43 protein-coding genes (2 of these 43 cut by a window edge) are annotated in these 57,671 nt (G+C 65.5%); 23 read left to right on the forward strand and 20 right to left on the reverse strand.

Translation table 11 applies throughout. From position 1 onward, the window contains the following. Positions 1–913: the 3' portion of a right-handed parallel beta-helix repeat-containing protein gene (locus VN634_10940; protein HXC51391.1), read on the forward strand. The gene continues 380 nt to the left of window position 1, outside the view; 913 of the gene's 1,293 nt are visible here — the last part of the coding sequence; the start codon falls outside the window, past its left edge; it ends in the stop codon at positions 911–913. Positions 914–967: 54 nt separating this feature from the next. Here the strand turns inward: VN634_10940 and VN634_10945 are convergent, their stop codons facing one another. Continuing rightward, a complete protein-coding gene (locus tag VN634_10945) occupies positions 968–1,684 on the reverse strand; it encodes a protein-L-isoaspartate(D-aspartate) O-methyltransferase (protein HXC51392.1) in 717 nt (238 codons plus the stop codon). 214 nt (positions 1,685–1,898) lie between these two features. On the opposite strand from VN634_10945, the gene VN634_10950 reads away from it, so the two are divergent. Next, complete coding sequence (locus VN634_10950) at positions 1,899–2,813, forward strand: DNA-formamidopyrimidine glycosylase family protein (GenBank protein ID HXC51393.1); 915 nt, start codon at positions 1,899–1,901, stop codon at positions 2,811–2,813. Between the two features lies 1 nt (position 2,814). Here VN634_10950 and VN634_10955 read toward each other — a convergent pair whose 3' ends face one another. The 5 genes from VN634_10955 to VN634_10975 form a co-directional block, all read right to left on the reverse strand. Continuing rightward, complete coding sequence (locus VN634_10955) at positions 2,815–4,011, reverse strand: ABC transporter permease (GenBank protein HXC51394.1); 1,197 nt, start codon at positions 4,009–4,011, stop codon at positions 2,815–2,817. Positions 4,012–4,022: 11 nt separating this feature from the next. Further along, positions 4,023–5,186 carry an ABC transporter permease gene (locus VN634_10960; GenBank protein HXC51395.1) on the reverse strand — a complete coding sequence of 388 codons (1,164 nt, stop codon included), beginning with the start codon at positions 5,184–5,186 and terminating at the stop codon, positions 4,023–4,025. Beyond that, a complete protein-coding gene (locus VN634_10965; protein HXC51396.1) occupies positions 5,183–5,920 on the reverse strand; it encodes an ABC transporter ATP-binding protein in 738 nt (245 codons plus the stop codon). The genes VN634_10960 and VN634_10965 overlap by 4 nt, the downstream gene beginning before the upstream one ends. Further along, positions 5,920–7,128, reverse strand: coding sequence for an efflux RND transporter periplasmic adaptor subunit (locus tag VN634_10970; protein HXC51397.1), 1,209 nt, complete (start codon positions 7,126–7,128; stop codon positions 5,920–5,922). The genes VN634_10965 and VN634_10970 overlap by 1 nt, the downstream gene beginning before the upstream one ends. Before the next feature lie 611 nt (positions 7,129–7,739). Further along, positions 7,740–8,474, reverse strand: a complete 735-nt coding sequence (locus VN634_10975) for a hypothetical protein (protein HXC51398.1) — start codon at positions 8,472–8,474, stop codon at positions 7,740–7,742. A 34-nt stretch (positions 8,475–8,508) separates the two neighbouring features. On the opposite strand from VN634_10975, the gene VN634_10980 reads away from it, so the two are divergent. From VN634_10980 to VN634_10990, 3 genes are all read left to right on the forward strand, one after another. Then, on the forward strand, positions 8,509–9,279 hold the full coding sequence (locus tag VN634_10980) for a glutathione S-transferase family protein (GenBank protein ID HXC51399.1): 771 nt from the start codon (positions 8,509–8,511) through the stop codon (positions 9,277–9,279). 223 nt (positions 9,280–9,502) lie between these two features. Then, positions 9,503–10,129 (forward strand): outer membrane beta-barrel protein, encoded by a 627-nt coding sequence (locus VN634_10985; GenBank protein ID HXC51400.1) that lies wholly within the window; start codon positions 9,503–9,505, stop codon positions 10,127–10,129. Between the two features lie 334 nt (positions 10,130–10,463). Next, the gene (locus tag VN634_10990) at positions 10,464–12,800 is read left to right on the forward strand and encodes a hypothetical protein (GenBank protein ID HXC51401.1); all 2,337 of its coding nucleotides are present in this window, start codon (positions 10,464–10,466) and stop codon (positions 12,798–12,800) included. An 80-nt stretch (positions 12,801–12,880) separates the two neighbouring features. On the opposite strand, the gene VN634_10995 is transcribed toward VN634_10990, so the two are convergent. Together VN634_10995 and VN634_11000 are read right to left on the reverse strand one after the other, a co-directional pair. Continuing rightward, entirely contained in the window at positions 12,881–16,048 is a 3,168-nt protein-coding gene (locus tag VN634_10995) for a multidrug efflux RND transporter permease subunit (protein ID HXC51402.1), read from the reverse strand. Continuing rightward, complete coding sequence (locus tag VN634_11000) at positions 16,045–17,250, reverse strand: efflux RND transporter periplasmic adaptor subunit (GenBank protein ID HXC51403.1); 1,206 nt, start codon at positions 17,248–17,250, stop codon at positions 16,045–16,047. Before VN634_11000 ends, VN634_10995 begins: the two co-directional genes overlap by 4 nt. A gap of 188 nt (positions 17,251–17,438) precedes the next feature. On the opposite strand from VN634_11000, the gene pap reads away from it, so the two are divergent. The 4 genes from pap (at position 17,439) to VN634_11020 (ending at position 21,867) form a co-directional block, all read left to right on the forward strand. After that, positions 17,439–18,917, forward strand: a complete 1,479-nt coding sequence (gene pap / locus VN634_11005; protein HXC51404.1) for a polyphosphate:AMP phosphotransferase — start codon at positions 17,439–17,441, stop codon at positions 18,915–18,917. A gap of 129 nt (positions 18,918–19,046) precedes the next feature. Beyond that, positions 19,047–19,778 carry an SDR family oxidoreductase gene (locus VN634_11010; GenBank protein ID HXC51405.1) on the forward strand — a complete coding sequence of 244 codons (732 nt, stop codon included), beginning with the start codon at positions 19,047–19,049 and terminating at the stop codon, positions 19,776–19,778. 94 nt (positions 19,779–19,872) lie between these two features. After that, entirely contained in the window at positions 19,873–20,469 is a 597-nt protein-coding gene (locus VN634_11015) for a 2-hydroxychromene-2-carboxylate isomerase (protein ID HXC51406.1), read from the forward strand. 372 nt (positions 20,470–20,841) lie between these two features. Beyond that, complete coding sequence (locus VN634_11020; protein HXC51407.1) at positions 20,842–21,867, forward strand: hypothetical protein; 1,026 nt, start codon at positions 20,842–20,844, stop codon at positions 21,865–21,867. Positions 21,868–21,880: 13 nt separating this feature from the next. Here the strand turns inward: VN634_11020 and VN634_11025 are convergent, their stop codons facing one another. Together VN634_11025 and VN634_11030 are read right to left on the reverse strand one after the other, a co-directional pair. After that, positions 21,881–22,723: an anti-sigma factor gene (locus tag VN634_11025; GenBank protein HXC51408.1), complete on the reverse strand. Its 843-nt coding sequence runs from the start codon at positions 22,721–22,723 to the stop codon at positions 21,881–21,883. Further along, positions 22,720–23,268, reverse strand: a complete 549-nt coding sequence (locus VN634_11030; protein ID HXC51409.1) for a sigma-70 family RNA polymerase sigma factor — start codon at positions 23,266–23,268, stop codon at positions 22,720–22,722. Before VN634_11030 ends, VN634_11025 begins: the two co-directional genes overlap by 4 nt. A gap of 360 nt (positions 23,269–23,628) precedes the next feature. Here VN634_11030 and VN634_11035 point away from each other — a divergent pair, with 360 nt between their 5' ends. Next, complete coding sequence (locus tag VN634_11035; protein ID HXC51410.1) at positions 23,629–25,728, forward strand: M12 family metallo-peptidase; 2,100 nt, start codon at positions 23,629–23,631, stop codon at positions 25,726–25,728. A 121-nt stretch (positions 25,729–25,849) separates the two neighbouring features. Here the strand turns inward: VN634_11035 and VN634_11040 are convergent, their stop codons facing one another. Together VN634_11040 and VN634_11045 are read right to left on the reverse strand one after the other, a co-directional pair. Continuing rightward, the gene (locus VN634_11040; GenBank protein HXC51411.1) at positions 25,850–27,409 is read right to left on the reverse strand and encodes a hypothetical protein; all 1,560 of its coding nucleotides are present in this window, start codon (positions 27,407–27,409) and stop codon (positions 25,850–25,852) included. 273 nt (positions 27,410–27,682) lie between these two features. After that, a complete protein-coding gene (locus VN634_11045; GenBank protein HXC51412.1) occupies positions 27,683–29,524 on the reverse strand; it encodes an NAD(P)/FAD-dependent oxidoreductase in 1,842 nt (613 codons plus the stop codon). A gap of 161 nt (positions 29,525–29,685) precedes the next feature. Between VN634_11045 and VN634_11050 the strand changes: the two genes are divergently transcribed. Beyond that, positions 29,686–31,317: an amidohydrolase family protein gene (locus tag VN634_11050; protein HXC51413.1), complete on the forward strand. Its 1,632-nt coding sequence runs from the start codon at positions 29,686–29,688 to the stop codon at positions 31,315–31,317. A gap of 79 nt (positions 31,318–31,396) precedes the next feature. On the opposite strand, the gene VN634_11055 is transcribed toward VN634_11050, so the two are convergent. The 5 genes from VN634_11055 to VN634_11075 all read right to left on the reverse strand — a co-directional run bounded on the left by VN634_11055 (position 31,397) and on the right by VN634_11075 (position 39,078). After that, positions 31,397–32,125 (reverse strand): hypothetical protein, encoded by a 729-nt coding sequence (locus tag VN634_11055; protein ID HXC51414.1) that lies wholly within the window; start codon positions 32,123–32,125, stop codon positions 31,397–31,399. A gap of 73 nt (positions 32,126–32,198) precedes the next feature. Continuing rightward, positions 32,199–35,027, reverse strand: coding sequence for a PxKF domain-containing protein (locus tag VN634_11060; GenBank protein ID HXC51415.1), 2,829 nt, complete (start codon positions 35,025–35,027; stop codon positions 32,199–32,201). 399 nt (positions 35,028–35,426) lie between these two features. Then, positions 35,427–36,278: a hypothetical protein gene (locus tag VN634_11065; GenBank protein HXC51416.1), complete on the reverse strand. Its 852-nt coding sequence runs from the start codon at positions 36,276–36,278 to the stop codon at positions 35,427–35,429. A 154-nt stretch (positions 36,279–36,432) separates the two neighbouring features. After that, positions 36,433–37,110 carry a hypothetical protein gene (locus tag VN634_11070; protein HXC51417.1) on the reverse strand — a complete coding sequence of 226 codons (678 nt, stop codon included), beginning with the start codon at positions 37,108–37,110 and terminating at the stop codon, positions 36,433–36,435. 114 nt (positions 37,111–37,224) lie between these two features. Then, positions 37,225–39,078: a PKD domain-containing protein gene (locus VN634_11075; protein HXC51418.1), complete on the reverse strand. Its 1,854-nt coding sequence runs from the start codon at positions 39,076–39,078 to the stop codon at positions 37,225–37,227. A 362-nt stretch (positions 39,079–39,440) separates the two neighbouring features. On the opposite strand from VN634_11075, the gene VN634_11080 reads away from it, so the two are divergent. From VN634_11080 to VN634_11135, 12 genes are all read left to right on the forward strand, one after another. Then, on the forward strand, positions 39,441–39,641 hold the full coding sequence (locus tag VN634_11080) for a hypothetical protein (protein ID HXC51419.1): 201 nt from the start codon (positions 39,441–39,443) through the stop codon (positions 39,639–39,641). A gap of 244 nt (positions 39,642–39,885) precedes the next feature. After that, positions 39,886–40,491: a hypothetical protein gene (locus VN634_11085; protein HXC51420.1), complete on the forward strand. Its 606-nt coding sequence runs from the start codon at positions 39,886–39,888 to the stop codon at positions 40,489–40,491. 210 nt (positions 40,492–40,701) lie between these two features. Further along, positions 40,702–41,925: an efflux RND transporter periplasmic adaptor subunit gene (locus tag VN634_11090; protein ID HXC51421.1), complete on the forward strand. Its 1,224-nt coding sequence runs from the start codon at positions 40,702–40,704 to the stop codon at positions 41,923–41,925. Between the two features lie 4 nt (positions 41,926–41,929). After that, positions 41,930–45,103 (forward strand): multidrug efflux RND transporter permease subunit, encoded by a 3,174-nt coding sequence (locus tag VN634_11095; GenBank protein HXC51422.1) that lies wholly within the window; start codon positions 41,930–41,932, stop codon positions 45,101–45,103. 42 nt (positions 45,104–45,145) lie between these two features. Continuing rightward, the gene (locus VN634_11100) at positions 45,146–46,672 is read left to right on the forward strand and encodes an efflux transporter outer membrane subunit (GenBank protein ID HXC51423.1); all 1,527 of its coding nucleotides are present in this window, start codon (positions 45,146–45,148) and stop codon (positions 46,670–46,672) included. A gap of 10 nt (positions 46,673–46,682) precedes the next feature. Next, positions 46,683–47,294 (forward strand): hypothetical protein, encoded by a 612-nt coding sequence (locus tag VN634_11105; GenBank protein HXC51424.1) that lies wholly within the window; start codon positions 46,683–46,685, stop codon positions 47,292–47,294. Positions 47,295–47,306: 12 nt separating this feature from the next. Then, a complete protein-coding gene (locus VN634_11110; protein HXC51425.1) occupies positions 47,307–49,040 on the forward strand; it encodes a DUF389 domain-containing protein in 1,734 nt (577 codons plus the stop codon). A gap of 30 nt (positions 49,041–49,070) precedes the next feature. Then, positions 49,071–49,895, forward strand: a complete 825-nt coding sequence (locus VN634_11115; GenBank protein HXC51426.1) for an SDR family oxidoreductase — start codon at positions 49,071–49,073, stop codon at positions 49,893–49,895. A 181-nt stretch (positions 49,896–50,076) separates the two neighbouring features. Further along, the gene (locus VN634_11120; protein ID HXC51427.1) at positions 50,077–52,359 is read left to right on the forward strand and encodes a nitrite/sulfite reductase; all 2,283 of its coding nucleotides are present in this window, start codon (positions 50,077–50,079) and stop codon (positions 52,357–52,359) included. After that, entirely contained in the window at positions 52,356–52,961 is a 606-nt protein-coding gene (locus VN634_11125; GenBank protein ID HXC51428.1) for a hypothetical protein, read from the forward strand. Before VN634_11120 ends, VN634_11125 begins: the two co-directional genes overlap by 4 nt. A 54-nt stretch (positions 52,962–53,015) precedes the next feature. Then, positions 53,016–54,029 (forward strand): TIGR03617 family F420-dependent LLM class oxidoreductase, encoded by a 1,014-nt coding sequence (locus VN634_11130; protein ID HXC51429.1) that lies wholly within the window; start codon positions 53,016–53,018, stop codon positions 54,027–54,029. A gap of 89 nt (positions 54,030–54,118) precedes the next feature. Further along, the gene (locus VN634_11135; protein HXC51430.1) at positions 54,119–55,687 is read left to right on the forward strand and encodes a long-chain-fatty-acid--CoA ligase; all 1,569 of its coding nucleotides are present in this window, start codon (positions 54,119–54,121) and stop codon (positions 55,685–55,687) included. Positions 55,688–55,719: 32 nt separating this feature from the next. Here the strand turns inward: VN634_11135 and VN634_11140 are convergent, their stop codons facing one another. The 3 genes from VN634_11140 to VN634_11150 all read right to left on the reverse strand — a co-directional run. Further along, entirely contained in the window at positions 55,720–56,556 is an 837-nt protein-coding gene (locus VN634_11140; GenBank protein HXC51431.1) for an alpha/beta hydrolase, read from the reverse strand. 105 nt (positions 56,557–56,661) lie between these two features. Then, the gene (locus VN634_11145) at positions 56,662–57,495 is read right to left on the reverse strand and encodes a hypothetical protein (protein ID HXC51432.1); all 834 of its coding nucleotides are present in this window, start codon (positions 57,493–57,495) and stop codon (positions 56,662–56,664) included. A gap of 56 nt (positions 57,496–57,551) precedes the next feature. Next, positions 57,552–57,671, reverse strand: the end of a protein-coding gene (locus VN634_11150; protein HXC51433.1) for a hypothetical protein. The gene runs 1,461 nt beyond the window's last position; only the last 120 of its 1,581 coding nucleotides appear in the window; the start codon falls outside the window, past its right edge; it ends in the stop codon at positions 57,552–57,554.

Consider the following 57,671-nt stretch of genomic DNA (forward strand, 5'->3'; position numbering starts at 1 on the left):
CCGAAGCGTCTCCGCGACGGCCGCCGGCGTGAGCATCAGCGGTACGGGCACGGCGATGTATTCGCCGCCGAATGACGAGCTCACGACGAGCATCATCCATGTTTCCGACAGCACGATCACGAACAACGGCAGCGGAGTAACGGCCGCCGTCGTCCGGGTCGTGAACAGCACGATCAGCAACAATGCCTCGACGGCAGTGTCGAACACTCGCGTGACGATCATCGGCAGTCACATCGACGGCAACGGACAAGGCGTCGATGCCGAGCTGATTTCCGTGCAATCGAGCAGCGTCGACTTCAATGGCGGCGGCCTCCACGCGTACGGTTACCATCCGAGAATCAAGGTTTCGGACTCGACGGTTTCCGACAACGCAGCCGCGGGCATTTACGCCTGGGATTCCTGGTCGCCGGAGTTTCGCGATGTCGGAAGCGTGACCGTGTCGAACAGCGAGGTTTCCAGAAACGGAGGCGCTGGTATTTTCACCGCATCGGCGTCCATTCGCGACGGCTGTGACGTGAGCGACAACGCGTCAACCGGAGTGATTGCACAGAAGGTGGCGGTACAGGACTCGAAGATTACCGGCAACGCCGGGTTCGGGATCGCCGCGAACGGCGACCAGGGAACCTTCCACTACTACTCCGGGAAATGCCACGTTCGCGCGTCGACGATCACCGGCAACGCAATTGGCGGAATCGTCTCGGCGGACGGCGGCGGGATCCGCCTCGATCACGGCCCCATCGTCGCCGACAGCACTGTCATCGGCAATGACGTCGATCCGGACTGCGGGGTGACGATCATTTGCCCGGATTTCTACACGGTGCAGAAGCCGCGCCTCAATGGCACGACGTGCGAGACCAGCTACGATCCGCAGACAGATACGGACTGGGACGTCTGCTCTCTCGATCCCATGTAGCAAGCCGCGGCGGCTTTTTCGATTGCGCCTGCAGCACGCGATCCCGGATGACCGTCAGCGTCGTGTACCCGGAGGGGACTCAGCGTGATCGAGCCCGGACAGGATTTTTTTCTTGTGCTCCTCCGACTCCCAGCCCTGTGAACCGATCAGCGGCACGAAGCAGACCTCATCGAGCTCCTCTTCGTTGAAGTGGTCGGGCGAAACGCGCGTGATGCGGCGAAGACGCTGATAGTCGACGTCCTCGTGAACCGGAATGACCAGGCGACCACCGATCGCGAGCTGATCCCGCAGCGCCGGCGGCACGAGCAGGCCGCCGGCGGAGACGATGATCGCGTCGAACGGCGCGTGCTCGCGAAGTCCGAGCGAGCCGTCGCCGCATGTGACATGGACGTTGCGAATGCCGAGCTGTGCAAGGCGTCGCCGCGCGGTCACGACGAGCGTGTCGTGGCGTTCGATCGTGTGCACCTCTCGTGCGAGGTGCGAAAGGATTGCCGCGGCGTAACCGGAGCCGGTGCCGACCTCGAGAGCTTTCTCGGTGCCTTCGAGGCGCAGCATGTCGAGCATCAGCGCGACGACATATGGCTGGGAGATCGTCTGTCCGGCTTCGATCGGCAGCGGCCGGTCTTCGTAAGCCGACGCCGCGAATCGTGCCGGTACGAAGAGCTCGCGCGGGACCGCAAGGAAAGCATCGAGGATGGCCTGGTTGTGAAGTCCGCGACGAACCAGGCTGGTCGCGACCATTTCGCGGCGCTCGGCGCTGCGATCCTTCATGGGCGATACTCAAGCACGGAGCGCGCGGGAGATCAGCCGTGTGTGGACGCCGGGCGGCGCAGACGGGCGATCCGGGCGCGACAGGTGAGGACGAAACTGCAGATCGGGCGAAGATGCGCTCTGCCGAGCCTCCGCCAGCGTCTCGAGCACACGCGCCGGCGCATGCGCGGCATACAGCTTTTCTTCTGCGCCGGGCTTCAGTACGCAGCATCGGTTGCCAGAGCTGCCCGACATCACGCTCTATCGTGAAGCCCTCGAGCGGCGGCTCGCGGGCGTGACGCTCGAATCACTCGCGATTCGCGGACCATCACTGCTGAAGACCGTCGATCCGCCGCCGTCGGCATGCGAAGGCCGGCGCGTCGCTCACATCGAGCGGATCGGCAAGCGCATCGTTTTTGCGCTCGAAGGCGAGCTGTTCATCGTGCTCCACCTGATGATCGCCGGCCGTCTTCACTGGAAGAATCCGGGCGCGCGGCTGAATGCGCGCGGCCTGCTCGCCACGTGGACGTTTCCGACCGGTGTCCTGACGCTGTCGGAAGCCTCGTCGAAGAAACGGGCGTCGCTGTGGATCCTCTGCGGACGCGAGGCGCTCGCGAACCACGATCCGGGCGGTCTCGATGTTCTTGACGCAAGCGCCGAGGATTTCCGCGACAGGCTGCTGCTCGAAAACCATACGCTCAAACGTGCGCTCACCGACCCGCGCCTGTTCAGCGGGATAGGCAACGCGTACTCCGACGAAATCCTGCATCGTGCACGGCTTTCGCCGCTGCTTCTGACGCAGCGCCTCGGTGCCGACCAGGTGGCCGGCCTTCATGCCGCCACGCGCGAAGTTCTCGAGGAATGGATCGAGCGGCTTCGCTCCCAGACCGGAGACGCATTTCCCGAGAAGGTCACTGCGTTCCGCCCGGAGATGGCTGTGCACGGCCGTTACGGAAAGCCCTGCCCGGTGTGCGCGAATCCGGTGCAGCGCATCGCGTATGCGGACAGCGAGACCAACTACTGCGCGGTCTGCCAGAACGAGGGCCGCCTGCTGTCCGATCGTGCGCTCGCACGGCTGATGCACGACGACTGGCCGCGAACGCTCGCCGAGCTCGAGGAAAAGCGGCAGCGGAGCCGGCTGACGCCGTAGCTCAGGACGCGCGCAGCGCCTGCACGACCGGCGCGCGCGCCGCGCGGATCGCCGGAAACAGACCGCCGACGAGCCCGATCGCGAGCGCCCATGCGAGGCCTTCGGCGATCAGCCCGGGACTCACGCGGAAATCGAATGCGACCTGCGAGAACGTGTTGAAGTTGAGCGTCGACAGCGACGCTCCGTTGCAATAGACCCACGCTGCGGCGGCGCCGATCACGCCGCCGAGCATCGCGAGCAGCAGCGCTTCGATCATGATCGAGACGACCACCGGCGTGCTGCCGAATCCGATCGCACGCAGCGTTGCGATCTCGACCTGGCGGCTGGCGACCGCGGAATACATGCAGTTGAGTGCGCCGAACGTCGCACCGACCGCCATGAACGACGAGACGATGTACCCGAGCACGTCGATCAGCGACGACAGCAGCTCCGACTGCTTCGCGTAGTACTGCGGCTCGCGCAGGACCTTGATCGAGAATCGAGGATCGGCGCCGATCGCGCGCACGAGATCGTCGAACGCAGACTCCGATTCGAGCCTTGCAGTCAGCGACTGGTAGCTCTGGCGCCGGAAGTTCGACATCGCGGTGGCCGCGTCGGCCCAGATCTCGGTCTCGTGCACGTCTCCGCCCGTGCGGAAGATTCCCGTCACGGTCCACTCGCTGTCGCGCAGCTTGAGGCGGCTTCCGACCTCGAGTCCGGCGAACTCGCCGGCGGCTTTCTGTCCGGCGATCACCTCGCGGCGCCCCGGCTCGAAGCGCCGGCCTTCGACGATCTCGATCTCGCTGCGGATCTCGAACGCCGTTCCCTCGACGCCGCGCACCGGAACGTTGTTGGGATCGGACTGGCCCTTGCGCGGAAGGTCGACCATCAGGACCAACTCGGCCGACGACAGCGGGCGGCCGCTCGCGGTCTGGCGGATTCCCGGCATTGCCGACAGCAGCACGGCCTGTTCGCGGGTGATGTCGCTCGACATCTCGGCGTCCGAGCCGGCGCGCAGCATGATCACGCGGTCGCTGCGTCCGGTGGATGCGAGCGTGTGCTGGAAGCCGCGCGACATCGCGAGCACCGAGACCAGCACGCCGACCACTCCGGCAATGCCGACGACGATCACGAGCGAGCTTCCGAGCCGCTGCGGGATCGTCCACAGGTTGACGAGCGTGATCTGCGCGATCTGCCGCAAAAGTGCGATGCCCGCCATCGTTGCCATCTTCATCTGCCCGCGAGCGCGTCGACGATCTTCAGGCGCCGCGCGCGAAGCGCCGGAGGAAGCCCGATGGCGACCGACAGCACGCTCGCGATGGCGATTGCGGCGAGCCACGTGGACGCCGAGACGAACAGCGGCGGGAAGCGACCGCCGGTCGAGCTGTTGAGCGCCGGCATGATCCCGACCGCGAAGCTCATGCCGATCGAGCATCCGAGAAGCATCAGCAGCCCGGCTTCGGCCAGCACCAGCGCGGTCACGCGCGCGTCCGAGAACCCGAGCGTCTTCAGTACTGCCATCTCCGGAATCCGCTCGCGCAGCGACTGCGCCATCGTGTTGCCGGTCAGCAGCAGGATCGTGAAGAACACGGCCGCAAGGATGCGTCGCACGAGCACGCCGATGTCGCCGATCTGCTTGGCGAAGCCGAGCGCGAATTCCTTTTCGGGCTGCGTGCGCGTCTCGTGCGGCGAATTCTGGAACATCCGGTCGATCTCCTGCGCGACGGCGTGCGGATCGGCCGACAGGCTCACCCGGATCGTGTACCAGCCTGTGGTTCCCGTGCCCGTCGCGCGCGCTTCGTCAAAGTACGCCGCGTTGATCAGCACCATGTCGGTGTTGCCGCGCACCGCCGGGTCGTCGGCGTCGATCGTGCCGACGAGGTCGAACTCCCAGTTCATGTCGCCGTCTTTCTTCGGATAGATCTCCGAGCTGATCGGCAGCTTCTGGCCGATCTTCCAGCCGAACCGCTCGACGAGGCGCTTGCCGGCAAGCGCGCCGGTTCGCGTCTCGATGGCGCGCTCGCGCTCGGCCGGCGGCACGACGAACTCCGAGTACATGTCGAGGTAGCGGGCCGGATCGGCGGCGATCACCGGGAACGCGTTGCTCTGGTTCTGGTACTTGCCGCCGAACCAGTCGCAGCCGACCGCCTCGGTGACGTCGCGCAGCTGCTCGATGCGGCCGCGATACGACTGCGGGAGAGACTCGATGAACGAATACCGGGAGATCGTCAGCAGCCGCCTCGCATCGGCGGTGTCCGCGCCGGCTTCGAACGCAAGCTGGACCGCCTGCAGCAGACCGAACAGCACGAACGCGATCACGACCGACAGCAGCGTCAGGATCGTGCGCGTCTTGCGGCGGAACAGCGCCGCCCACAGCAGCGGAAAGTACTTCATTGCGGATGGCTGATTGCGGCCGCGTGCGCGTCGAGCATCGATCCCTTGTCGAGATGGACGATCCGGCGCGCGTGGTCGGCAGCCTTCGGGTCGTGCGTAACCATGACGATGGTCTTGCCGTGGTCGCGATTGAGTGACTGCAGCAGAGAAAGAATGTCGTCGGCCGTGGCGCGGTCGAGATCGCCGGTCGGCTCGTCGCAGACCAGCAGCAGCGGATCCGAGACGAGCGCACGCGCAATCGCGACGCGCTGCTCCTGTCCGCCGGAAAGCTCGCGCGGCTTGTGCCCGGCGCGGTTTTCGAGGCCGACGAGCGTGAGCGCGATGAATGCGCGTTCGCGACGCTCGGCCGCCGGCAGGTCGGTCAGCAGCAGCGGCAGTTCGACGTTGCGCTGCGCCGACAGCGCCGGCAGCAGATTGTAGAACTGGAAGACGAATCCGACGTTCTGCGCGCGCCAGCGCGCGAGCTCGCCGCTCGTCATGCGGTCGATCCTCTGTCCGCCGACAACGATGACGCCCTCGGTCGGCACGTCGAGGCCTCCGATCAGGTTGAGCAGCGTCGTCTTGCCGGAGCCCGACGGTCCCATCAGCGCAACGAAGTCTCCGCGCGGAATGTCGAGGTCGACGTGGTGCAGCACTTCGATCGTCTCGCCGCCGCGGTGGTAGTGCTTGGTAAGGCCGCGTACCTCGACGAGCACGTCCGCCGCGGTGCCTCGCGGATGACCGTTCGCGTCCATCAGCCCGGTTCCGACAGCCGCACCGCGCTTCCGTCGCCGATTCCCTCGCCGGGAGAGACGACGACGCGCTCGCCGGCGGCGACGCCGCTCAGCACCTGGCGATCGTTCTGTGCGCTCTCGCCGAGCGTGACCGGACGTCGCCGTACGGTTCCATTGTCGTAGACGAGCACCGCTGAGGAGCCGCCTTCCGACAGCACGGCCTCGTTCGGGATCCATACGCCGCGCGCGATGGCTTCGCGGTCGGCGCCGAGGAACGCGACGCGCACGCCCATCTCCGGGACGATGCGCGGATCTTTCACCAGGATCGCGACGCGCACCTTGATCGTGGCCTTGCTGCGGTCGGCGGTCGGAATCACCGCGATCACTTTGCCCGGGATCTTCCAGTCCGGATACGCGTTGAGCGTGGCCTCGACCGGCTGCCCCGCCGTGACGCGGCCGATGAACGATTCGTTGACGTCGACTTCGATCTCGAGCGAATTCATGTCGACGATCGTGCCGATGCCGGTGCGCGTGAAGCCGCCGCCGGCGGAAATCGGCGAGATCATCTCGCCGGGCATCGCCGCCGTCTCGACGACGACACCGGAGAACGGCGCGCGAACTACCGTATTGTCGAGCTGGACCTGCGCGACGTCGACGGACTGCTCGGCGACCTGGATCTGCTGCACGGCATTGGCGAGGCGCGCCCGCAGCGTATCGCGGGCCGCGCGCGCCCGTTCCATGTCCTGCATCGCAGCGACTTTCTCGCGCGCCAGCGACTCCTGGCGCGCATAGTCGCGCTCGGACTGCGCGAGGTCGGCGCGAAGCACGTCGACCTCGGTGCGGGCGGCCTCGAGCTGGGCCTTCGCGAGGCTGAGCTGGGCTTTGGCTTCCGCGTCGTCGAGCCGGGCCAGCACGGCGCCGGCTTCGACGCGCATGCCTTCCTCGATCAGGACCTCGACGACCTTGCCGGTAATCTTGGAGGAGACGGTCGCCTCGAGCCGCGCGACGACGTAACCGCTGGCGTCGAGCACCGAGGTGTCGCCCGCAACTTCGGCGGCGGCGCGCGCAACGGCGGTCCGGACGACCGGCCGTTCCTTGACGCCGGTGAAAAACCAGAGGAGCCCGCCGCCAGCGACGAGAACCGCGGCGGCTGCGAGAAGCCTGCGCCGCGACGACGCGGGTGCGGAGCGACCGCTCGAGCGGTCGCGGTCGAGTCGGAGCCTGTCCACGAGCTGGGCCCGGTCTGTGTCGCGTTGTTCGGCCATGGCGCGTGGTCGAGCTCGCAAGATTGCTGCGGATCGGATGAGGACGCCAACGTTCGCGTGACTCGCCGAGAGCGTTGCACGAAGGGGAGGGCGGGAAGCTCTGATTACGCAGCGGGAGAGAAGACGGCAGCCGCATTAGCGACAGAATGTGATTTCCCCGCGGGAGGAGTGCCGGGGTTTCGCCTCATGCGCTGCCGTCCTCAGCCTGAAATTGTTCCTGCATCGATACTGCGCCAGCCGAAGCGACCGACCGGCCGAAGATCGGCGTCAAGCGCGCGCACGACGGCGAGGCGGCCGGGGTCGAAAGAAAGATCGAGGAAGAACGATGAAGGCCTGCGTGCAGACTAACGGACCTGTTACGAGACGTCGCCGCCGCTCTCGCCATTCCTGCCTCCGGGATCGATCGCATCCCGAGCCGCAACCCGCTGCAGTCCGGAACGGCCGCATCCTGCGCGCGCGGATGAGGCTTCGTCAATCGGCAATTCTGCGTTCGTGTGCAGGAGCGCGTGCAGAAGAATGTGCCCGACGTGCCTGTCCCGCGTCATATGTGACCGCGATTGCAGATCCCCCGGAAATCAGGGCAGCTCGATGTTCCACCCGGCGGCATCGTCGAACACGACATGCTCGACCACAAGCTGGTCGTGAAAAGCCTGATCTTCGCTGAGCCCGGGCGTCATCCATAGCCCCACCGGACTCTCCAGGAAGATCGTCGCGTACAGGGTAAGCGCCGCAAGATAGCGCCCGCGCTCGCTCGCGTGGTGCCCGTCGCGGCTCCACAGCTCGGCGTCCGGCTCGGCAAGTAGAATCTCGCGAAACACCCAGCCGATCGGTGCGACGGCGGCGTCGAGCTCGAACGCGATCGGAACGTAGCCGGTGCTGCCTTCAGGCTCGCCGCGCAGGTCGTCGTAATCGGCAAGCTCGGCGTCGCGATCGCGCCACGTCATGAAGAAGACCGTTCGGCCGGCGATTTCGCGATCGAGCGCGCGCGCACTCTGATAACCGCGCTCCTCGGAGATGCCGTCGCTCTGTTCCTGCAGCACGACGGTCTGCCAGTCTTTCGAATGAATCTTGGCGAGCGACGAACGCGACTCCGCGTGGGCCTGCAGCGTGAAGCCGTCGGCAGCAGAGACGCCGATGGCGACGTCGCGTCCGGCGGATCGTGCGAGCATGCGAAGCGGACTCTTGATCCCTTTCGTGAAGCTGTTGCCGACGAGCAGAAGGCTGTCGCGCGCATCGGCCCGGCTCGCACCGCACAGCACTGCGGCATGCAGGAACAGTCCGGCCGCTGCAAAGCGAACGATTCGGCGCATCGCGCGACAGTACCGCATCGTCACCGGAAGCGGAATGATCCGCGTTCGCAGATTTGCATTGCTGGCAAGTGCCGGCTTAACGCGGTGCTCGGTAAACCGGACGCCGCGCCCCCTTGGGGAGTTGCGTTCTCAACTGCAGGATGGACGCGCTGCGATGAATGAGCTGACCATCTGGACATACGACTGGGTTCCCGAAGGCCCGCGTGGTTTCGTGCGTGACCTGCGGCTGAGGTGGGCGTGCGAGGAATCCGGTCTGCGCTACTCAGTCCGTACGATTCCGTTCGATGGCCGCGAGACCAATCATCTCGCGCAGCAGCCATTCGGCCAGGTGCCGTTCCTCAAGGACGACGAAGTCGAGATATTCGAGAGCGGCGCCGGCCTGCTGCATCTCGCCCGGAAAAGCGAAAAGCTGATGCCGCGCGATCCGGCCGGAGAAGCGCAAACCGTGCAATGGACGATTGCTGCGCTCAACTCGATCGAGATGGTCACCGTACCGTGGTGGTTTCTGAAGATGTGCGGTGACGAGAAGAATCATCTTACCGAATGGGTGCGCAAGCGCCTCGATCAGCTGGAACTGGTATTGAGCGAGCGCGAATGGCTCGTCGCCGGGCGCTTCACCGTCGCAGACCTGTTGATGGCCGATGTTTTGCGCGTTCCGGACGTCCGCTCGTTCGGAGATCGGCCCGCCACCGAAGCCTACGTGGCTCGCGCAACCGATCGCGCCTCATTCCAGAAGGCCAGGGCCGACCAGATCAGCGAGTTCGAAGCAGCCGATCGGACCAGAGCCGAAGAAAGCTCGCCCTGACGATGGCGTCGGGGCTTTTCGGGATGCGGATCAGGGCGGGTTTGCCGAGGCGCCGGAGGGCTCGGGCCGGCCTGGCTGCCCCGGAGACCCGGGGAGTCGACCGCCGCGTCCGAAGACGATAGTGTTTGGGGCGAAGCGGAGGGGAAAGTGCCGGCCGCCAGACGGCTCCGCCGGCACCCGTGGACGACCAAATCAGTCCGAGAAGACATCTCGAGGAGCTATCGTGAAAAGAGAAATCATGTCCGTCATGTGTGCATCCATTCTGCTGGGTGCCACTTCCATGGCCTTTGCCGGAGCGCGGGGCGAACCGGAGGAAGCCGAAGAGATGCCGACCGCCGTTGCACCTGCGCCGGCCGTCGAAGCGGAGGAGATTCCTCCTCCCGGTTACTGGTACGTCGGTGTGGCCGGGCTGTACGGAATCGAGAACTTTCACTGCGATGCGGACGATGCGTGGGGCTACAACGTCCGCGGCGGACGCCGTTTCAATCGCTGGGCGGCAGCCGAAGTCCAGTTCGATCATCCGGTCAGCGAGTACGACGATGCCGACCATATCGACGGCTTCGGGCGGCTCGACGGCGACGTCAATGCCTGGGACGTCACGCTGAACGGCCGGTTCTACCCGATCCAAGGGCATTTCGAGCCGTACGCAGTCATCGGAGCGGGTTATGGGGAGGCGGATCTTCCCCACGATCAGAATCACGCTTTCGTTGCGAGATTCGGTCTCGGCATGGACTTTCCGATCGTCGAGCACTTCGGCGTCACTGTCGGCACCGACTATCTGCTCGGGACCGGGGCCATGTCCAAGTACGACCAGATCCTGATCAGCGCGGGCATATTCTTCATGTTCTGACCGGGTTCTTCTGCTGTGATCCATGCGGAATGGAATCCCCGCGCAAGCGGGGGTTCCATTCCGGCTTTAGAAGGGGGACGGCGAGCCTTTCGCCGCGACCGCCGCCGGCCTCCGGCGCCGGGCCGCGCAAGGCACCGCATTCAACGAGAGATTTCGCCAAGGCCGTGCCGGCCGATGTCGCACTGCGCAACACTGAAAAGCCTTTTCAGAACCCTGATAAACCCATATGTTCCGGGTGCGGGTTCACTGTAAGAGGACGAGGGGAGCGTCTGGCCAGTCGCCTCTCCGTCCACAGCCAGCGCGAAAGTTCGTGCAGTCGGGGATCATTAACCAAATGAACGTCTTCAAAAGCTCGTTTCGCCGGATGCTCGCGCCCTTTGCGGTCCTCGTCCTGGCAGGCGTGACCGTCCCGGCGGGAACCGCGCTCGCGTTCACGTGCTCGTCGAACGCCGACTGCAGCGACCGCGCAAACCAGTGCGACCCCGGCGCCAAGCCCTGCAACGACGGCATCTGCAGTCCGAACGATCCCGACGCGGACAACATCGGCTGCGTGCTGATACCGAACAACTTCAAGTGCGACGACGGCGTGTTCTGCAACGGCACCGAGTACTGCGACACCAACCACGGCTGCCGCATCCCTCCCGCGCCCGACTGCAACGACGACGTCGCGTGCACGGCCGACCGTTGCGACGAAGCGCAGAAGAAATGCACGCACACCAGGCGCAACAGCGCATGCAGCGACGGCCTGTTCTGCAACGGCACGGAAGTCTGCACCGCAACCGGCTGCGAGGCCGGCACCCCGCCCAACTGCAACGACAGCGTGACCTGCACGGCCGACGTCTGCGACGAGCTGCTGCTGCGCTGCGTGCACACGCCGAACAACGCTTCGTGCAGCGACGGCAACTTCTGCGACGGCGTCGAAGTCTGCGATGCCACGCAAGGCTGCAAGGCCGGCCCGCCGCCCAACTGCAACGACAACATCTCGTGCACGGCCGATTCCTGTTCGGAAGCGAACAAGGCCTGCGTGCACAACCCGAACAACTCGCTCTGCAACGACGGCCAGTTCTGCGACGGCGTCGAGACCTGCAGCCCGAGCCAGGGCTGCGTGCCGGGGACCGCGCCGAACTGCAACGACAACGTGACCTGCACGGCCGACACCTGCGACGAAGCCCACGACACGTGCGCGCACTCGCCCAACAACGGCGCCTGCAGTGACGGCGAGTTCTGCAACGGCATCGAGATCTGCAGCCCGACCCTGGGATGCCAGCCCGGAACCGGGCCGAGCTGCAACGACAACGTCGACTGCACCACCGACGTCTGCGTCGAAGCGAACGACACCTGCTCGCACACTCCGAGCAACGCGAAATGCAGCGACGGCCTGTTCTGCGACGGCGTCGAGGTCTGCAGCCCGACCCAGGGCTGCCAGCCCGGGACATCGCCGAACTGCAGCGACAACGTCGACTGCACGACCGACGCCTGCGTCGAATCGAACGACACCTGCTCGCACACCCCCAGCAATGCGGCCTGCAGCGACGGCCTGTTCTGCGACGGAATCGAGATCTGCAGCCCGACCAAGGGCTGCCAGCCCGCAACGCCGCCCAACTGCAACGACGACGTCACCTGCACCGTCGACGTCTGCGATGAGCAGAACGACCGCTGCTCGCACACCGCCGACCACTCGCTGTGCAGCAACAACCTGTTCTGCGACGGAATCGAGAGCTGCAACCCGCTGACCGGATGCCACGAAGGCACGCCGCCCAACTGTGCCGACAACGTCGACTGCACGCAGGACTTCTGCGACGAAGTCACCCACGGCTGCGGCCACCTGACGCATGACGAGCGCTGCACCGACGGCCTGTTCTGCAACGGCGCCGAGGTCTGCGACGCCCTGTTCGGCTGTCACCCGGGAACTCCGGTCGTCTGCTCCGACGACATCACGTGCACGACCGACACGTGCTCGGAGGCAGCCGACATGTGCGTGCACGTCGGCGACACTACGTCGTGCGGCAACTGCGTGCTCGAGGCCGCGTGCGGCGAGGAATGCGATCCGTGCGACCACGAGATCTGCGACAACTTCATCGATGATGACGGCGACGGCCTGATCGACTGCGCGGACCCCGACTGCGAAATGGGCGTGGCCAGCTGCGACGTCGATTGCGTGCTGCGCAACTCGTGCGTCGTGCTCAGCCGAGATCCGGCGGTGATCTCGTTCCCGACCGGCGGCGACCGGTCGGTCGACCGCTCGGCCGACGGTCCGGGCCGGTTCGCGTTCCACGGCAAGATGATCCCGATGTCGGACGTCGATCCGCTGCGCGACGGCTTCGTCGTCACGCTCATCAACGCCGAAGGCGAGATCTTCCGCGCCGAAGTAAAGCCCGCCGACATCGAAGCCAGGAGCACCAAGCGTTACGCGTACCGTGCGAGCGACAAGGAAGCCGTCCAGCGCGACGGCGGCATTGCGCGCCTCAGCATCCGGGTTCGCACCGAATCCGGCGTGGTCGGCTACGGAATCCGCGTCGAAGCCTACGGAGACTTCTCGCGCGCGACGCTTCCCGAGATGACGACGCAGGCCTACCTCGGCGACGACGTCGGCTTCGTGACCGCAACATGGTCCGGCGAAGTCGGACACTGGAAGCTCGCACCGAAGGATTACGACGGCGGGCTGCAGTAACGTGGCGGCTGGCAGCCGCGGCTTCGTGGAGACGCGCGGCGGCCACGAGATCCTGAGAGAGATCCGAAAAAGCGACCCGCTTACGATGCCGGCTCCGCAAGAGTAGCCGGCGCAGGCTGCGGCGCCCGCTGCGACCGCCGCAGCAGCACGTAGAACACCGGCGTCAGGAACAGGCCTAGCGCCGTCACGCCGAGCATTCCGCTGAAGACCGTGGTCCCGAGCGACCGGCGCATCTCGAAGCCCGGTCCGGTCGCGCTGACGAGCGGCAGCACGCCGAGAATGAACGCGAACGACGTCATCAGGATCGGCCTGAGGCGAAGACGCGCGGCCTCGACTGCCGCCGCGAAGCGGTCCCGGCCTTCGTCCTCCTGCTGCTGCCTTGCGAACTCGACGATCAGCACCGCGTTCTTGGCCGCAAGCCCGATCAGCACGATGAAGCCGATCTGCGTGATGAGGTTGTTGTCCATCCCGCGCAGCCAGTTGCCGAACAGCGCGAACGGCAGGCACATCGGCGCGATCAGGATGATCGCGAGCGGCAGTGACCAGCTCTCGTACTCGGCGGCGTGCACGAGGAAGACGAACAGCACGCACAGCGGAAACAGGAAAATCGCGGTGTTGCCGGCGAGCTTGGCCTGGTACGCGATGTCGGTCCACGCGATCGACATCCCGCGCGGCAGGGTCTGGTCGGCAAGCTGCTCCATCGTCGCGATCGCCGTGCCCTGGCTTCCGCCCGGTGCGGCGTCGCCGTTGACCTCCGCCGACGGCATCATGTTGTAGCGCACCACCCGATCCGGCGCGTTCTTCCACTTGACGTCGAGCAGCGATCCGAGCGGCACCATGTCGCCTGCGGTGTTTCGCGTCTTGAGGCCCCACACTTCTTCGGGCTCGGCACGAAATCGGCCTTCGGCCTGCGCGCGCACCTGGAACGTCCGACCGAAGCGGTTGAAGTCGTTGACGTAGATCGAGCCGAGATAGACCTGCAGCGTGTTGAAGATGTTCTCGAGCGGAACGCCGAGCTTGCGCGCCTTGACGCGGTCGATGTCGGCGAACAGCTGGCTGGTGGATGCGCGGAACGTCGTGAACACGCGTGCGACATCCGGATTGTGGCGCGCGGCGTCGATGTATTCGTCGGTGGCCGCCTGAAGCGCACGCGGCCCCTGGCCTTCGCGGTCCTGCACGAGGAGCTTGAAGCCGCCGCCGGTTCCGAGGCCCTGCACCGGCGGCGGCGGAATCACGAAGATGTCCGCATCGGTGATTTCCGAAAGGCGCTTCTGCAGCGTGCCGATCAGCTCGACCGCGCTCGGGCCGTGGGTCCTTTCCTCGAATGGTTTCGGCCCGATGAAGATCGCTCCGGCGTTCGAGCTGTTGGCGCGCGTCGCTCCGGAGAACCCGGCGAACTGGACCGCGAAGTTGATGCCGGGGGTCGCCAGGATGATCTCGCCCGCGCGGTGCACGACCTCATCGGTGCGCTCGAGCGACGCGCCGTCGGGAAGCTGGATCGCGGCGATCAGATAGCCCTTGTCCTGCGCCGGAATGAAGCCGGTCGGGATCGCGCGAAATCCGATGACGGTCAGCACCAGAAGCGCGGCGTAGCCCGCCAGGGCGACAAGTCCGCGGCGCGTAATCCATGCGACGCCGCGCGAGTACGCACCCGTCATGCGTTCGAACCCGCGGTTGAATGCCGCGAAGAAGCGCCCGAGCAGTCGATCCCACAGCTTGCCGAACCAGTCCTTCTCGGCGCCGTGGGGCTGCAGCAGCAGCGCGCACATGGCCGGGCTGAGCGTCAGCGAGTTGAACGCCGAGAGCATCGTGGCCACGGCAATCGTCAGAGAGAACTGACGGTAGAACGCGCCGGAGATTCCTCCGAGGAACGCCGTCGGAACGAACACTGCCGACAGGCCGAACGCGATCGCGATGACTGCGCCGGTCACTTCGTCCATCGCCTTGCGCGCGGCGTCGCGCGGCGACAGCCCTTCGGCGATGTGGCGCTCGACGTTTTCGACCACGACGATCGCGTCGTCGACGACGATGCCGATGGCGAGCACCAGCCCGAACAGCGACAGCATGTTCAGCGAAAAACCGAACAGCGCGAGCGCCGCAAAGGTGCCGACGAGAGAGACCGGAATCGCAAGCAGCGGAATCAGCGTCGCGCGCCACGTCTGCAGGAAGAGCAGGACCACGAGCACGACCAGCCCGACGGCTTCGAACAGCGTATGCAGTACCTCGTTGATCGATTCGCGGACGAAGACCGTCGGGTTGTAGACGATCGCGTATTCGATGCCCTCCGGGAAGCTCTTCGAGAGCTCTTTCATCGTGTGTTCGACGGCGTCCGACGTGGCGAGCGCGTTCGAGCCGGGGCGCTGGGCGACCGCCATGGCCACCGCCGGCTCGTTGTTCAGGTAGCTGTTGACCGAATAGTCGCGCGCGCCGAGCTCGATGCGCGCGACGTCGCGAACGCGGGTCACGCGGCCGTCGGCGCCGGTCTTGACGATGATGTTCTCGAACTGCTCCGGCTCGAGCAGGCGTCCGAGCGTCGTCACCTGGATCTGGAACGCATGTCCGGCTGGGACCGGCGGCTGGCCGATCACGCCCGACGCAACCTGGATGTTCTGCGACTGGAGCGCGGCGACGACGTCGCTGGCCGCGAGGTCGCGGCTCGTCATCCGTCCGGGATCGAGCCAGACGCGCATGCTGTACTCGCGAAGTCCGAACATCGTGACCTCGCCGACGCCGTCGATGCGCTTGAGCACGTCGCGCACCTGGATCAGCCCGTAGTTGCCGATGTAGAGCTGGTCGTAACGTTTGGACGGAGAGCGCAGGTGCACGACCATCAGCAGGTCGGGCGAAGACTTGAGCGTGGTCACGCCGATGCGGCGAACGTCTTCCGGAAGGCGCGGCTCGGCGATCGCGACGCGGTTCTGGACGAGCACCTGGGCCTTGTCGAGGTTGGTGCCAAGCCGGAACGTGATCGTCAGCGTCATGTTGCCGTCGGTCGTGCTCTGCGACGACATGTACAGCATGTCTTCGACGCCGTTGACTTCCTGTTCGATCGGCGTCGCGACGGTGTCTGCGACGACCTGCGGCGATGCGCCGGGATAGGACGCCTGTACGAGGATCGTCGGCGGGACCACGTCGGGATACTGCGCGACCGGCAGCGTCGTGTACGCGATGCCGCCGAGCAGAACCGTGACGATCGACAGCACCGCGGCAAAGATCGGGCGATCGATGAAGAAGCTCGAGATGTTCATCGGCCGGCGCTTTGCGGCTGCGCGGGCGGAGCCGCGGCTGCCGCCGGCGACGGTGCAGGCTCGATCTTCTGGCGCTCGGGATCGACGGGCTGGCCCGACTTGACGCGCTGGATGCCGCTCGTGATCACCCAGTCGTCCGTCGACAGTCCGTCGCGTACGACGCGCAGCCCGTCGATCAGCACTCCCGCCTGGATCTTGCGGTACTGCGCACGGTTCTCATTGTCGACGACCCAGACGAATTTCTGCGACTGGTCGCTGACGATCGCCTCGTCGGGAATCTGCACGGCCTGGAACTTTCCGCTTCCGATCAGACGCAGGCGCGCGAACAGCCCGGGCGCCAGCCTGAGGTCCGGATTCGGCAGCTCGGCGCGCGCAACCATCGTTCCGGTCGACGGGTCGAGCTGATTGTCGACGAAATCCATCGAGCCTTCGCGTGGAAAGCCTTCCTCGTCGCCGATGCCGACCCACACCGGATTGCGATGCTCGCGCGAGCTCGGGCGCTCTCCCGTCTGCGCGAGATGGGTGTACTTGAGGTACGCGCGTTCGTCGGCATCGAAGTACGCGTAGATCGGATCGAGCGAGACGATGGTGGCAAGCAGCGTGCTCTGGGCGCCGTTGCCGCCGCTGATGAGGTTGCCCTGCGTGACGAGGCGGCGGCCGATCCGGCCGCCGATGGGCGCGGTGATTTCCGTGAACTCGACGTCGAGCTTTGCCGCGTCGACGGCGGCCTCGGCCTGCTCGACGTTCGCTTCGGCCTGGTGAAGATTCGATTCGCGGATATCGGCGTCTTCCTGCGAGATCGCGTGGCTCCGGATCAGCTCGTTGGCTCGCGCACGATTCTTGGCGGCAATGTCGAGCCGGGATTTTGCAAGCGCGAGGTCGGCTTCCGCGCTGCGCAGCGTCGCCTCATACGGCCGCGGATCGATCAGCATCAGCAGATCGCCTTTCTTCACGATCGCGCCGTCGTGGAACAGAACCGCCTGAAGATAACCGCTGACGCGCGCGCGGACCTCGACCGAATCGGTGGCTTCGAGGCGCGCGGTGTAGTCGTCCCATTCGGTGACTTCCCTGGCGATCGGCTGGGCAATGGTGACTTTTGGAGCGGGCGGCGGCGGCGGGGCAGGGCGGCTGCACGCCGACATGGCTGCGATCAGCAGCAGGTCGATGGAAAGGAGTCGGAGGATGTTGCCGCGATATCGCAAAGAAACCTCGAGAGTGGCCAGGATAACTTGCGCTTCGGGTGCCGATCCGAAGCGTGGCACCTTCAGATAGGTATTGCAGGCAGCGTGCCAGCCGCAAGCCCGCGCGCGCGAGCCTCACCTGCGTGGGGTGGTCAAGCTGTCGCGTAACGCTTGTCGTGTCTGCGGCAGTCGCATACCTGAGCCGTCGCATGTTCGAATCCGCAGAAATCGGCCACCGGCTGGAGAAGGGACAATACAAGCGAGAGGAGCCGGCGCTCAGGCAGTCCCTGCTCGAAGCGCAGTACGAGCTGCTGCGCGCGGCGCACATTCCAGTGGTCGTCCTCGTCGCCGGTGCAGACGGCGCCGGCAAGGGCGAGACCGTCAACCTGTTCAATCAGTGGATGGATCCGCGTCACATCCATGCGCATGCGTTCGGTCAACCGACCGAAGAGGAAGCCGAGCGTCCGCCGATGTGGCGCTTCTGGCAGGCGCTGCCGCCCAAAGGCCGCATCGGCATCCTGTTCGGCTCCTGGTACACGCAGCCGATCCTCGACCGCGTGATGCACGGCAGCAAGCGCGCGGAGTTCGAGCGCGAGCTCGAGCGCATCCGCCGGCTCGAGACGATGCTGGCGGCCGAAGGCACGGTCCTGGTCAAGCTCTGGTTCCATCTTTCCAGATCGGCGCAGCGCGATCGTCTGAAGAAGCTTTCGTCCGACAAGAGGACGGCGTGGCGTGTCACGTCGGTCGAGCGCAAGCGATTCAAACACTTCGACGAGTTTCGCGAGACCAGCGAGGAAGCGCTGCGGATGACGAGCACGGGCGTTGCGCCGTGGCAGGTGATCGACGGATCCGACGACGAGTACCGCGCGTTGACTGCCGGCAACCTGCTGCTGGACGCTCTTCGCTGCCGGCCAGCCGGCAGCGCAGCTCCGCCGACCGTTTCCCAGACCGCCGTTGCCAAGCCGCCAATCGACGGCCGCGATCTGCTGAACACGCTCGACTACACGGCCACGCTTCCCAGGAAGAAGTATTCGAAGAAGCTCGAATCGCTTCAGGGCCGACTCGCGCTCCTGATGCGGTCGAAGAAGATGCGCCGGCGTTCGCTGATCGTCGTCTTCGAGGGAATGGACGCCGCCGGCAAGGGCAGCGCGATCCGCCGCGTGACGCAGGCGCTCGATGCGCGATCCTACCACGTGATACCGATTGCCGCGCCGACCGACGAAGAGCGCGCGCAACCGTACCTGTGGCGCTTCTGGCGGCACATCCCCCGGCACGACGCCGCGGTCATCTTCGACCGCTCGTGGTACGGGCGGGTTCTCGTCGAACGCGTCGAAGGGTTTGCTGCCGAGCCCGACTGGATGCGCGCCTACAGTGAGATCAACGACTTCGAGTCGCAGCTTGCCGAGAGCGGCACCGTGCTGCTCAAGTTCTGGCTTGCCATCACGCCGGAGGAGCAGCTCCGCCGATTCAAGGAGCGCGAGGAGATTCCGTTCAAGCGCTTCAAGATCACGCAGGAAGACTGGCGCAATCGCGACAAGTGGCCGGAGTACGAGCGCGCGGTCTGCGACATGATCGAGCAGACGTCGACCGACGTAGCCCCGTGGGACCTGATCGCCGCCAACGACAAGCTGCACGCGCGCGTCGAGGTCCTGCGCCGCATCTGCGAGCGGATCGAAGCGGCGCCCTGAGCCGTTCCAGTCGTGGACCGACGGAGCGCGGGCGCCGCTCTGCGCCGTTCCACTCGCGATCGACGGAGCGTGGCGGTCGCCATCTGCGCCCGCCTTGACTCTCGACGCGTGCCGCGAAATGTCGGCCGCATGGCCGCACAGAAACAGGCCGCGCTGATCATCGGCGCCGGAGACTCGACCGGCGGCGCCATCGCGCGTCGTTTTGCGCGCGAAGGCTACGTTGCATGCGTTACGCGCCGCGACGGCAGCAAGCTCGAGCCGCTCGTTCGCGAGATCCGGGAAGCCGGCGGCGAAGCCGAAGGCTTCGCGTCCGATGCGCGAAAGGAAGAGCAGGTTGCGGAGCTCGTCGAGCGCATCGAGACCGGCATCGGACCGATCGAAGTCTACGTCTTCAACATCGGCGCCAACGTGCCGAGCAGCATCCTCGACGAGACGCCGCGCAAGTATTTCAAGATCTGGGAGATGGCGTGCTTCTCGGCGTTCCTTACGGCGCAGGCGGTTGCGCGCCGCATGGCTGCGCGCGAACGCGGGACGATCCTGTTTACCGGCGCCACGGCGTCGCTGCGCGGCTCGGCAGGGTTCGGCGCGTTCTCGGGCGCCAAGCATGCGCTTCGCGCGCTCGCCCAGAGCATGGCGCGCGAGCTCGGCCCGAAGAACATCCATGTCGCGCACGTCGTCGTCGACGGAGCGATCGACACCGCGTTCATCCGCGACAACTTCCCGGCCAGGTACGCGCAGAAGGACCAGGACGGGATCCTCAATCCGGATCACATCGCCGAGAACTACTGGAATCTCCACAAGCAGCCACGCGACGCCTGGACCTTCGAGCTCGACCTGCGACCGTGGATCGAGAGCTGGTGACAGCGAACGTAAAATCGAGAGCTGGTGACAGCGAACATTGGAATCGAGAGCTGGTGACAGCGAACGTAAGAGAAGGGGAAAGCCGGTGACCGCCATGCAGAAGACAGTCGAGTTTTATTTCGATTTCGGCAGCCCGACGACGTATCTCGCATGGACTCAGCTCCCGAAGCTGTGCGCCGATGAAGGCGCCATGCTCATCTACAAGCCGATGCTGCTTGGCGGCGTATTCCAGGCGACCGGCAACGCGTCGCCGGCGACGATTCCGGCCAAGGGCGCCTACATGGGCGCGGATCTGGCACGTTTCGCGCGCCGCTACGACGTGCCGTTCGCGTTCAACCCGCATTTCCCGATCAACACGCTGACGATGATGCGGATTGCGACCGGCGTGGTGGTGTCGCGGCCGGCGGATGTCGACCGTTTTCTTGGCGCCGTGTTCCGCGCGATGTGGGTCGACGGCCGCAATCTCGGAGACCTCGACGTTCTCTCGCAGGTTCTCGACGAGAGCGGGCTGCCCGCCGGCGAGCTTCTCGCGATGGCGTCCGACGCAAAAGTAAAGGGCGCGCTCAAGGCCGAGACCGAAAATGCGGTCGCGCGCGGGATCTTCGGTGCGCCGTCGATGTTCGTCGGCGATGAGCTGTTCTTCGGACAGGACCGGCTCGACTTCGTGCGCGAGGCGCTGCGGGCGCGCTGACGAGTCGGTTCATGGCCGGCAGTATGTCGCCGTGCCGACGGGATGGGGCGGCTGGCCGAAGGAATTTTCGCCCGACATGTCCGGAGCGACGTACGGAAGCGCTCTGTTCGTATTCGCCCTCCCATAAGAACTGGCACAGTCGATGATGCACTTTCGCCCGCATGGAACCCGCAACTGCTCTGCTTCACACGCGCGGCGCGATGCCCGATCGGTTGAAGCCTGTGTCACTGTTGGCAGCCTTTCTTCGCGGTTCGATCCCGCGATCGGGTCGAGAAAGTGAAAAAACTCGCTCGATGCATTGTCGCTCGGGTGCTCCTTCGTACGCTGATTCCTTGAGCCGCGGTCCTCGCGGCCTTCCGAGGAGACTCGACCATGAGCACACGTTCTGTCTGGCGCCTCACGTGTTCGGCCGCGGTGATCGCTCTTGCCCTTTCGAGCCAGGCCCTGGCGGCCCCGTGCCACCGCGAGTGCCGCCGTGACGCGAAGGCATGCACTGCCGCGATTCATCCGACCATGATGGACTGCAGGGACCAGTGCTGGTCGACCGCCATGCGCGCGGATCTGGCCGCGTGCATCGGCGGCTGCAAAGAGGTGAAGACGACGTCGCGCAGCACGTGTCGCAGCGGCATCTCGAGCTGCGTCCTCAACTGCGAGCTCGGCATTGCCGACCCGCCGCAGGAGCCGTCGGACGACTCGTCCGACAATCCGCCGGACGACCTGTCGAACCCGCCCGACGATCCGTCACAGGAGCCATCGGACGGCGACGATAGCGGCGACAACAATGCCGGGCAGGACAATTCCGCGAGCTGCTTCGGCCAGTGCGGGCAGCAGCTCGGCCAGTGCGCACACGACGTCGCGTCGGGCGGCAACGACTGCATCAAAGCGTGTGCGAAGGGCACCGATCGCCAGAGCTGCATCAGGAGCTGCACGTCGGGCGCACACGATACGGCTCAGACATGCAAGGACGAGGGTAGAAGCTGCCGCGAAGAGTGCGGCGGCGTCGAGGGCTCGACGACGACGATCCAGTCGCTCCCGACGACGACGCTGGGAAACAACACGACGACGACGCTCGGCGAGGTCGCGACCACGACGCTCCCCGGTGCGACGACGACGCTGGCCGAGGTAACGACTACGACGCTTTCGCAGCCGACGACCACGCTTGCGGAACCGACGACTACGCTCGTCGAACCGACGACGACTCTCGGCCAGGCGACGACGACGCTCGCCGAACCGACGTCGACGACACTGTCCGAGCCGACGACCACGCTATCCGAGCCGACGACGACCATGACGGAGCCGACCACGACGCTGACGGAGCCGACGACGACCACGACGATGCCGGCGACGTCAATGGCGTTGTCGCGCCATCATGGGTCACTGCTTCGCACTCGCCACTGACGCGACTTCGGAGTTACGTCGCCGCTCCCACCAGCATCGGCTTGGTCGTCGGCGCCGGCGAGCCTCCGGCCGGCTCCACTGTAACGGCGAACGCTTTGACACCGGTTCCCGCAGGTAGCGGCGGATTCATCACGACCGCATTGCCCTGGGCGTCCGGCGTGAACACGCCGGCAGGAAGCGGCGCACCGTCCGGCGGAATGAGCCACAGCTCGTATGCACTGCCTGCCGCAAGCGGCGGCAGGTTGTTTGCGACGAACAGAAGATTCGCGCGCTCGGCAACGTAGATCGCCTTGCCCTGCGGCTGCGGTTTCTCCTCGGTCGACACCAGCGTGACGTGCCTGGCTCCGGGTGCGGTGAACGCAGCGAGCATCTCGCGCGCTTTCGCAATCTCCGTGCGGCCTTCGACGTACTTCGTCTGAAGCTCCGCAAGCTGCTTTTCGAGGCTGATCCGCTGCTGCTCGAGTGCAGCATGCTGCTGCTCGAGAACGCTCTGACGCTGTTCGAGAACGTTGCTTCTCTCCCACGTCGCGGCAGCAACGAGCACGGCGGCTGCGGCCGCCACCCAGCCGACCGGCCCCCACGCCGAACGGCGGGCGAGCGGCATGACCTTCGGCCCGAGCGTCGTTTTCGGCTCGTTCGCAATCGCCGTCAGAAGCCGTTCGCGCGCGCGCGCAGGCGCGCTTGCATCCGACTGCGACAGCGCCAGCCGTGCGACGTCGCTGCGAAGGCGCTCGAGCTCGGCGCGGCATTCCGCGCAGCTCGCGAGATGGCGCTCGAGCGCGATGCGTGCGGCGCCGTCGAGCACCCCGAGCGCGTAGAGGGTAAGGTCTTCGGTATACTGCTCGTGCGTCGTCATACGCTCAGAGCCTCCCGAAGATGAAGCACCGCCGACCGGATGCGCGTCTTGATCGTCCCGATCGGCTCGCCGGTCTTCTGTGCGATTTCGGTGTGAGTCAGCCCGTCGAAGAACGCCATCTCGAGCGCGCTGCGCTGCTGTGCAGGAATGTTCTCGAGCACGCCGCGGATCTTTCCGAGGAATCTTCCGTTGTCGGCCGATTCGGCGAAGTCGGTGACGAGGGGGACGTCGATGTCGTCGATGTCGACCTGCGGTCGGCGCTTGCGAAGGATGTCGACCGCGCGGTTGCGCGAGATCATCGCGAGCCAGCCGGCAAGACTGCCGCGCCCGGCTTCGAAAGACTCCGGGGTGCGCCAGAGTTGCAGAAACACCTCCTGCAGGACGTCTTCGGCGGCTTCGGCATTGCCGAGCACCCTCGAGGCCACGCCGTAAACGACCGGCGAATAACGGTCGTAGAGCTGCGCCATCGCCTTCTCGTCGCCGGAGCGGACGCGAGTGACGAGCACGGAGTCGGCCACATCTTCCTTGAGGTCTGCTCTGGGCAAACGCTGCTCTTCCTCCTTCCCGTACGGATCAGCCGGCCGGACGGATTGCAGGAAGCAGATAATTTCCTCCGACACCAGTGGTCGTCGGGTAACTTTTGACGGGTTCAGTTTCGGGACGAAGCAACATCGTCGATTCGTCGCGAACGTCGTCGGCGCTTCAAAAATTGTTGCTGGCCACCCCCCGGCATGGCACGGTGTTGCTTCGGACGGGGGACGGCGTCTGCGAGGGCTGCGTCTGTCCGGCTCAGGGGGTTCCAGGTGACAAATCTCAATGTTCGTTGCCGCGGATTGGCGGCCGCGTCTTTCGCATTTCTCGTGATCGCGGCACCGACGGCGGCGCGGGCCGCGGGCAAACTCGAAATGAGGGCGGGCAATCGTGCGCTTGCCGCATCGGCCCGGGGTCTCGCCAAAGGCGGTCAACTCGTCGTCAAGGGAGTGATGCTCCAGGGCGAGGCGATCGCTTCCACGCTCGACCTGGAACGCTTCGACGTGTGGCGACCGGACGCAGTCATCGAGATCGACGGCCAGCGCGCAGCGGTGCCGACCACTGCGTACTTCCGCGGCAAGGTCAGCGGGGACGATTCCTCCATGGCCGTGATCTCGATTCGCGAGAGCGGCGAGATTCAGGGCACGGTGAACAAGGGCGGGCACACGTGGCTCGTCGGCAAGGGACGCAGCCAGCGAGGGCTTCACTCGCGAAGCGTGAAGATGGACGACGTCCCGGCGTTCGAGTGCGGGAACGACGACCGGTTCTCGCCGAGCGAACGGCTCGGCGTCGACGTCGATTCGGCTGCCTCGCTCACGAGCGGAACGGTCCTCGACCAGCCGCATGTCGCCAACATCGCGATCGAGACCGACTACGAGTACTACGCAAAGTTCAACAACACGGCCAATGCGCTCGACTACATGGCCGACCTCGTCGGCTACGCCGACGTAACCTACTCGCGCGAAATCAACACCGACATGCAGATCGGCTTCACGCGCCTGTTTACCGAGGACAACGATCCGTACTCGACGTCGCCCGCAAGCACGAGCGCGCTGCTGGACGAGCTCAGCAATTACTGGAATGCGAACATGAAGAGCGTGGGTCGCACGCTCGTGCAGATGCTGTCGGGAAAGAATCTCGGCGGCGGCATCGCGTATATCGGCGTGCTCTGCGACAATTACCTGAGCGGCGGCTCGGCCGACTACGGCCTTTCGTCGAGCCTCGGCATGAACTTCAACTGGGACGGCGACCAGAGCCACAATCCCGCGAGCGTGGTCTGGGATATCTACGTGATGCAGCACGAGATCGGCCACAACTTCAATTCCCCGCACGCCCACGACTACTGCAATATCGGCGGCAGTGCGCTGCCGATCGACAACTGCTGGACCGGCTGCCAGGCGGGCGCGACCGTCGGCCTGCCGTCGTGCACGTCGCCGACACCGTTCTTCACGAGCGGCGGCGGCCAGGGAACCATCATGAGCTACTGCCACCAGCAAGGTGGCTACGGCGCGATCGCGATGACGTTCGGCGAGGGCCATACATGCGGCACGCTTCCCGGCCGCGAGGCCAGCCGCATGGCCGCGTTCGTCAATTCGCAGGCTGCGTCGTTCCCGACCTGCTTTGCCGCCCCGACGTGCGGCAACGGAAGGCTCGATGCGGGCGAGCAGTGCGACGGCGTCAATCTGGCCGGCGCGACGTGCGCGAGCCGCGGTTTCGTCAGCGGATCACTCTCGTGCTCGGCCACGTGCACCTTCAATACGTCCCAGTGCAGCAACTGTGGAAACAACGTCATCAACGCGGGTGAATTCTGCGACGGTACCGCTCTCGGCGGCGGCACGTGCACGCAGCAAGGCTGCTCCGGCGGCGGAACGCTCGCGTGCAACTCGACGTGCACCGCGTACGACAAGACCGGCTGCCTCAGCTGCCCGCCATGCAACGGCAACCACATCTGCGATGCCGGAGAGGACTGCACGGGATGTCCTTCCGACTGCATCGGCGGCTCGACTACCGGTGCCGTCTGCGGCAACGGGAAGTGCGAAGCCGGCAACGGCGAGGATTGCGTGTCGTGTCCGTCCGACTGCAACGGCACGCAGGGCGGGAAGCCGCAGAACCGTTACTGCTGCGGCGACGGCTCGGGCTCGGGTCCGATCCCGTGCAGCGACAGCCGCTGCACTGCGAGCGGGCGCACCTGCACGACCGTGCCGTCGGTGCCGACGAGCTACTGCTGCGGCAACGACATCTGCCAAGCGTCGGAAAACTGTTCCAATTGTGCGACCGATTGCGCGGCCGCCAGCGAAACCTGCGGCAACGGCCTCGACGACAACTGCAACGGCAAGATCGATTGTCTCGACGCCGCCTGCAGCACGCTGCCGGCGTGCGTGTGCAAGTCGACAGGAGTCAGCTGCACGGCGGGCAGCCAGTGCTGCTCGGGATCGTGCCGCACCAAGGGCAAGAACGCGGGCACCTGCAACTGAGCAGATCGAAGCGCGCGGAGTGAGAATGGCTCTTCGCAGGTTTGTGTGGGTGCTTCGGGTTCCCGAGCCGAGCGAGCGGCCGCCATCGCCCGACATTCCGCGGGGAATGTTCGCCGGCGGCTCAGTTCGGTCCAGGCTGCGACGTCGTTCCTAGCCCGTTGAACAGGCTCGACGAGTAGACGGTGCCGACGACGTTGCTGAACCCGGGGCTAGCGGCCGTAAGGTATTCCCACGAGAAGCCCGGCACCTGCTTCCGCAGGCGCTCGAAGTAGAATTTGCGCGGCAGGCCGGTGCCGTGCGAGCTGGCTGCGATTCCCTGGTACTTCAGCTGCGTCGCAAACGTCTTCGCCGAGCCGATCAGATACCAGTTCAGATTGTTCGGCGAGACGTAGCCTTCGCATGTCGTATTGGTCGTTGCCGTCGACTTGCAGCGCAGCCGGAAGAACGTCATGCCTTCGGAGTTCACGCCGAGCTGCTCGGTCGAGTATGACGTGGTTCCCCAGCCGGTTCCGGTTCCGGTGCGCCACTGGATGCGCGGCTGATTGTCGTCGCCGGTCGTGCACACGGCAAAGTACGGCGTCGTCGTGCTGGTGCGGCCGGCGCGCGCCATCAGGCAGCCTTTGGTCATCTGGGCGCCGACGTGCGACTCGGACTGCGAGATATTGGCTTCCCAGTACGACCAGTTGCCGCTGACGTCGATGTTGCCGGTGGACGGGCCGATCTCGCGGAAGAAGAATCCGGAGTCGGCGTTGTTGTCGATGTCTTCGGTATTGACGAGCAGCGAGATGCCGTTGGCCGCAGTTTCGGCTGCGGTCGGGCACGTGCCGGTGATGCATTCGAACGGCCACAGGTTGGAGTTGTGCGTCTCTGCCCACGTGTCCTGGTGGTAGTTGACCTTGTCGGTCGCGAGAAAATGGACGGCGTTGGCCTTGGCGGCCGCGAAGCTCGCGCTGTCGTTGAGGTTGTAGCAGCGGCCGACGAAGCCCGCGCTGTTGATGGCCAGGCTTTCGGCCGCATTGACGCCGTCGTGGTTGAAGAAGATACGGAAGCTCTGCGTGCTCTGGGTTGCCCAGTTGCCGGCGACGAACGCCATGCGGGCCGGATCGATCGCGGCGCCGGCGGTGCTCGCATACTGGTCGATGTTGCCGGTGAGCACGACGAAGTAGCGGCCCGTCATCTCGGTCAGGCTCGGCCAGCGGCACGTTCCCTTGACCGATTGCTGGAGCGTCGTTGCCGCCGGACACTCTGCCATGAGGTCTGCCGGCTTCTTCGCGAGCGAGCCGAGCCAGGCCGCGAGCACGGCATCGAGCGTCGCGCGGTCGTGACCGGCCGTGAACGCTTCCTTCAGGTCGATGAAGATCGTGATGACCTCGTGGTTCGGGTTGACGTCGTGCTCGGCCGTGATGTTGCGAAGGCATCCGCTGAGCGTCCGGCAGCGGTTGTTGGTGCTGTCGGAGTCGTGGAAGACCTGGAAGTCGCCGGCGGTGCCGGTCATGTGAATGTCGAGCTCGAGCGAATGCACGCGATGGTAGACGAGCTGGTCGCCGATGCTTTCGATCCTCTGGTACGAGTTGTGCGACGACTTGGCGCGGACCTGGTTGTAGAGCGGTCCCGTGTACGGGCCGGTGGCTGCGGCAGAAAGCGTCGCGCTCCCCGCGATCGAGCAGGAAATCAGGTACACGGCTGCGGCGCGTCGGCTGGAACGGAACATCACTGTGCGGGTCACCCCTTTCGATCGAGAGAAATCCGGGACAGACACCGATTTTCAGAAATCGGTGTCTGTCCCCGATTTCCGTCGGCAGCCGCCGGTGCGATCTGGCGAGCGAAGCCGTCTGGACGAACGAATCGCAGCGGATATCAAGCCGGCGGGCAATGCGTCAAGGCGCAGTGCGCAAGCGGAGTTTCGTAAGAAGTCCGAATCCGGCGCGCACCGCGCCGCGGCGCGCGGTATTGGCTATGCTGCTTTGGTCACCGCGAGGCCGGCCATCTTTCCATCGGCGCGCCACGCTTCGAGGATGCCGATGAACTCCGGCGATCCGGTGCCGCCGCCGTAGAACCCGTTCTGGACGCTGCGCTCGGACAGCTTGCCCTCGTTGTTGTAGTAGCCGGGCGTGCAGTTCTCGAGGAACTCCATCCCCGCGCCGGCCTTCTCGATGCAGCGATCGATCCACTGCCGCACCGCTTCCTCGCTGGCTTCGACGACGTCCGAGCCGCCCTCGACGGCACGCCGGATGATGTACGTCAGGTGCTTGGCCTGTTCGTTGAGCATGTGCGGAAAGCTCGCGGTGAAGCCGGCCTGCGAGTTGCTGAGCAGGAAGCAGTTCGGAAAGCCGTGCACGTGCATGCCGTGCAGCGTCCGGACGCCTTCGGACCACCACTCGCTCAGGCTCATGCCGCTGCGTCCGAAGATCTGCATGCCGGCGCGCCGGCAGTAATCGGTGCCGACCTCGAAACCGGTAGCGAAGATCAGGCAGTCGAGCTCGTACTCGCGGCCGCCCGCGACGACTCCGTTCGCCGTGATGCGGTCTGCGCCGCGGCCGTCGGTATCGACCAGCGTCACGTTCGGGCGGTTGAACGTCTCCAGGTACTCGTTGTGGAAGCACGGCCGCTTGCAGAACTGCCGGTACCACGGCTTGAGCGCTGCGGCCGTCGCGGGGTCCTTGACGGTCGCGTCGATGCGCGCGCGAATCGCTTCCATCTTCTCGAAGTCGGCAAGCTCGACGGCGCGCTGAATGCCCTGCTCCGAAAAGTCGGTCATCTCTCCCTTCGAAATGCCCAGCAGGAGATTCGTGATGATGTCGGTCCAGCCGTCGCTGACGAGGTCTTCGGGCTGCGGGATGCCGGAGACGAGGTTGTTGAAATTGTCCATGCGATGCTGGTGCCAGCCCGCCGGAAGCGACGACGCCCACGCCGGATCCGTCGCCGGATTGATCTTCACGTCGACCGACGACGGCGTACGCTGGAATACGTAAAGGTGTCCGGCCCACTCGCCGAGGTGCGGAACGATCTGCACGGCCGTCGCACCGGTGCCGATCACGCCGACACGTTTGCCGGCAAGTCCGGTCAGGTTGCCCTCGGAGTCGCCGCCCGTGTACGCGTAATCCCAGCGGCTCGCGTGGAACGAGTGACCGCGGAAGTCCTCGATGCCGCGGATGCCGGGAAGCTTGGGGCGGTTGAGCGGCCCGGTCGCAAGGCACACGAAACGTGCGCGCATGCGGTCGCCGTGATTGGTCGAGATGATCCAGCGTGACGCGGCCTCGTCCCAGCGAAGCTCCTCGACGCGGGTCTGCAGGCATGCGTCGCGATAGAGGTCGAACTTGCGCGCGATCGCCTGCGAATGCTCGAGGATTTCCTTTCCGTGGGAGTACTTCTCTTTCGGCACGTAGCCGACTTCCTCGAGCAGCGGAAGGTACGTGTACGACTCGATGTCGCACGCGATGCCGGGATACCGGTTCCAGTACCAGGTGCCGCCGAAGTCGCCGGCGGGATCGATCATGCGAATGCTCTGGACGCCGGCCTGACGCAGCCTTGCTCCGGCGAGAAGGCCGCCGAACCCGCCTCCGATGACGGCGACTTCGACTTCATCGGTGAGCGCCGCGCGCGTGAAGCCGGGCTCGACGTACGGGTCGTCGAGGTAATGTTCGAAGCTGCCCGTGACTTCGACGTACTGCTCGTTGCCGTCGCTGCGAAGACGCTTGTCGCGCTCGGCGCGGTAACGGTCGCGCAGCGCGTCCGGGTCGAAAGGCACGGCGTGTCCGGCAGTCGGTTCGGAGTCAGTCGGCGCGTTGGTCGTCATGTCGTCGGCCTCCTCGGGTCCGGCGGAAGATTTCCCCGTGCATGGGGCTGTGTCCAGCGAGGCGACGGCGCGTTGTTTCATCGTGCCGGCCGTCGTCCTGCAGCGTTGCCGGAGCATAGGGGGAATTGATCCGATCACTCGACGCGGGGTAAAAGCGTGCCATGCATTGCGATCTCAAACTTGCCGGCGGCTCGGTGATCGACGGCACCGGCACGAAAGCTTTTCCGGCCGACGTTGCCGTCACCGGCGGCGCGATCTCGCACGTCGGCGACCTTGCCGGCCTCGATGCGGCCCGCACCGTGGACTGCACCGGTCGCATCGTCGCGCCCGGCTTCATCGACATCCACAGCCACAGCGATTTTCTTGTGCCGGGCGCAGACCACGGTGCGCTGCTCGAGCCGTTTCTCCGGCAGGGAATGACCACGCTCGTCGGCGGCAACTGCGGATTCAGCCCGGCGCCGGTCAACGAGCACACGCGCGGACCGGTTACCGAGGCGAGCCGGCTCATCGCCGACGATGCCATTGACCTGCGCTGGGAAACGATGGGCGAGTTCCTTGCCGCCATTGAAGCGGGAGGCGTCGCGATGAACGTTGCGCAGCTCGTCGGACACGGAACCGTGCGCGCGGCCGTCACGGGTCATCTCAATCCCGAGGCGCCGCGTGCCGACGAGCTGGCCGCGATGGAAAAACTCTGCCGCCAGGCGCTCGACGACGGCTGCATCGGCGTCAGCACGGGCCTCGGCTATCCGCCCGGAATCTTCGCGTCCGAAGACGAGCTGTCCGCGTTCGCCGGGTGGGCGTCGCTTTCGGGCAAGATCTTCACGTCGCACCTTCGCGCGTACAGCTGGATGAGCCCGGTCTATCCGGATCGCGATCCGCTGGTCGACCCGCACAACATCGCCGCGATCGACGAGATCCTGCGCGTGGCCGGACGCGCGCACGCGAAACTCCAGATCAGCCATCTGATCTTCGTCGGCTCGGCGACGTGGCCGACCGTCGATCGCGCGATCGCCGTGATCGAGGCTGCGCGTGCGCGCGGCATCGACGTCGCGTTCGATGCATTTCCGTACACGGCCGGGAATACGACGGCGAGCGTGCTGTTCCCGCCCGAGCTGCTCCCGCATCTCGAGACGGTGCTTGCGACGCCGTCCGGAATGGAAGGCCTCATCGCGATGGGCGAGCACGTCTTCGGACAGATCGGATTTCATCTCGAAGACATCCAGATCATGAATGCGAACGCGGCTGCGTTCGATCGCTACAACGGATCCTTCGTGGGCGACGCCGCGCGCGATGCGGGCATGGGGATCTGGGAATTCTACGCGCGCATGGTCGTCGACAGCCACCGCAATGCGCGCGTGCTGATCCACAAGTACAGCGGCGGCGACGGCGACGAGCGGGCGCTCGAGACCGTGCTCGCGCATCCGCTGTGCACGATCGAAACCGACACCTTCGTCACCGCATGCGGCCATCAGAATCCGGCGAGCTACGGAACGTTCCCGCGCATTCTGTCGACGTACGTCTCGCGCGGGCTGTTTCCGCTCGAAGAGGGCGTGCGCAAGATGACCGGCGCTGCAGCCGAGCGGCTCGGCTGGACCGATCGCGGTTTCGTCAGGCGCGGCTGCGCGGCCGACCTCGTCGTGCTGGACCCGGCGACGCTCGCCGATGCCGCCACGTTTGCAGAGCCGGCGAAGTTCCCTTCGGGAATCGAGATCGTGATGGTGGGCGGAAAGGTCGTCGTCGATGGCGATTCTTACGATGCGCGCGCGAAGGCCGGTACGGTCATTCGCGCGTAGCCGCGCCGCAGGGGTGCGGCAGCTCGCGCGTCACGTTTCAAAAAGATGCGTCGCTTCAGCGACGTCCGCCCGAGGTGCGTTACTTCAGTAACGCACCATACGGATGCTTGGGAACCGCCAGCGCGCGCAGGGGCAAGCCTTGCGGTGCCATCGCGGCCGGCACCACGCCGTCTTCGGGAACCTCTACAGGATTGCCGGCGTCGTCGACGAATTCGTAATCCGGTGAGAACATCAGGATCGGTTCGAGCCGCCGTCCGTCGTCCGTGACCTGGTGATAGCGGATGAATCCTTCGGGCAGGTCGTAGTTGGGCGGGACGACCAGCCCGGGCTTGATCGGATTCGTGCCGGGCGGTGGGAACGCCGCGAGCCCCGTCGTCTCGCCGGCTTCACGCGCCGCTGCCAGCATTTCTTCGGCGCGGACCGCAAAACCCTTCCTCAGCTCCTCCGCACGCTGCGGAGTCGCCGCGGCGAGCTCGCGAGCAGCCTCGGCGATCTCGCGCTCGGCTTGTTCTGCCATGTGATTTTCCGTTGGCGCAGCAGGAACGGCGCGAGCGGTCCGTGTTCCGCGCGATGCAGCCTGTGCAGCGTGAGACCGATCCGGGCGTGCTTCGGTCGCAGCCGGTGCGTTTGCGGTCGGCGCCGCCGGCGACTGCGAGCTCCACGGAGCCATCCGCAGCGCAATCCCGCCGGCCATCACGATCGCCAGCGCTCCGATCGTCCAGCCTGCACGCGGAGCGCGGCCGCCACTTTTCTCGACGATCCGGATTCCGTCCGGATCGACACGATTGCTGCTCGTTGGTTTCTTCATCGTGTCCTCGCCGCCGTCCGATACCGGGATTTCACGTCGGCCTCGCACTCCTGCGGAGCCGACGTGAAGCCGTCTACTTGGTGAACTTGAACCTCGCGATCTGGGTCGTTCCATTGTCCAGCTGCAGCTGAAGCTCGTAGCACTTGTTGGCGAACGTGCTGTCGGTCTTCCAGTTGTACTGGTACTGGTTGCTTGCCGCGTCGTACATCAGCGCGGAGTTGCCTGCGGTCTCCGTCTCGAGCGTGTCGAGCGGTGCGTTCGAGTCGCAGTTCACCTGGCGGACCTGCAGCGGGTTGTACACGACCGCGCTCAGCCGGCTGACATATCCACCCGAACAGAGCGGAAGCTGCCACTTGACCGGATACGTCCGTCCCGCCTTGCCGTTGTTGACGACCGGCAGGTTGTCGACCGGAGACAGGAATCCGCTGAATCCGTAGACCGCAGCACCGCTGACGCACATCGATGCGCTGCACGTATCCGGCGCCGTGCACGAGTTGCCGTCACTGCACGGAGCCGTGTTGTTGGCATACTGGCAGCCGCTGGCGGGGTTGCAGGTGTCGTCCGTGCAGACGTTGCCGTCGTTGCAGTTGCGCGGCGACGCGCCGACGCAGGTCCCGCCCGCGCAGGTATCGACCAGGGTGCACGCGTTGCTGTCGTTGCACGGCGCCGTATTGTTCGTGTACTCGCATCCGCTCGCCGGATTGCAGACCTCGTCCGTGCAGCCGTTGCCGTCGTCGCAGTTGAGGGCGCCGCCGCTGATGCACGATCCGCCGCCGCAGGTGTCGGCAACCGTGCAGGCGCTGCCGTCGCTGCACGGCGCGGTGTTGTTCGTGTACTGGCATCCGCTCGCCGGATTGCAGACCTCGTCCGTGCAGCCGTTGCCGTCGTCGCAGCTCAGCGCAGAGCCGCTGACGCACGTGCCGCCGCCGCAGGTGTCGGCGACCGTGCAGGCGCTGCCGTCGTCGCACGGCACGGTATTGTTCGTGTATTCGCAGCCGCTCGACGGATTGCAGGTCTCGTCGGTGCACAGGTTGCCGTCGTTGCAGTTGAGCGGCGCGCCGCTGACGCAGGCTGCGTCGGCGCACTGGTCGGCAACGGTACACGCATTTCCGTCGTCGCACGATGCCGTGTTGTTGGTGTACTCGCAGCCGCTCGCCGGATTGCAGACTTCGTCCGTGCAGCCGTTGTCGTCATTGCAGTCGAGCGGGCCGCCGCTGACGCAGGTGTTCGCGCCGTCGCAGCTGTCGCCGGCCGTGCAGATCTGGCCGTCGTCGCAGGCCGTGCCGCTCGGCTGGAACGAGCAGCTCGCGGAGCAGCAGGTCGTCGCTGCGCCGTTGTTCGCGCCCTCGTCGCATTCCTCGGTTCCGAGCACGAGCCCGTCGCCGCACACCGGCGAGCAGGTCGACGGCTCTCCGGCGCAGGTCCAGCCGGTCTCGGACGTACAGGTCGACGCGCAGCCGTCGTCATTGCTGAGGTTGCCGTCGTCGCAGCCTTCGCCGGTGACGATCAGGCCGTCGCCGCAGATGTGATGACAGGTCGAAGGTCCGCCCATGCAGCTGAAGCCTGGCTCGACGGTGCAGGTCGCCGAGCATCCGTCGCCGGCGGCCGCATTGCCGTCATCGCACTGCTCGAGGCCGGTGAGCCGGCCGTCGCCGCAGACCGGCGCACACATCGACGGAGCGCCGCTGCACGAATAGCCTGTCTCGACCGCACACGTGCTCGAGCATCCGTCTGCGTTGGCGGAGTTGCCGTCGTCGCAACCTTCGGTTCTCGGCTGTCCGGACGGCAGGTAGTCGGTCTCGATCAGCCCGTTTCCGCACTTGACGAGCACGAACGGACAGCCCGGATCGATGGCCCAGCCCATGCGGTCGTGGCCGTTCCAGTTCCAGTGCGGGTTCTTGCCGTCCGCGTACGGACCGGCAGTGGGATTGAGAACGGGATTGCTGCCGCTCGGGGTCGTGAAGAGCGTGCTCGCCGTGGCTCCTTCGAACGTCGGATGGGTGTCGTCCGACTGGAGGTAGTCGAAACTGGTCGTCGAATTGACGAGCTTCAGGTTCGAGTCACGCAACGTCGAGCGCAGCGCAAGAACGCGCGCGGAGTAGTCGGCCAGCGACTCTCCCGCCTTGTAGCGGATGGCGTCGGAATCGTTGAGCCCGTCGCCGTTCGAGTCGTAGTCGCGCGCCATGTAGTTCGCGAAATTGTCGGTGCAGACGAAGCCCTTGTCGGCGGCGTATTTGCACGTCCACCAGTTGCTCTCGAGCAGGCGCGGCAGGAACAGGTTGCGCATGTTGACGCGGAACCCGTTGGCCGGGTCGCCGTTGACGGAATCGGTACACGTGCTGAAGCTGTTGTCCGCGTCATAGCCCGGGTAGTACAGGTTCGAGACGATCTTCAGCTTGGTGTTCGGGCTCGCGAACGTGTTGATGCTGTCCATGGCGAGCTGCGTGTAGTTCTTGCAGTTGGCCAGCGCGGTGTTCAGGCCGCTGTAGTTGCACGTGCCGCTCGCGCTCTTGAAGCTGGAACGAGCCTGCAGATAGTCGTTGCCGCACATCTCGAAGGTCACGATGCGCGTGCTGGCATCGGCCATGAACGCACGGTCGGTCGACGAGTTGATACGGTTGTAGACGTCGGCCGCGACGCCTCCCGACTGGCAGCGACGGGCCACGTTCACGTTCTGGCCGGTCACCGCCGCGCAGTATTCGGCGGTCACGTACGGCCCGGCTCGTCTCGCCACGGTCGTTGCGCCGGTGTAGCCCGCGTAGATCGAGTCGCCGTACGCGACGATTCTCAGCGTCTGGGTCGCGCCCGGACGGCTGACCGTCCACGACGAGTTCTGTGCGATGGTGCTGGCGTGTGCGCCGAGCGGGCCAAGCAGTGCGGTCAGAGACAGAGCGGCGCTCAATCGAGCGCCTAAGCGGCCGTAGTTCATGATCCCCTCCCCAAAATTTGCGAGCGTCAGTGCGCCACGAGAAGATGGCGCGGGGACGGTGACTGCGCTTCGGGCTGCGCGCAAGAACTATCGGAGGAACGGCACGAAGTATCGTGAAGGGGCCGGCGCTCCGGGATTTCGAAGGCAACGGATGACCCGATGCATCAGGTCGAAGAACGACGCGCTGCGATCCGCAGAAACTCAGCAAAAAATGTCACGCAGAATGCCGCGTCATCGTCGCGCCGCGTGAGAACGCGGTGGTACAGTTACTGCAGGATGTGCATGTGCGTAAGCTCGGCTCATCGGGCGGTGCAGGTGGGGGTTCACAGCAGAACGCGTCCAAGTAGTCAGGAAATAAGAAGATACAAAGGATCAGGACAGCAGGAACAGTCGCAGCAGAAACACCGGAACCGATCCATAGAAGAGGATGCTCCTTGCGATGCGCATGGCGCGGCCGACTCCTGCTGCCGCCGGCGGCACCACGAACGCGGCCGCCAGTGTGATCGCCGCGCCGATCGTCGCGAGCGCCGTGTCGAGAAGAATCAGCCAGATCGCCGCGTGCGCCCAGTAGATGGCGAACGCGATCAGGTACGCCTGAAGACCGTACATGTAGTACTCGCCGAAGGTCCCGCCGTACGTGATCCACTGGTGCAGCCGGAACAGTGGTACTGCAGGCACGAGTGCAAAGACGACGTACTTGAGAACCGGGCGGTACCACGCCCCTGCCGGACGGAATGCCGCCTCGGCATATGCTCGAGCGATGCCCTGCGATGCGATGCGAAGCCCGGCTCGATCCGGATCTGCGCACTGCCCGATCGCCTCGACGAGGGCGGAAGGGTTCGCAACCTCGATCCCGTACGGAAAGCGGCGTCCGGATTCGAGCTCGAGCCACAGTCCGCCGGACGGCAACGGGATGGGCCACGGCGTCGCGCCGTCGATCGAGTTGCACGGGATCTCGATGCGGCGCGCGGGCAGCTCGACAGCGAGCATGCCGTCGCGGACTTCGAGTGTTGCGCGATGAAATCGCGCGACGAGCCATCCGGCGATGCCCGGCAGCAGCGCTGTCTCGGCGAATACGCGGATCAGCCGCAGCGGATTGGAAAGCCGTGTCTCGAAGAAGAGCAGCAGCGCGAGCAGCACCAGCAGGCTTCCGCGACTGACCAGAAAGAGCAGTGCGGAGACGTTGCGCCAGAGCGGCGGATAGACTGTTGCCCGAAACGTCACGGTGATGGAGCGGCTGGGCGCCCGGCATGGAGCCTGAAGGCGTCGTCACCACGACGCAAGTCGCGCGACGGAAGTCACAGGCGTCAGCGACACGGTCGAGCTCAGCCGCGTCGGGGTTGCCGCGAAGTCGCGATGATGCGCGGCGGCCTGCTCGTCAGCACGTCGGGCAGCCGATGGCGACTTGTTGCCCGACGGCGTGCTTCAGCGTGGCCAGCGCGTCGCTTGCCGTCGTCGCGCCGGAAAGGTTGGTGTCGCACTGGCACGCGACGCAGGTGACAGTTCCGACCGAACCTTTCAGGATCTGGAGCGCGTCCGACGCGGTGACCTGGTCGTACGGCATCGCAGGGTCCGCGCAATCGGGCTCGTTCGGTCGGTCGGGAGTGCGAAGGAACGCGTTGCGGATGTGCGCGGTCATGCTTCCGGCATCGGAAGTCTGGGTCCCGCGCAACTCGACGAGCCCCGCGACCACTCCCGGTTTCGCAAGGAAGCCTCCGAGCAGCGGATACCAGTCGGTGGCCGCACTTTCGCCGGCAAGTGAGAAGCTCGGGAAATTCGGATCCTTCTCCGCCGTGCATTCGGCGTTCGTCATGCCGCGGACGACGACGCCGGCGCGGCCCATCGCGCCGCCCTGTACGTTGATCAGCACCTCGGCGCCGAACTCGTAGAACGCACCCGGAATCACCGGGATGCATTGCGTGACGGCGTCGGTACTGACGCCGCTCAGGCTGAACTGCGCGGAAGTGGTAACGAGAAAGTTGTCGGCACGTGCGGGTCCGGCAACTACGACGACGAGCGCCGCACATATAATGGAGGAGAGGATCCGGTTGGCCATCGGTAACCTCGCAGGATTTTTCGGCAGACTAGCGTCCCGGCGCGGCGTGCGTCAAACGCATCTCCGAGGGTGACGATGCAAATCTGTGCCCCCTCGATGACGATGTCTCCGACATCAATGCTGCGATGCAGAAAAACTTCCGGGAGCGTTCGTCGAAACATCTTCGGTCGTGAATACCGACTGCTGGCACTCGGCGGTGTCCGACCCGACGAGCTGCACGGTGACCGGAGGAACCAGTGCGGTCGTAATTTCGGGCAGCGCCGCCCCTCGCGCCTTCAGGGCGATGCGAGCGGAAAGGTTCCCGGCGACAAGCTGCATCGAGCGGATTCCGCTCGGCGCAGCATCCTTGTCCTTGAATCGAAGACCGGCATCTCCGCGGTCAGTCCACAGATCTGCGTCGGGCCTGACTCCCGTGGCGAGAAGGCGTCCGCTCGCATCGTAGATGCAGAGCGCGAGCTCGGTCGTCGCCGCGGGCTCACCGAACGATACGACCGTGCCGTGATCCCATTTCCACTGGAGGCTGCGCTTGGCGGCCGAGGCCGGCATCGACAAGCGCATCGATCCCGAGGACGACGATGTGCAATCGGCGGCGGGCGATGCGGGGCAGAGCGACGTGCGCGCGACGACGGTTTCGGCGAACGCCGTGGCTGTTGCGCCGTCGTCGTCGCGAACGGTCAGACGCGTCCAGTAGCTGCCGGGCTTCGCATACTCGTGCGTCGCCAGCTGACCGCTCGCGACGGAGCCGTCGCCGAAATCCCATTGCCACGATGCGATGCTGCCGTCACCGTCCGTCGATGTGCCCGCATCAAAGGTTCGCGTCTCGAGGTACGCGACCTCTGCCGGTGAAGCTTCGATGGCTGCGACTGGCGACGTGTTTGCCGGAGTCGTCGCGTCGAGGATGTAGACGTGCACTTCTTCGGGGCCGATCGAGCCGGTGAGGTTGCCGGCGTCCACGACCATTCCGGATTCGCTGCGGCCCGGAAACATCCTTGCGACGGACTCGTAACCGGCGCCCGGAAGCGCGAGCGAGACATCGAACGAATCGGTGCGATGTGTGTTCAGTACGACGACGACGATCTGCGAGTCGAGCTCCCAGAGTCCTGCGTGCACGCGCTCGAGGCCGGTCGGCAGATCCGAACGCACGCCGTAAAGCAGGAACGGGCGTAGCGACTTGAGCTCGGCAACCTGGTGCGGAAGCTCTGCCCACAGCGCCGGAGCCGCGCTCGGCAGCAATGTGCCGTTGCCTTCCCACATCGTGTACCACAGGACGCCCGATGCGCCGCGGATGAGCGGAGCATAGAGCAGGTTGCGCGATTCGCGCACGGTCGGATAGGTGCCGACCGCGCTCCTCCAGCGATACGCCTGCGCGTTCGCAACCCAGGCCTGGCCGGTGCCTGCGAGCTGCGCTTCGACGTAGTCGAACTCGTCCATTGCTTCTTCGAGCTCGTATTCGTGCGGATAGCTCTGTTCGCCGATCGGGTAACTCTGAAAGCCCATGACTTCCATCGTGCCCGCGTACGGCGTGACGGTGGCTCCGGGAAACGGCGTGCCGCTCGCATACGTGAGGCGATCGGGGTCCAGACCGTCGATGACCGCGCGGCGCGCGGCGACTTCGTCCGGCGGATGCGCGACCGGCCCGAACGTCGGTGCGTTGAAATCGTCGCGGATGTTCCAGCCGACGATGGCAGGGTGCGACTTCCACAGGTTCACGAAGCCGTCCGGTCCGCTCTCCGACCAGGGAATTTCGGCGATCATCGAGACGCCGCGGGCCTCGGCTGCATCGAAGAGCTCGATCATGTCGGCGCGCGCATCGACCGTGGCGTGCATCAGGTCGAAGCCCGCGTCGGCGATCGCCTCGAGATCACCTACGGCTTTGGCACCCTGCCGATCGCCGATCCACGACACGTGGTACATGCCGATCGGAAACCACGGCACGCCGTCCCTGTAGATGCGGCCGCTCGCATCCACCGAAGCGGTCGATGCGTCCGCTGCTGTCGCGAAGCAGATGGCGACGGATCCGATCAGGCAGAAGAGTGCGACCGCGACCGACCGCCGCGCGTGAAAAGATCGGGCGCGGCGTGCGGATGTCGTCGGCGGCATGGTACGCGGAGCGATGACACGAGGGGCGGCGGTGGGCAAGGCGAGAAATGGCGGCCTGCGAACGCGGCCCGCAAACCGGTCCGGCGAACGGTTGTGCGAACCTGGACTGGCTAACTGCCGGGTTTCCCTCGATGAATCGGCCAGGTGGCGCATTTGGGGAGGGCGCCACGTGCATAGCCCTTTCCATATTCTAAATATGCGTTAAACTGCCGCGAGAACTGGTAGCCTCCATGACGGATCTACTGAAACCTCTGCTGCCGCGCACCCGCGCATCCGACACGCCTTCGAAAGACGACGTACTCAAGCGCTTTCTGAAGCCGAACGAAGTGATCGGTCGGCCTCCCGCGACGACGGCGCCGCATCCCGGCAACGATCCGAAACGCGAGGCGGCGATGAACTTCGTTCGTCAGATGCGCATCTACGCGCGCTAGCCTGCTGCCTCAGGCACCTGCTTCAACTCTTCTTCTGTACTTCTGGCATCTGCTCCTTCCGGCCGGTTCTCCAAGACAATCCGGTCGCCGCGCGCGCGTTCTTTCCACGTCGACCGTCGCATAGCTTCGCTATGCGTAGCGGCGGCGACTGCGTAAAAAGCGGCTCGCAAACGGAATGCGGAAGCCGTCAGCGCGCCGCGCGGAAAGTCGGCGGCTGCGCACGATGATGGTCGAAGGAGTCAGCATGCGACGTGTACGCGGAGTTTCGAGGATCGCCTTCGGCATTCTTGTTCTGCTGCTGCCGGCCATTGCCGGTGCGGAGAGTCTGAGCTGGAGAAAGCTGGTCGATCATCCCGAGTTCTGGCCGCACGATTGCCACGTGATCAAGGCCGTCTCGTTCGAGACCGGTGCCAGCCTCGCGTCGGGCGACACCGTGAGCGTGCTCGAAGTTCGCTCGAAGGAAGTTCTCGTGGTGACGACCGATGGGACGGCAAGCTTTTCCATCGATCCGGAAAAGACCGACCTGCTCGAGATCGCCAATCGCGAATGGAAGAAGCTCAGTCCTACGCAGCGCGACCTCGGTTACGGTGCGCTCATCAAGCGCACCGATCTGTGGCCGTCGCGCGTCGCGATCATGGCGCCCGTGCTGCTCGGCCAGAGCGAAAAGGTTTCTCCTGGCGAACAGGTCAGCCTGCTCGGCTTTGACGGCAGCAGGTTCCTGGTTTCGCTCGACAGGATCGACCGCAGGTTCCAGGTCGAGCCGCAACGAATCGACATCCTGGCGCAGGCCCGCGAATTTCTGGCCGGCAAGCCAAATGCCAGTCCCTTCGTTGCGGGTGACGCGAACTGATCCGAGCGTCCGGCCGACGCGATCCGAACGCCGGACGGCCTGCAGGTCGTGTCGATGAAAATCCCGCGGCCATCGAGCGGTCCGTGCGGCAGCGGTCGGCCTGCGCTGCGATTTTGCTTCGGCGTTCCCCTTTGAGGCATGACTTGTAGCGGAGTGTGGCGTAGACCCGAATTTGCTTTGAGGACCGTGCGGGCAAGGGGAAAAGCTGCGATGAAAGACTTCTTCAGCAGGTCGCGGGCAGGCTATGCCGCGGCCGGGCTCGCCGTCTGCCTGTCCGCGGCGGCCTGCACGAAAACGGCACCGGTCGCGCCGCCTCCGCCCGACGTCCAGGTCGCAACCGTTCTCCAGCGCGACGTTCCCATTTACATCGAGAGCATCGGCCAGACGCTCGGTTCGCAGGAGGTCGAGGTCAGGGCGCGGTCGGCGGGCTTTCTCGAGACGGTCGATTTCAAGGAAGGCAGCTTCGTCAAGAAAGGTGACCTCCTCTACACGATCGACCCGCGCAATCTTCAGGCGACGCTCGCCCAGGCGCGAGGACGGCTGGCCAGCGCGAGGGCCGACCTTGCGCGCGCGCGCCAGGACGTGGCCCGTTACAAGCCGCTCGTCGCGCTGAACGCGATTCCGCGCCAGCAGTACGATACGGCCGTTGCCCTGGAGAGCGCCGCCAGCGCAGTCGTCGACGCGGAAAGCGCTGCGGTCGACAACGCCACCATCGACCTCGAGTACACGAAAATCTATTCCCCGATCGACGGTCTCGTCGGAAAGACCGAGGTCAAGCCGGGCAACCTGGTCGGCCGCGGCGACAACACGCTGCTTACGACGGTCTCGACGATCGATCCGATCCACGTGCGCTTCTCGATCGCCGAACGCGACTATCTCAAGTACGCGCGCGCGACGGGAAACAAGCCCGAAAAAGATGCCGGTCGCTTCGAGCTCATTCTCGGCGACGGGTCGGTGCACAATCATCGCGGCGGTCTCGAGTTTGCCGACCGTCTGGTCGATCCCACCACCGGCACGCTGATGCTCGAAGTCAGTTTCCCGAATCCGGAGAAGCTCATCCGTCCGGGCCAGTACGCTCGGGTGCGCGCTGCGGTCGATCTCCGCAAGGGCGCAATTCTGGTTCCGCAGCGCGCCGTCAAGGAGCTGCAGGCCACGTACTCCGTGGCCGTCGTATCCGACGACGGCAAGGTCACGATGCGTTCGGTCAAGCCCGGCGAACGCGTCGATTCGCTGTGGGTAATCGAAAGCGGGCTCTCTCCCGGCGAGAAGGTCGTCGTCGAAGGGCTGCAGAAAGTCCGCGACGGCATCACGGTCAAGCCGACGGTCGTGACCATCGAAGAGCCCGGTTCGGCGCCGCAGCCGGCCGCGCCGCCGAAGACGGAAGCGCCCGCGAACACGGCTGCCAAAGCGCCAGCGCACGGCGGGAAAGACTGACCGCATGGGCCACTTTTTCATCCGGCGACCCATCGTCGCGATCGTCATCGCGATCCTGACCGTCCTCGTCGGGCTGAGCGCGCTGTCCGGACTGCCGATCGAGCAGTACCCGGCGCTGGCCCCGCCAAGCGTACGCGTCGAGACGACGTACCAGGGCGCATCGGCCGAGACCGTCGAGCAGTCGGTGGCCACACCGATCGAACAGCAGCTCAACGGCGTCGACAACATGATCTACATGAAGTCGCTCAACACGAGCGACGGCCGCATGCTGCTCGACGTGAGCTTCCAGGTCGGCATGAACCTGGATACCGCCAACGTGCTCACGCAGAACCGCGTGTCGCAGGCCACGTCGCGCCTGCCGCAGGAGGTCAACCAGCAGGGCGTCACGGTCAAGAAGCTCAATCCGAGCATCCTGCTGGTGCTTTCGCTGTACTCGCCGAAAGGCACGTTCGACTCGCTGTTCCTCAACAACTACGCGACGATCAACGTGCGCGACGCGATCCTGCGCGTGCCCGGCGTTGCGCAGGTCGACCTCTACGGCGGCGCCGAATACGGCATGCGCGTCTGGCTGCGGCCCGACAAGCTGGCCAAGCTCGGCCTGACGCCGTCGGACGTGATCGCGGCGATCAAGGAACAGAACATCCAGGCTCCTGCCGGCCAGATCGGTGCGGCACCGTCGCCGCCGGGCCAGGAATACACGTACACGGTGCGCGCACCCGGCAAGCTGTCGACGCCGCAAGAGTTCGAGAACATCCTGGTGCGCACCACCGACACCGGCGCGCAGGTCCGGATCAAGGATGTCGGACGCGTCGATCTCGGCGGCGAGAACTACAAGTCGTTCGCGCGGCTCGACGGAAAGCCGGCCGGCGTGCTCGCGGTCTACCTGCTGCCCGGCGCCAACCAGCTCCAGGCTGCCGAGGGCATCTACGCGCAGATCGAGGAGCTTTCGAAGAGCTTCCCGGAGGACGTCGCGTACAAGATCACGTACGACACGACGCCGGCCGTCGTCGCGTCGATCGAAGGAATTCTGCACACGCTGTTCGAAGCCGTCGTGCTCGTGATCCTCGTCGTTTTCATCTTCCTGCAGAGCTGGCGCGCCACGCTGATTCCGCTGCTGACCGTGCCCGTCTCGCTGGTCGGCACGTTCATCTTTTTTCCGATGCTCGGGTTTACCGTCAACACGCTGTCGATGTTCGGCCTCGTGCTCGCCATCGGCATCGTCGTCGACGACGCCATCGTCGTCGTCGAAGCGGTCATGCACCACATCGAGCACGGCATGTCGCCGAAGGATGCCACCGTCAAGGCGATGGACGAGGTATCGGGCGCCGTCATCGGCATCGCGCTGGTGCTCGCGGCTGTCTTCGTGCCGGTGGCTTTTGTCGGCGGCCTGACCGGGCGCCTCTACCGGCAGTTCGCGCTGACGATCGCGATCTCGGTTCTGCTGTCGGCGTTCAGCGCATTGTCGCTGGCGCCGGCGCTGTGCTCGATGCTGCTGAAGCCGGCTGCGCCCGGCGGCAGCGGCGGCCTGCTCGGCCGCTTCTTCGGCGGCTTCAACCGCGGATTCGACCGCACGACGAAGAGCTACGTCTCGATGGCCAGCATCTTCACGCGGCGCGCGGTCCTCGCACTGGTTGCGATTGCGGCCGTTGCGGTCGGCTCGGGGATGCTCGGCAAGTCGCTTCCCGCCGGCTTCGTGCCCGACGAAGACCAGGGCATTTTCCTGATCAACGTGCAGCTGCCGAATGCGTCTTCGCTCGAGCGCACCGACAAGGTCGTCTCGCAGATCGAAACGATCCTTGCGGGCACCGAAGGGATCGACAGCTGCAACGCAATCGGCGGACTCGGCATCCTGACCAATTCGTTCAACTCGAACTACGCGAGCTTCTTCTGCCGCCTCGATCCGTGGGAAGAGAGGCATACGCCCGAGCTTCACCTGAAGGGCATCTCGAAGAAGCTCCAGCGTGACCTCGCGCAGATCCCGGAGGCGGTCGCGTTTCCGTTCGCGCCGCCGACCATCTCCGGCTTCGGTGCGGCCGGCGGCTTCAACATCCTGCTGCAGGATCGCAGCGGCACGCTGTCGGTCGCCCAGCTCGGCGACTACACGCGCCAGTACCTCGAAGCCGCGCGCAAGCGGCCCGAGCTCGCCAACCTGTTCACGTCGTTCGATCCGAACGTGCCGCAGATCGGCGTCGAGCTCGACCGCGAGAAAGCCCGCAAGCTCGGCGTGCGCGTCGACGACGTGTTCTCGACGCTGCAGGCGATTCTCGGCGGCGCCTACGTCAACGACTTCAACCGCTTCGGCCGTCTCTACCGCGTGTACGTTCAGGCCGAATCCGAGTTCCGCCAGAAAGCATCCGACATCGGTTCGTTCTACGTACGCAGCCGCTCGACCAACGAGATGATCCCGCTATCCACGCTGCTCACGATCACGCCGGTTTCGGGCACCGAGATCACCAACCGCTTCAACCTGTTCCGCTCGGTCGAGCTGAGCGGCGTTCCGGCCGCCGGCTACTCCTCCGGCCAGGCACTCGCCGCGCTCGAGGAAGTCGCCGGCGAGGTGCTCCCGTCCGAGATGGGCTACGCGTACACGAACATGTCGTACCAGGAGAAGGTCGCGCCGTCGTCGACGCCGACGTTCATCATGGCCGTCGTCTTCGTGTTCCTGCTCCTGGCGGCGATGTACGAGAGCTGGTCGCTGCCGTTCGCGGTGCTGCTCGGCACGCCGGGCGTCGTGCTCGGCGCCATGCTCGGCGTGTGGCTGCGCGGCCTCGACAATAACGTCTACGTGCAGATCGGCCTCGTCACGCTGATCGGACTGGCCGCGAAGAACTCGATCCTCATTGTGGAGTTCGCCAAGGCCCGCTTCGAGAGCTCGGACGAGGACGCCGTGACTTCCGCCACCGAGGCCGCGCGGCTGCGACTACGGCCCATCCTGATGACCGCGTTCGCGTTCATCATGGGCTGCGTGCCGCTCGCGATCGCGAGCGGATCGGGAGCGGCATCCCGGCAGGTCATGGGAACTGCCGTCGTGGCCGGCATGTCGGTCGCAACCTTCGTCGGCGTGCTGCTGACGCCCGCGTTCTTCGTGCTCATTGCGCGCAAGGGGAAAAAGGCCGAGGTCACTGCAACCGCCGCTGCGACGCCGGCCGCGGCGCCGGCGCCGGCGGGAGGTCATTGAGCGATGCGCCCGGCGGAAGACAATACGAGCACGGCGAACACGATGCGCAGCTTCACAAGGACGAACACACTTCGGACGATCGTCGCGGCCCTTTCGCTCGCCGTGCTGCCGCTGATCGGCGGTTGCATGCTCGGCCCCAACTACAAGCGGCCGCAGCTCGACGTGCCGGTCGGATGGAGGGACCAGGCGCCGGAGCCAGGACAGGACGCGGCGGCGGTGCCCGCAAGCCTTGCGAACACGCCGTGGTGGGAGCTGTTCCGTGACCCTGAGCTGCAGGACGTGATTCGAATCGCGCTCGCAGAGAACCAGGACCTGCTGATCGCCGTCGAGCGCATCGTCGAGGCGCGTGCGCGGCTTGGCTTCGTGCGCGCCGATCTGTTTCCGAAGATCGACCTCAACACCAATGTCAGCCGCTTCGCACAGAGCCGCGAGGGGTTTCCGAACAACCCGTCGCCGGCGCCCAACGACGCCATGCTGTACGGGCTTTCGCTCGATGTGCTGTGGGAGATCGATCTTTTCGGACGCATCCGCAGGTCGACCGAAGCCGAGCGCGCGCTGCTGCTGGCCACCGAGGAAGGACGCCGTGCGGTTGCGATTTCGCTGGTTGCGTCCGTTGCGTCCACTTACGTCGACCTGCGCAGCGCCGACCTTCGGCTGGAGATCGCAAGGCGTACGCTCGCGTCGCGCGCCCGGTCGCTCGACCTGACGCGCGCGCGCTTCAGCGGGGGACTGACGTCCGAGAAGGATCCGCAGCAGGCCGAAGCCGAATATCGCCGCGTGGAAGTGACCGTCTTCCAGCTCGAGCAGCTCGTGAGGGCAACCGAGAATGCGCTGTCGGTGCTGATCGGGCGCAACCCCGGCCCGATCGTTCGGGGCTCGGCGCTGCCGGATCTCCCCGTGGCCTTCGCAGTACCGGCGGGGCTGCCTTCGGATCTGCTGGACCGCCGCCCCGACCTGCGTGCCGCCGAAGAGCAGCTTCATGCGACAACGGCCGACATCGGTGCCGCCAAGGCGCTGCTGTTCCCGCGCATCGCGCTGACCGCGGGCTATGGAACGGCAAGCACCGAGTTCGATGCGCTGTTCATGGGCTCGTCGCAGGCATGGTCTGTCGCGGCCGGGCTCGTGCAGCCGATCTTCAATGCCGGCAAGAACATTCGACGCGTACAGATCGCCGAATCGCAGATGCGACAGACGCTCTATGCGTATGAGAGATCGGTGCTGCAGGCCTTTCGCGAGGTCGAAGACAGCCTGAACGCATGGGAGCACACCAGCGCTGCACGCGGAAGCGAGCACAAGCGCGTCACTGCCGAACGGCGCGTAGTCCAGCTCGCCACGGCTCGCTACGAAGGCGGCGTTGCCGACTACCTCGAAGTTCTCGATGCGCAGCGCTCGCTGTTTTCCGCCGAGCTCGACGAGGTCGATACCATCGGCGCGCAGCTGAATTCGCTGATCCAGCTCTACAAGGCGCTCGGCGGCGGCTGGCCTGTGGAGCCGGAGTCGGTTGCAACAGCGGATTCTGAGCCGAAGAAAGCGTGCCATTGGACAGGACACCCACGCGCCGGCAATTGAGCGGACTTTCATGAAGGCGATGCGCACGATGGCGGGCATGCTGGTGGTGACACTCGTTGCCGGCGGATGTTCGGGCTCCAACGGTATCGGAGATCTTTTCTCGAGCGGCAGATCCTCGTCGGCCGCGTCGTCGGCTGTTTACGCCGCCGTCGACGGCTTGCCTGTGCTCGACAAGCCCGCCGGCTCGGCGCGCACCGTTGGACGCCTCGCGCTCAACCAGAAAGTGAGCCGCAGCAAAGTCGACAACGGCTTCGCGCGCGTCAAGGCCGGCAGTCTCCAAGGCTGGGTCGTCAACTCGAAGCTCAGCCGCACGCGAATTGCGCTGAGCGCAAAGCCCGCCGGGAGCGCGAGCGCCGTCGCTCCGGCAGCGCCGTCGACCGGATCGACTACTGCCGAAACCGCCGGTGCTGCGACTGCAAGTGGCGACGCAGCCACCGCCGAGGCTGCAAATGCCGAGGCTGCCAGTGCCAGTGCTGCAGGTGCCGACGCCGCGATCGACGCAGCGGTCGAGCCGCAGACTTCCGCGCCGGACGCTGCGCCGGCTCACGAACCGAAGCCAGCGCCGCGCAACCCGCCGTCCAAGCCCAGGGTCGGCGGTGCGTCGGTCTTCGATCCGTACTGAGCCGCGACGCGAATGGCGCAAACTCCTGCAGACGAGGGCGCTGCCGCACCATCTCCGCGCCTGGAGTCATGGCCGCAGCGTTGGGCCCGAGCCGTTGGCGGCATCTCCAGGGTTTCGCCCGAGCGGCGCGCCGAGGTTCTCGCGGAGATTCACGAAGGATCGCAGTCGACGAGCATCTACTACGTGCTGCTCGGCCTCTCCGAGCTGATCGCCGGATTCGCGCTCATCATCGACAGTGATGCGACGTTGATCGGCGCCAACGTCGTCGCGCCGCTGATGACCCCGATCTTCGGCGTGTCGCTCGGATTGCTGCGCGGCGACATGCCGCTGCTGCGAAGCGCCCTTCTGGCCGAGTTCGGCGGAGCAGCGCTCGGCATCGCGCTGTGCTTCGCGCTTGGGCTGATGCCGTTCACGTTCGAGCCGTCGCGGCTCCTGCTGTCGCAGACGCACCCGACGCTGATCGATCTCCTCGTTGCCGTGCTTGCCGGCTCTGCCGGCGTGCTCGCGATGATCGATGAGCGCATCAGTCCGGCGCTGCCGGGAGTCGCGATCGCGACCGCGCTCAATCCGCCGATCGCCGCAATCGGCCTGTGCCTTGCGTACGGCTCGTACGACAACGCCTGGGGAGCTTTCCTGCTGTTCTTCGCGAACGTGCTCGCGATCCTCGCGGTGGCCGGTGTGCTTTTCCTGATCGCGGGCTTCGTGCGGCGCGAGGAATTCGGATCGCTGGGTACTCTCGCGCGGCGTTTCTCTGCCGCGGTGATTGGTCTTGTCGTCGTCACGGTGGTGCTGACCGGGACGCTCACCGGCATGGTGCGCGACCTTCGAACCAACGCCATGATCAGCCGCGTGCTCGATGCCGAGCTCGCGCGCGAGCCGGGCACGGCGCTGATCCATATCGAATCCACGCGCCATGCGGATCGCGTCGACGTGCTCTCGACCGTCAACACGCCCCGCATCCTGCTTCCCGAACGCGTCCGCAGCATGCAGGCCAAGCTTGCCGAGCGTCTCGGCGAGCCGGTTCAGCTGTTCGTGCGCTGCAGCGTCACCAAGGACGTCGCGGCCACGGGCTCGACCGAAGTGCGTCCCTACCTGGGCCTCAGAGACGACATCTCGACCGCACCTGCTTCAGAAGAAACCCGACTTCTCGTCCAGGCTGAGCAGTTCGCCAGGGAGATCGCCGAGACGCGGCCGGACCTCGTCCTGAACGACGTCGAATACTACGAGCTGCCGAGCGGCCCGGTGCTGATCTTTTCGATCCTGAACGCGCGCCAGCCGTCGTCGGAGTCGGTATGGCGCTTCGAAGAAGGCCTGAGGAAACGCCTGGCCGATGCGAACGTGCGCGTGATCGTGCGCACGATGGAATCCAACGACATGACATCGAAGGGCCGCATCCTGTTCGGCGCTGCGCATTTCGGCGACGAGAACCCGGAACACAAGGCCGCGCAGAAACTGGTGGAAGACACGATCGCGTCATCGCTGCAGGCTCTTCCGGACGTGTTCGTGACGGCCGTCGATGCGATCCGCGACGAATCCGGCTGGCACGTGCGTACGGAAGTCGTCGCGCCCCGAGCGCTGGCGCCGGCGGATCTCGCAAAAGTGGAGAAGGCGGCCGGTGCGGCGGCGCGAGCGCCGGTGGACATTTCGGCGCGCATGCGTTCGGACCTGATCGTGACCGCCGGCGGCTACTCGGCAGCAGGCAACCTTTACGCTGCCGCGCGTGGTGACGAGCCGCCGGTCCCGTAGCAGCTTCTCGTCGTGATGGGGTCTCGAGCGATGGAACAACGTACGATTCTGATCACAGGTGCCAACACCGGAATCGGCCGCAGCACGGCCGCAGCGCTCGCGGCCGGCGGTGCACGCGTGATCCTCGCATGCCGCTCCCGGGAAAAGACCCAGCCGGTCATCGAAGAGATCCGTCGCACGACCGGAAATGAAGATGTGGAGTTTCTCGCGCTCGATCTCGACAGCCTCGCGTCGGTGCGCGCCGCGGCGGAGGAATTCCTCTCGCGAAGGCAGCCGCTGCACATCCTGATCAACAATGCCGGCATTGCCGGGCAACGCGGTGTGACGGCCGACGGTTTCGAGAAGACGTTCGGTGTCAATCACCTCGGCCACTTCGTGCTGACCACGATGCTGCTCGATCGCATGCGCGAGAGCGCGCCCGGCCGCATCGTCACGGTATCGAGCCAGGCGCACTACGATGCGAAGGGAATCGATTTCTCGGTGCTGCGCCGGCCCACGGCGTCGGTCACCGGGCTCGCCGAATATGCGGTCAGCAAGCTTGCCAACGTGCTGTTCACCCAGGAGCTCGCGCGCCGGCTGCGTCACGACGGGATCTCGACCTACGCGTTGCATCCCGGTGTGATTGCGTCCGACGTCTGGCGCAGCGTGCCGACGCCGTTTCGGCAGATCATGAAGCTTTTCATGAAATCCACCGAGCAGGGGGCGCAGACATCCGTGTACTGTGCCACGGCGCCGGAGCTCGGCCGCGAGTCCGGCCGCTACTACGATGGCTGCAAGGAAAAACCGGCGAGCCAGTACGCCACCGTCGACCTGGCCGCTTCGCTGTGGACGCAGAGTGAGGAGTGGACCGCGTAGCAAGGCGCTGGACTCGCCGCTGGCAACATCGAGGAATCACACCCAGTAGGGGTGCACGGGACGTTTCCGCAGGCGACTTCGCACCGGCACGAATGCAGAATGAGAGGACACAGCGTCGTCGAGCGGGCCCGAAGTCATTCGTGATCCGGTACGGTCGACGGCCTGCACAGGAGAAGAGGCGATGAAAGAGACGAGCTGGCGCGAGAAGCTCCAGGACAGGATCCCCGCCCAATGGCGCGACGAGATCGACGCGTTCGAAAACCAGATGGAGCTGCGCAAGCAGCGCAAGATCGAGGAACGCGTGTTCGCCGAGGTGCGCCTGCGGCGCGGCGCCTACGGACAGCGCTACGACAACGGTCGCCGTCACGATGGCGTTGTGACGCAGGATCTCGGCTTCCCGCAGAAGGGCCTGACCAAGGGGCCCGATACCGAATGGGATGCCCCGGGGATGCAGCGCATCAAGATTCCCTTCGGCCGCATGACCGCCGACCAGCTCGAGGCGATCGCCGAGTGCGCCGAGGAATACAGCGACGCGATCCTGCACGTGACCACCAGGCAGGACATCCAGCTTCATTATGTTCACATCGAAGACAGCGCGGACCTGCAGCGGCGCCTTGCCGCGGTCGGTGTGACGACGCGCGAGGCTTGCGGCAACAGCGTGCGCAACGTCACCGGCTGCCCGCTCGCCGGCATCTGCCGCGACGAAGCGTTCGACATCTCGCCGTACGCGCGCGCCGAAGCGTTCTTCCTGCTCGGGCATCGCGACGTGCAGGACTTCGGCCGCAAGTTCAAGATCGCCTACAGCGGCTGTGAGCAGCACGCCTGCGGTCTGGTGACGATCCACGATCTCGGATTCGTCGCGCGCGTCCGCAAAGAGAACGGCCGCGAAGAGCGCGGCTTCCGCGTGGTGGTCGGCGGCGGCCTCGGGCCGGTGCCGCACATCGCCAAGGAGCTCTACGAATTTCTTCCGGAAGCCGAGATGCTCCCGCTCAGCCAGGCCGTCTCGCGCGTGTACGCGCGCCTTGGCGAGAAGCGCAACCGCAACAAGGCGCGCATCAAGTTCCTCGTTGCAAAGCTCGGCATCGACGAGTTCCGCCGTCTCGTCGATGAGGAACGTCGCGTGCTCGAAAGCGATCCGCGCTGGACGGAATGGCTGGCGACCGCGCACGAGGAGATGCTCGAGCACCTGCCGGCGCCCGTGACCGACGGCACGGCGAAGCCCGCAGCCGGATTCGACGAATGGCGGCGTACCAATGTGTACCCGCAGCGTCAGCCGGGGTTCACGGCCGTCTCGATCACGCTGCCGCTCGGCGACATCACGTCGGACCAGGGACGCACGCTGGCCGCGATCACCCGCCGCTTCACTCGCGATGCGCTTCGCACCACGGTCGAGCAGAACCTGATCCTGCGCTGGGTGCACGACGCGGATCTGGTGGCGGTCTACAACGAGCTCGCGCGAATCGGCCTGAACCTGCCCGGCGCGGCTTCGGTGGTCGACGTCGTGACGTGCCCCGGCACCGACACGTGCAAGCTCGGTGTCGCAAGCTCACGCGGACTGGCCGCCGAGCTGCGCACGCGCCTTTACGCGAGAGAGCTGCAGTACGATGCGGATCTGCGCGATCTTCGCATCAAGGTTTCCGGATGCCCGAACAGCTGCGGGCAGCACCACGTGGCCGACATCGGCTTCTATGGAAGCTCGCGCAACATCGGGCCGTATCGCGTGCCGCACTTCCAGGTGATCCTCGGCGGAGAATGGCAGAACAACGGCGGCAGCTACGGTCTCGCGCTCGGCGCGGTGCCGAGCAAACGCATTCCGGACACCGTCGACGTGCTGATGACGAGCTACATCGAAGGTCGCCACAACGGCGAGAAGTTCCGTGACTGGGTCGGTCGCGCCGGCAAGAAGGCCATCAAGGACCTGCTGAATCCCTTGACCCCGGTGCCGGCGCACGATGCGCGTCCCGACTACTACGTGGACTGGCACGACGTGCGCGAGTACACGATTGGCGACATCGGCGTCGGCGAGTGCGCCGGCGAGGTCGTCAGCCTGACCGAGTTCAGCCTGGTGGAAGCCGAGAGCCTCGCGTTCGATGCGTCGGTGCTGCTCGATGATGCCAGCGCCGCAGACCGCGCCTCCGAGCTTGCGTTCACCGCGATGATCCGGGCTGCGCAGGGACTGCTCAAGACCGAAGCACCCGACGTGAAGGCCGATCCGGACATCGTGCTGCCGCTGTTCCGCCAGCGTTTCCTCGACAACGAGCGGTTCTTCGATCGTTTCGTCGGCCGTCAGGAATCCGGGTATCTGCTGGCGGCTGCGGAAAGCGGCATGCACGTGCGCGATCTCGACGAGGCGCACCGCCGCGTCGAAGAGGCTCAGCTCTTCATCGAAGCCTGTCACGCGTGCTACGCGCGCATGCTCGAAGCGAAGTCTGCCGGCGGGGCTCTCGGGAGCATCGGAGCATGAGCCAGGCCACGGAGAACGCAGCGGACGGCTCAGCCGCCATCGACCGGTGGGTCGTCAAGTTCGCCGCACGCGAGCCGGATCGCTTCGATCCCGAGGCGCACATCCCGGTCTTCCATCAGTGGATCCAGAAGCATCGTCTCCCGCTCGTGCTGATCGATGTCGCCGACTACGCCCATGTCAACGATGGTCCCGGCGTGCTGCTGGTCAGTCATGAATACAACATCTTCGCGGACCGCTTCGGCGGGCAGCCGGGACTGACCGTGCAGCGGAAGGTTCGCGGCGCTGCGGGCGCCCGGTCGCTGAAGGATACGGTTCGCGTCGGCCTGCAGGCGGTCGACGCTCTTTCAACAGAAGCGTCGCTGCCGGGATCCAGGTTTCGCGTAAACGAGATCGAGGTCGTCGCCAACGACCGGCTGCGCGGGCCGAACAGCGACGAAGGCTGGGCCGCCGTCGAACCGGTGCTTCGCGACGTCGCACGGACACTCTACGGCGACGGCGCGACGGTCGAGCGGTCTGCCGGTGAAGCAGGCCAGAGGTTGACCGCGCGCATCGGCGGCGACGCCGCCGACGCAGGAGCGCTGCTCGCAAGGCTGCAGGCGTGATCTCGTGAAAAGCCGCCCGCGAGCGAGCGGCATTTCGCACGACTCAACGAACTCGTGAAGATCGACGCGCCGCTGCTCGACTCGTCGTTTGCCGGTGCAGCGCCGCTCGCGCGCTCGCACGCGGCGGCGAGCTTTGATGGCGTCTTTACGTTCGACGGGCCGCACGATCCGTTTACTGCGCTCGCGTTGGCCGCCGAGCACACCCGTCTCGATATCGCGACCGGCGTCGCCATCGCACTGGCGCGAAGCCCGATGACCGTCGCCCAGGTCGCGCACGACCTGCAATCGTTCAGCAGCGGGCGCTTTACGCTCGGCCTCGGCTCACAGGTTCGCGCGCACGTCGAGCGCCGGTTTTCGATGCCGTGGTCGCGCCCGGTCGACCGCATGAAGGAGTTCGTCGCCGCACTGCGCGCGATCTTCTCATGCTGGAACGACGATGCGCCGCTCCAGTTCGACGGTGAGTTCTACCGGCATACGCTGATGCCGCCGCTGCTGAGGCCCGCACCGTGTTCGCACGGCGCGCCGCCGATCGTGCTGGCCGCTGTCGGCCGGCAGATGCTCGAGGCGGCCGGCGAGGTTGCGGATGGCTGGGTGACGCATCCGTTTCATTCGCTTCGCTATCTGGAGACGTTTGCGCTTCCGGCCATCGCCGCCGGACGCGCACGACGAAGCAGTGCGCTCGCCGAAGATTTTCATGTCGTCGCGCAGGTTCTCGTCGTCACCGGCTCGGACGAAGGCGAGCTGGCTGCTTCACGCGAAGCCGTACGCGCGCAGATCGCATTCTATGCTTCGACGCAGGCATACCGGCCGGTGCTCGAAGCCGACGGCGAGGGCGAGCTTCAAAGTGAGCTGCGAGGTCTTACGCGGCAGGGACGCTGGAGCGAGATGGCTCGGCTCGTGACGGACGCAATGGTCGAGCGCTATGCGATCGTCGGTCAGCCCGAAGCCGCCGGACGTGAGCTTCGTCTGCGGTACGCGAAGATTGCCGGACGCGTGGCGATTGCGACGCCGATGCTGCTGCGTCCCGAGACGGCGGGCAGGCTGGTCGCGGGTTTTCACGGCATCTAGCCTGCGCTCGTGGACCGACGACGGGCGGGCGGCTACAACCGCGTGGAGTCTTCCCATCGGTCGCCGAGAAAACATCAAGGAGTCGTTCGATGTTCGATTTTTCCGATCTCAAGGTCCTTGCCGATCTGACCCGCCAGCAGGCTCGCCTCCGGCCTGACGAAACAGCGCAGATCTTCGAGGAGCGCACGACGACGTTCGCCGAGCTCAACCTGCATGCAAGCCGGATCGCGAACGGGCTGATTGCGCTCGGCGTGCGGCCGCAGGTGCGTATCGGATACATCGGAATGAACTCGGACCGCTTCTTCGAGACGGTCTACGGTTGCTTCAAGGCGAACGTCGTTCCGGTTGGCGTCAACTGGCGCCTGGCTGCGCCCGAGATCGTCTACGTGCTCGGTGATGCGCAGGCGGAGATCCTGTTCGTCGGCGCCGAGTTCGTGCCCGTGATCGAGAAGATTCGCGGCGAGCTCACGGCCGTCCGGCAGATCATCGCGATCGACGGCGGGCATTCCTCGTGGCCGGATTTTGAAGCGTGGCGCGATTCGCAGTCGCCGGCCGATCCGATGCTCGCGATCGATCTCGATGACGACGTGCTTCAGCTGTACACGAGCGGCACCACCGGCCATCCGAAAGGCGTCCAGCTCACCAATCGCAACTACATCGCGTTTTTCGAGCTGGCGCAGAAGTCCGGCTGGGCCGACAACGATCCGGGCGAGGTCAACCTCGTCGCGATGCCGGATTTCCACGTCGCCGGCGTGAATGCGGGACTGGTCGCGACGGGGCAGGGCGCGTGCGCGGTGATCATGAAACAGGTCGAGCCGGCGAAGGTTCTCGACTACGTGGCGCGTTATCGCATCAACAACATGTTCCTCGTGCCGGCCGTGATCCAGTTCCTGCTCGACGTGCCCGGAGCCGACGCGTGCGATTTTTCGTCGCTGCGGCGCGTGTTCTATGGAGCGTCACCGATCTCCGAGGAGGTGCTGCTTCGCGCCACGCGGCTGTTCGGATGCTCGTTCTCGCAGCTGTACGGCCTGACCGAGACTGTCGGCGCCGGCACCGCGCTCGATCCGGACAGCCATGACCCGTCGCGCGGAAAGCTCCGCTCGTGCGGCAAAGCGTATCCCGGTTTCGAGATCCGCATTCTCGGAGCGAATGGCGAGAGTGCTCCGCAAGGCGAGGTCGGTGAGATCGCGATCAAGTCGCCGACCGTCATGAAGGGATACTGGGGAAAACCCGAAGCGACGGCCGCTGCGATCAAGGACGGCTGGTTCCTGACCGGTGACGCCGGGTTCTTCGACGAAGAGGGCTACCTCTACATCCACGATCGCGTCAAGGACATGATCGTGTCGGGAGGCGAGAACATCTATCCGGCCGAAGTCGAGAATGCACTGATGGGATGTCCGCAGGTGGCCGACGCTGCGGTCATCGGTGTTCCGGATGAGAAGTGGGGAGAGGCCGTGAAGGCGTGCGTCGTGCTGAAGCCGGGCGTCGCCGCGACTGCTGAACAGATCATTGCTGCGTGCAAGACGCGGATTGCGTCGTACAAGTGTCCGAAGTCGATCGATTTCGTTGCGTCGCTGCCGCGCAATCCTTCAGGGAAGATTCTTCGCAGGGAGCTGCGCGAGCCGTACTGGGCGGGGCGGGGACGGCGGGTGAATTGAGGGAGGCGAGGTCTCGACAGATTGTTATACGGCTATGGGTGATCACCGATGGACCGTAGCGGCGGGGCTGGACGAGATGCTACGACCGTCTTTGGCGGAAGCGGTCGCGAAGAAAGACCGCGCAACGCTACCGCATCGAAGCCGAAGAAATCCGCAACGGCGTTGCCGCTGCTCTCACTTGCAGGATTGGCACTGCCGCCCCAGTAGTCACCGTGGCCGGCTCCGGCAATTCGTTCTCGCTCCATTTTACCGGGCTGGATCGGGATGTCTCCGCGCAAGCCAACGGCCTGTGGGAAAAACCCTTCGTCCCCGTTTGCGATCGTCTGGCCCGGGCCGAACGTCAGTGACAGGACTGCGTCCGACTCGGAATACAGAACACGCAGAAACGCAGCCTCCGAAGCTGCGTCGTAGAGTCGGCCACCGGGGCACATCATGAATGTCGGCACGGCGGCGGCCATCAGGCACACTTTGCCGATTCTCGGGCCGCGGCGGTTGCGCAGATGCTCGATTGTTTCCAGCACCACACGTCCTCCCAGGGAATGGGACACGAAATGGACGATGAGCAGGCCGGGTTTTGAGCTGAGGTATTGCGCCAGCGTCGGCGCTACGTCCTTGGCGGTTGTTACGGCGTGCGGATAGACGAGGAAGTCCGCGCGATCGGTTATGCCGGGCCATTTCGCATCGCCCGGCCAGAACACATCGGCCAGGCGATCGGAAAACGCGGTCGACCCGGCTGCGCCGACTCTTCTCCGGGCCCGCGTCCGAAAGGCCTGATAGGCTTCCTGGGCTTCGCGCTGATGATTGTTGAAGCCATGCACGAGAACCAGCAGCTCGTGCCGATTGATGACGACCGCGGGGATCGAAACCACTGCAGCAAGGGGATCGCCGCCCTCCGGATCCTTCCTCAGCTGCAGGACCAGCCGGGGACTATAACCGGAACCGAGCGGCGGCGGTATGTAGCGAGACATTCCCGATCACTTCGTCTTCATGCTGCCCAATGCATCGACCAGATCCTTTGCAACAGGCGCGAGCATTCCGCCGAGCACGGAGACCAGCACCATCCCGACCCAGTCGTACGAAGGCTGGCCGCCCGCCATTCGAAGCTGTGCGATGAACATCAGCGCAGCCCCGAGCAGCACCGCGCTCATCTGATTCCATTCGCGCCATCGATACGTCGTCACGGTCTGAAAGCTGTCGAGCTGACGCTTGACGAGCAATCGAATTCTTCCGTAAAGGTCGCCAAGCTCTTTCGGGTCAGTGCCGTCCGCGGCGACTTTCGTGCTGCTCATCGCACTTGCCCACCGCTCGGCATCATCGATTGCGCAGCCGCGCGTGAGAAAGGCGTAGAGCGCAGGATAGCGCTCCGGGTTGCTCAACGCCGCATCGGCCGCATCCTGGATCTGGCTCATCATCTGGGCCAGCTCGAGCTCGAAGAGCGCATTGGCAACATGGCGGGTCGATCCCAGTGGTGATGTCCGCCGCGTCTCGTCGAGTGCGAGCCCAGTGGTAAGATGCAGAAGCTCTTCGTATGCATTGCTCCCGAAGGCGGGCTGCCGCCCGCGCGGCGGAATCGCCGCTTCCGCGCGATCCGGCCGGATGGCGGAGACCTGGTAGTGTTTCTTCGTGCTGCCGCCGTCGACCTCGAGCCAGGCCTGCAACGCTTTACGATGAAATTTACTCAGAAGGCCGAGGACCTTTTTCACGGCCTCCTGGACGGCCATCGTAAGCGCGCCGAGAGCGGCCAGTGTGACCGCATACCGGAGGATGAAATCGGACATTTCTGCGAGAGTGCCTTGTATGGATGCCATTCGGCGTCTCCTGCGGTTGTCGAGGCGTTCTTACATCCTGTCGAGGCGACCGGTTCTTACGGGGCGCCTGCGGCAGTGGCAGCCTTGTGAACGCGATTCATCATTGCCGGGCTGGTCTGGGCGGGAAGTGACGTACGCCAGCCTGCATCCAGAACTTCACGCGCACGATTCTTGTC

This window comes from Candidatus Limnocylindrales bacterium, from assembly GCA_035571835.1.
Lineage (GTDB): Bacteria > Desulfobacterota > Binatia > UBA1149 > CAITLU01 > DATNBU01.

Coding starts and splice junctions, on each gene's coding strand:
- VN634_10945 (HXC51392.1), bottom strand. CDS start 1,684: ATGAAGGATCGCAGCGCCGAGCGCCGCGAAATGGTCGCGACCAGCCTG.
- VN634_10955 (HXC51394.1), bottom strand. CDS start 4,011: ATGGCGGGCATCGCACTTTTGCGGCAGATCGCGCAGATCACGCTCGTC.
- VN634_10960 (HXC51395.1), bottom strand. CDS start 5,186: ATGAAGTACTTTCCGCTGCTGTGGGCGGCGCTGTTCCGCCGCAAGACG.
- VN634_10965 (HXC51396.1), bottom strand. CDS start 5,920: ATGGACGCGAACGGTCATCCGCGAGGCACCGCGGCGGACGTGCTCGTC.
- VN634_10975 (HXC51398.1), bottom strand. CDS start 8,474: ATGCGCCGAATCGTTCGCTTTGCAGCGGCCGGACTGTTCCTGCATGCC.
- VN634_10980 (HXC51399.1), top strand. CDS start 8,509: ATGATCCGCGTTCGCAGATTTGCATTGCTGGCAAGTGCCGGCTTAACG.
- VN634_10990 (HXC51401.1), top strand. CDS start 10,464: ATGAACGTCTTCAAAAGCTCGTTTCGCCGGATGCTCGCGCCCTTTGCG.
- VN634_10995 (HXC51402.1), bottom strand. CDS start 16,048: ATGAACATCTCGAGCTTCTTCATCGATCGCCCGATCTTTGCCGCGGTG.
- pap (HXC51404.1), top strand. CDS start 17,439: ATGTTCGAATCCGCAGAAATCGGCCACCGGCTGGAGAAGGGACAATAC.
- VN634_11010 (HXC51405.1), top strand. CDS start 19,047: ATGGCCGCACAGAAACAGGCCGCGCTGATCATCGGCGCCGGAGACTCG.
- VN634_11015 (HXC51406.1), top strand. CDS start 19,873: ATGCAGAAGACAGTCGAGTTTTATTTCGATTTCGGCAGCCCGACGACG.
- VN634_11020 (HXC51407.1), top strand. CDS start 20,842: ATGAGCACACGTTCTGTCTGGCGCCTCACGTGTTCGGCCGCGGTGATC.
- VN634_11025 (HXC51408.1), bottom strand. CDS start 22,723: ATGACGACGCACGAGCAGTATACCGAAGACCTTACCCTCTACGCGCTC.
- VN634_11035 (HXC51410.1), top strand. CDS start 23,629: ATGAGGGCGGGCAATCGTGCGCTTGCCGCATCGGCCCGGGGTCTCGCC.
- VN634_11045 (HXC51412.1), bottom strand. CDS start 29,524: ATGACGACCAACGCGCCGACTGACTCCGAACCGACTGCCGGACACGCC.
- VN634_11050 (HXC51413.1), top strand. CDS start 29,686: ATGCATTGCGATCTCAAACTTGCCGGCGGCTCGGTGATCGACGGCACC.
- VN634_11055 (HXC51414.1), bottom strand. CDS start 32,125: ATGAAGAAACCAACGAGCAGCAATCGTGTCGATCCGGACGGAATCCGG.
- VN634_11070 (HXC51417.1), bottom strand. CDS start 37,110: ATGGCCAACCGGATCCTCTCCTCCATTATATGTGCGGCGCTCGTCGTC.
- VN634_11080 (HXC51419.1), top strand. CDS start 39,441: ATGACGGATCTACTGAAACCTCTGCTGCCGCGCACCCGCGCATCCGAC.
- VN634_11085 (HXC51420.1), top strand. CDS start 39,886: ATGCGACGTGTACGCGGAGTTTCGAGGATCGCCTTCGGCATTCTTGTT.
- VN634_11090 (HXC51421.1), top strand. CDS start 40,702: ATGAAAGACTTCTTCAGCAGGTCGCGGGCAGGCTATGCCGCGGCCGGG.
- VN634_11095 (HXC51422.1), top strand. CDS start 41,930: ATGGGCCACTTTTTCATCCGGCGACCCATCGTCGCGATCGTCATCGCG.
- VN634_11100 (HXC51423.1), top strand. CDS start 45,146: ATGCGCAGCTTCACAAGGACGAACACACTTCGGACGATCGTCGCGGCC.
- VN634_11105 (HXC51424.1), top strand. CDS start 46,683: ATGAAGGCGATGCGCACGATGGCGGGCATGCTGGTGGTGACACTCGTT.
- VN634_11110 (HXC51425.1), top strand. CDS start 47,307: ATGGCGCAAACTCCTGCAGACGAGGGCGCTGCCGCACCATCTCCGCGC.
- VN634_11115 (HXC51426.1), top strand. CDS start 49,071: ATGGAACAACGTACGATTCTGATCACAGGTGCCAACACCGGAATCGGC.
- VN634_11120 (HXC51427.1), top strand. CDS start 50,077: ATGAAAGAGACGAGCTGGCGCGAGAAGCTCCAGGACAGGATCCCCGCC.
- VN634_11125 (HXC51428.1), top strand. CDS start 52,356: ATGAGCCAGGCCACGGAGAACGCAGCGGACGGCTCAGCCGCCATCGAC.
- VN634_11135 (HXC51430.1), top strand. CDS start 54,119: ATGTTCGATTTTTCCGATCTCAAGGTCCTTGCCGATCTGACCCGCCAG.
- VN634_11145 (HXC51432.1), bottom strand. CDS start 57,495: ATGGCATCCATACAAGGCACTCTCGCAGAAATGTCCGATTTCATCCTC.